At 51.0% G+C, this 50,170-nt stretch carries 39 protein-coding genes, 8 tRNA genes and 2 pseudogenes; 30 read left to right on the top strand and 19 right to left on the bottom strand.

What is annotated here, in order from left to right:
- A partial coding sequence (locus tag DB48_RS15935; protein WP_152619182.1) for a GNAT family N-acetyltransferase occupies window positions 1-810 on the top strand: 810 nt, incomplete at its 5' end.
- A gap of 43 nt (window positions 811-853) precedes the next feature.
- Here the strand turns inward: DB48_RS15935 and DB48_RS15930 are convergent.
- From DB48_RS15930 to dmeF, 4 genes are all read right to left on the bottom strand, one after another.
- Window positions 854-1,882, bottom strand: a complete 1,029-nt coding sequence (locus DB48_RS15930) for a GGDEF domain-containing protein (protein ID WP_041511199.1) — start codon at window positions 1,880-1,882, stop codon at window positions 854-856.
- Window positions 1,883-1,998: 116 nt separating this feature from the next.
- Complete coding sequence (locus tag DB48_RS15925) at window positions 1,999-3,663, bottom strand: phosphoethanolamine transferase (protein ID WP_052813827.1); 1,665 nt, start codon at window positions 3,661-3,663, stop codon at window positions 1,999-2,001.
- Window positions 3,664-4,125: 462 nt separating this feature from the next.
- A complete protein-coding gene (locus tag DB48_RS15920; protein WP_041511198.1) occupies window positions 4,126-4,539 on the bottom strand; it encodes a MarR family winged helix-turn-helix transcriptional regulator in 414 nt (137 codons plus the stop codon).
- A gap of 29 nt (window positions 4,540-4,568) precedes the next feature.
- The gene (gene dmeF / locus DB48_RS15915) at window positions 4,569-5,717 is read right to left on the bottom strand and encodes a CDF family Co(II)/Ni(II) efflux transporter DmeF (RefSeq protein ID WP_052813826.1); all 1,149 of its coding nucleotides are present in this window, start codon (window positions 5,715-5,717) and stop codon (window positions 4,569-4,571) included.
- A 318-nt stretch (window positions 5,718-6,035) separates the two neighbouring features.
- Between dmeF and eco the strand changes: the two genes are divergently transcribed.
- Window positions 6,036-6,593, top strand: coding sequence for a serine protease inhibitor ecotin (eco, locus tag DB48_RS15910; RefSeq protein ID WP_041511197.1), 558 nt, complete (start codon window positions 6,036-6,038; stop codon window positions 6,591-6,593).
- 116 nt (window positions 6,594-6,709) lie between these two features.
- Here the strand turns inward: eco and DB48_RS15905 are convergent, their stop codons facing one another.
- The 4 genes and pseudogenes from DB48_RS15905 to zwf form a co-directional block, all read right to left on the bottom strand.
- Window positions 6,710-7,351: a bifunctional 4-hydroxy-2-oxoglutarate aldolase/2-dehydro-3-deoxy-phosphogluconate aldolase gene (locus DB48_RS15905; RefSeq protein ID WP_041511196.1), complete on the bottom strand. Its 642-nt coding sequence runs from the start codon at window positions 7,349-7,351 to the stop codon at window positions 6,710-6,712.
- 21 nt (window positions 7,352-7,372) lie between these two features.
- A complete protein-coding gene (gene edd / locus DB48_RS15900; protein WP_041511195.1) occupies window positions 7,373-9,199 on the bottom strand; it encodes a phosphogluconate dehydratase in 1,827 nt (608 codons plus the stop codon).
- Window positions 9,200-9,208: 9 nt separating this feature from the next.
- Window positions 9,209-9,906 (bottom strand): annotated as a pseudogene (gene pgl / locus DB48_RS15895) (6-phosphogluconolactonase).
- Window positions 9,907-9,918: 12 nt separating this feature from the next.
- Window positions 9,919-11,391 carry a glucose-6-phosphate dehydrogenase gene (gene zwf / locus DB48_RS15890; RefSeq protein WP_041511194.1) on the bottom strand — a complete coding sequence of 491 codons (1,473 nt, stop codon included), beginning with the start codon at window positions 11,389-11,391 and terminating at the stop codon, window positions 9,919-9,921.
- A gap of 308 nt (window positions 11,392-11,699) precedes the next feature.
- Between zwf and DB48_RS15885 the strand changes: the two genes are divergently transcribed.
- The gene (locus tag DB48_RS15885; RefSeq protein WP_041511193.1) at window positions 11,700-12,554 is read left to right on the top strand and encodes a MurR/RpiR family transcriptional regulator; all 855 of its coding nucleotides are present in this window, start codon (window positions 11,700-11,702) and stop codon (window positions 12,552-12,554) included.
- Window positions 12,555-12,737: 183 nt separating this feature from the next.
- Window positions 12,738-14,177, top strand: coding sequence for a pyruvate kinase (pyk, locus tag DB48_RS15880; RefSeq protein ID WP_041511192.1), 1,440 nt, complete (start codon window positions 12,738-12,740; stop codon window positions 14,175-14,177).
- A 138-nt stretch (window positions 14,178-14,315) separates the two neighbouring features.
- On the opposite strand, the gene DB48_RS15875 is transcribed toward pyk, so the two are convergent.
- Both DB48_RS15875 and DB48_RS15870 read right to left on the bottom strand, forming a co-directional pair.
- The gene (locus DB48_RS15875; RefSeq protein ID WP_041511191.1) at window positions 14,316-16,592 is read right to left on the bottom strand and encodes an acyl-CoA dehydrogenase; all 2,277 of its coding nucleotides are present in this window, start codon (window positions 16,590-16,592) and stop codon (window positions 14,316-14,318) included.
- Between the two features lie 8 nt (window positions 16,593-16,600).
- Window positions 16,601-17,239 carry a TetR/AcrR family transcriptional regulator gene (locus DB48_RS15870; protein ID WP_041511190.1) on the bottom strand — a complete coding sequence of 213 codons (639 nt, stop codon included), beginning with the start codon at window positions 17,237-17,239 and terminating at the stop codon, window positions 16,601-16,603.
- 219 nt (window positions 17,240-17,458) lie between these two features.
- Between DB48_RS15870 and DB48_RS15865 the strand changes: the two genes are divergently transcribed.
- On the top strand, window positions 17,459-19,327 hold the full coding sequence (locus DB48_RS15865) for a M2 family metallopeptidase (RefSeq protein ID WP_041511189.1): 1,869 nt from the start codon (window positions 17,459-17,461) through the stop codon (window positions 19,325-19,327).
- A 201-nt stretch (window positions 19,328-19,528) separates the two neighbouring features.
- On the opposite strand, the gene smrA is transcribed toward DB48_RS15865, so the two are convergent.
- A complete protein-coding gene (gene smrA, locus DB48_RS15860) occupies window positions 19,529-20,119 on the bottom strand; it encodes a DNA endonuclease SmrA (RefSeq protein ID WP_041511188.1) in 591 nt (196 codons plus the stop codon).
- Window positions 20,120-20,585: 466 nt separating this feature from the next.
- On the opposite strand from smrA, the gene DB48_RS15850 reads away from it, so the two are divergent.
- A complete protein-coding gene (locus tag DB48_RS15850; protein WP_041511186.1) occupies window positions 20,586-21,152 on the top strand; it encodes a YybH family protein in 567 nt (188 codons plus the stop codon).
- Window positions 21,145-21,624, top strand: coding sequence for a YchJ family protein (locus DB48_RS15845; RefSeq protein WP_041511185.1), 480 nt, complete (start codon window positions 21,145-21,147; stop codon window positions 21,622-21,624). Before DB48_RS15850 ends, DB48_RS15845 begins: the two co-directional genes overlap by 8 nt.
- Window positions 21,625-21,826: 202 nt before the next feature.
- On the opposite strand, the gene DB48_RS15840 is transcribed toward DB48_RS15845, so the two are convergent.
- The 3 genes from DB48_RS15840 to DB48_RS15830 all read right to left on the bottom strand — a co-directional run bounded on the left by DB48_RS15840 (window position 21,827) and on the right by DB48_RS15830 (window position 24,995).
- The gene (locus DB48_RS15840) at window positions 21,827-23,986 is read right to left on the bottom strand and encodes a sensor domain-containing phosphodiesterase (protein ID WP_041511184.1); all 2,160 of its coding nucleotides are present in this window, start codon (window positions 23,984-23,986) and stop codon (window positions 21,827-21,829) included.
- 160 nt (window positions 23,987-24,146) lie between these two features.
- Entirely contained in the window at window positions 24,147-24,434 is a 288-nt protein-coding gene (locus DB48_RS15835; RefSeq protein ID WP_041511183.1) for a DUF406 family protein, read from the bottom strand.
- Window positions 24,435-24,506: 72 nt separating this feature from the next.
- A complete protein-coding gene (locus tag DB48_RS15830; protein ID WP_041511182.1) occupies window positions 24,507-24,995 on the bottom strand; it encodes a VC2046/SO_2500 family protein in 489 nt (162 codons plus the stop codon).
- A gap of 125 nt (window positions 24,996-25,120) precedes the next feature.
- Here DB48_RS15830 and DB48_RS15825 point away from each other — a divergent pair.
- The 4 genes from DB48_RS15825 (at window position 25,121) to DB48_RS15810 (ending at window position 26,759) form a co-directional block, all read left to right on the top strand.
- Window positions 25,121-25,205, top strand: a tRNA-Tyr gene (locus tag DB48_RS15825).
- Window positions 25,206-25,236: 31 nt separating this feature from the next.
- Window positions 25,237-25,321 (top strand) — tRNA-Tyr (locus tag DB48_RS15820).
- A 43-nt stretch (window positions 25,322-25,364) separates the two neighbouring features.
- Window positions 25,365-25,449, top strand: a tRNA-Tyr gene (locus DB48_RS15815).
- 248 nt (window positions 25,450-25,697) lie between these two features.
- Window positions 25,698-26,759 (top strand): PLP-dependent cysteine synthase family protein, encoded by a 1,062-nt coding sequence (locus DB48_RS15810; RefSeq protein WP_152619180.1) that lies wholly within the window; start codon window positions 25,698-25,700, stop codon window positions 26,757-26,759.
- 261 nt (window positions 26,760-27,020) lie between these two features.
- On the opposite strand, the gene queE is transcribed toward DB48_RS15810, so the two are convergent.
- Window positions 27,021-27,689 (bottom strand): 7-carboxy-7-deazaguanine synthase QueE, encoded by a 669-nt coding sequence (gene queE / locus DB48_RS15805; protein WP_041511180.1) that lies wholly within the window; start codon window positions 27,687-27,689, stop codon window positions 27,021-27,023.
- A 184-nt stretch (window positions 27,690-27,873) separates the two neighbouring features.
- On the opposite strand from queE, the gene queC reads away from it, so the two are divergent.
- A complete protein-coding gene (gene queC, locus DB48_RS15800) occupies window positions 27,874-28,557 on the top strand; it encodes a 7-cyano-7-deazaguanine synthase QueC (protein WP_041511179.1) in 684 nt (227 codons plus the stop codon).
- On the top strand, window positions 28,551-29,135 hold the full coding sequence (rrtA, locus tag DB48_RS15795) for a rhombosortase (protein ID WP_041511178.1): 585 nt from the start codon (window positions 28,551-28,553) through the stop codon (window positions 29,133-29,135). The genes queC and rrtA overlap by 7 nt, the downstream gene beginning before the upstream one ends.
- A 288-nt stretch (window positions 29,136-29,423) precedes the next feature.
- Here rrtA and uvrB read toward each other — a convergent pair whose 3' ends face one another.
- A complete protein-coding gene (gene uvrB, locus DB48_RS15790) occupies window positions 29,424-31,442 on the bottom strand; it encodes an excinuclease ABC subunit UvrB (protein WP_041511177.1) in 2,019 nt (672 codons plus the stop codon).
- A gap of 745 nt (window positions 31,443-32,187) precedes the next feature.
- Here uvrB and DB48_RS15785 point away from each other — a divergent pair.
- The 13 genes from DB48_RS15785 (at window position 32,188) to nth (ending at window position 41,625) form a co-directional block, all read left to right on the top strand.
- Window positions 32,188-32,263: transfer RNA gene (locus DB48_RS15785), tRNA-Asn, on the top strand.
- Window positions 32,264-32,304: 41 nt separating this feature from the next.
- Window positions 32,305-32,380, top strand: a tRNA-Asn gene (locus tag DB48_RS15780).
- Between the two features lie 27 nt (window positions 32,381-32,407).
- Window positions 32,408-32,483: transfer RNA gene (locus DB48_RS15775), tRNA-Asn, on the top strand.
- Window positions 32,484-32,507: 24 nt separating this feature from the next.
- Window positions 32,508-32,583, top strand: a tRNA-Asn gene (locus tag DB48_RS15770).
- Window positions 32,584-32,607: 24 nt separating this feature from the next.
- Window positions 32,608-32,683 (top strand) — tRNA-Asn (locus DB48_RS15765).
- 117 nt (window positions 32,684-32,800) lie between these two features.
- Window positions 32,801-34,729, top strand: coding sequence for an EAL domain-containing protein (locus DB48_RS15760; protein ID WP_041511176.1), 1,929 nt, complete (start codon window positions 32,801-32,803; stop codon window positions 34,727-34,729).
- 83 nt (window positions 34,730-34,812) lie between these two features.
- Window positions 34,813-35,391 (top strand): electron transport complex subunit RsxA, encoded by a 579-nt coding sequence (rsxA, locus tag DB48_RS15755; RefSeq protein ID WP_011865864.1) that lies wholly within the window; start codon window positions 34,813-34,815, stop codon window positions 35,389-35,391.
- A gap of 2 nt (window positions 35,392-35,393) precedes the next feature.
- A complete protein-coding gene (gene rsxB, locus DB48_RS15750; protein WP_041511175.1) occupies window positions 35,394-35,963 on the top strand; it encodes an electron transport complex subunit RsxB in 570 nt (189 codons plus the stop codon).
- On the top strand, window positions 35,957-38,584 hold the full coding sequence (gene rsxC, locus DB48_RS15745; RefSeq protein ID WP_041511174.1) for an electron transport complex subunit RsxC: 2,628 nt from the start codon (window positions 35,957-35,959) through the stop codon (window positions 38,582-38,584). Before rsxB ends, rsxC begins: the two co-directional genes overlap by 7 nt.
- Before the next feature lie 2 nt (window positions 38,585-38,586).
- Window positions 38,587-39,639 carry an electron transport complex subunit RsxD gene (gene rsxD / locus DB48_RS15740; RefSeq protein WP_041511173.1) on the top strand — a complete coding sequence of 351 codons (1,053 nt, stop codon included), beginning with the start codon at window positions 38,587-38,589 and terminating at the stop codon, window positions 39,637-39,639.
- A gap of 20 nt (window positions 39,640-39,659) precedes the next feature.
- Window positions 39,660-40,298 carry an electron transport complex subunit RsxG gene (gene rsxG / locus DB48_RS15735; protein WP_082035659.1) on the top strand — a complete coding sequence of 213 codons (639 nt, stop codon included), beginning with the start codon at window positions 39,660-39,662 and terminating at the stop codon, window positions 40,296-40,298.
- Entirely contained in the window at window positions 40,291-40,989 is a 699-nt protein-coding gene (locus DB48_RS15730; protein ID WP_041511172.1) for an electron transport complex subunit E, read from the top strand. Before rsxG ends, DB48_RS15730 begins: the two co-directional genes overlap by 8 nt.
- 3 nt (window positions 40,990-40,992) lie before the next feature.
- Entirely contained in the window at window positions 40,993-41,625 is a 633-nt protein-coding gene (gene nth, locus DB48_RS15725) for an endonuclease III (RefSeq protein ID WP_041511171.1), read from the top strand.
- A gap of 256 nt (window positions 41,626-41,881) precedes the next feature.
- On the opposite strand, the gene DB48_RS15720 is transcribed toward nth, so the two are convergent.
- Both DB48_RS15720 and DB48_RS15715 read right to left on the bottom strand, forming a co-directional pair.
- Window positions 41,882-42,319 (bottom strand): MerR family transcriptional regulator, encoded by a 438-nt coding sequence (locus tag DB48_RS15720; protein ID WP_041511170.1) that lies wholly within the window; start codon window positions 42,317-42,319, stop codon window positions 41,882-41,884.
- A 148-nt stretch (window positions 42,320-42,467) separates the two neighbouring features.
- Window positions 42,468-43,457 carry a hypothetical protein gene (locus DB48_RS15715; RefSeq protein WP_052813828.1) on the bottom strand — a complete coding sequence of 330 codons (990 nt, stop codon included), beginning with the start codon at window positions 43,455-43,457 and terminating at the stop codon, window positions 42,468-42,470.
- Between the two features lie 318 nt (window positions 43,458-43,775).
- On the opposite strand from DB48_RS15715, the gene DB48_RS15710 reads away from it, so the two are divergent.
- From DB48_RS15710 to gloA, 4 genes and pseudogenes are all read left to right on the top strand, one after another.
- Complete coding sequence (locus DB48_RS15710) at window positions 43,776-44,702, top strand: NAD-dependent epimerase/dehydratase family protein (RefSeq protein ID WP_041511169.1); 927 nt, start codon at window positions 43,776-43,778, stop codon at window positions 44,700-44,702.
- A gap of 91 nt (window positions 44,703-44,793) precedes the next feature.
- The gene (locus DB48_RS15705) at window positions 44,794-45,510 is read left to right on the top strand and encodes a type 1 glutamine amidotransferase domain-containing protein (RefSeq protein ID WP_160290157.1); all 717 of its coding nucleotides are present in this window, start codon (window positions 44,794-44,796) and stop codon (window positions 45,508-45,510) included.
- A gap of 49 nt (window positions 45,511-45,559) precedes the next feature.
- A pseudogene (locus DB48_RS15700) lies at window positions 45,560-45,817 on the top strand (endonuclease III); the annotation flags it as partial.
- 413 nt (window positions 45,818-46,230) lie between these two features.
- The gene (gene gloA, locus DB48_RS15695; RefSeq protein ID WP_041511168.1) at window positions 46,231-46,641 is read left to right on the top strand and encodes a lactoylglutathione lyase; all 411 of its coding nucleotides are present in this window, start codon (window positions 46,231-46,233) and stop codon (window positions 46,639-46,641) included.
- Between the two features lie 57 nt (window positions 46,642-46,698).
- Here the strand turns inward: gloA and DB48_RS15690 are convergent, their stop codons facing one another.
- Window positions 46,699-49,209 carry a TonB-dependent receptor plug domain-containing protein gene (locus DB48_RS15690; RefSeq protein WP_041511167.1) on the bottom strand — a complete coding sequence of 837 codons (2,511 nt, stop codon included), beginning with the start codon at window positions 49,207-49,209 and terminating at the stop codon, window positions 46,699-46,701.
- Window positions 49,210-50,170 lie beyond the last annotated feature (961 nt).

Below are 50,170 nucleotides of genomic sequence, written 5' to 3'. Positions count from 1 at the left end.
TTGCCGCCACTAAACATGACGCTGGCCCGCTACATGGTGATCCAGGCGCTGAAAACCCATAAGCTAAAGGACAGGCACCTGCCTCTGGGCTTAGACATGAACGCCCTGTGTGTCATGCTGACTCAGATCTCGCATCTCATCATAGATTGCCCAGAGATTGCGGGCTTAGATCTCAACCCAGTGCTGTGCGCAGGCGAGCAGATCACCCTATTGGATGTGAATATCCAACTTAACCCCAATGCCCAGGACACCCCAAATCGCCTGGCCATCTGCCCCTATCCTAAGGAGTTAGAGGAACAAGCGGTATTGAAGAATGGTCTTAAGATCATGCTCAGGCCCATACTGCCCGAGGATGAGCCCAAACACCTGGCCTTCGATAACTCTCTCTCCGACGAAGACAGGTATAAACGCTACTTTGGCGTGCGATCTAAGATGACCCACGAAGAGATGGCGGTACTCACCCAAATTGACTATGCCCGGGAGATGGCCTTCATCGCCACCACCGAGGGAGCCGACGGCGACGATATTACCCTAGGTGCGGTCAGGGCCTCCATCGATCCGGATAATACCGAGGCTGAGTTTGCCATGGCGGTACGCAGTGACCATCAGGGGATCGGTATAGGTAAGCTGCTGCTGGAAAAATTGATCGCCTACTACAAGGCCAATGACACTGAGCTGCTGACCGGCTTCACCATGTTTGAAAACCGCAACATGGCGAGCCTAGCCAAAAAACTGGGCTTTAGCGTAACCTTCGACATGGAGGAGCACCTGATCAAGATGGACATGCCCCTCAAGCCGAAACAAGACTAAGTAGTGTTTCCCGGGATTAGCTAACCGTAAGGTGTTAACAAAGCTAACCTTTTACGCAATTTCGGCCGGACGACTTGGCTCTGTATAATGCCTCGTCGGCGCGCACGATATACGACTCTCTGTCATCGTCCTGGCGCAGTGTCGACACGCCGATAGAGACAGTGATCGCCCCTAAGGAGAGCTTGTTGTCTTTGCCTATGCTCAGATGGCGTTCGGCAATCCGCGAACGCAGTTGTTCAGCCACCACCATGGCTCCCGAGTGGTCGGTATCAGGCAACAAGAGCACAAACTCCTCACCGCCATAGCGCGCCACAAAGTCGTCCCCCTTCACCCCCTGTTTTAATGCGAGGGCTATGTAGGCCAGTACCTTATCGCCCACCAAGTGACCATGGGTATCGTTGAACTGCTTAAAATTATCGATGTCGACCAGCAGCAGGCTGCTAAGGCGCTGCTCACGTCTAAATTGCTGGATGTGCGCCAGCACCTCCTCGTCGAAGGCGCGGCGATTACGTAGCGAGGTCAGCTGATCTGTCATCACTGCGATATTAAGATCTTCCATCTCGGCCTTTAAGGCGGCGACCTCCTGATTCATCGTCTTCAGATTCGCTTCCATCTCGCGGTTACTGGTAACCACCTGAGATACCTCTTCGGCCAGGGTATCGACCAGGCGCTCGAGCGTCTGGGGATCTGGGTCCTGGCTGATGTTCTGCTGGAAAGTGGTCAGGCTTAAGTTAAATTGCGCCGTGCCGGCGGTCACCTCGGATAGGCGAGTCATAAAGTTATTAATCAGGATCTGTGTCTCAATCTGTACATTCTCGATCACCTCAGGTGATTGCTCTCGAATAAAGCTGTTATAGAGACCGGCATTAACCTCGGCCGTAAAAGCGGCACGACTCGCTACCAGGCTGTCGATGGCACGTTTGAGATCTAAATTGACACCACGAAAATACTCATACCAAACGGCATAGTTATCTGGGGTCACAGGAATATTGAGTTCGGACATGCGCGGAACCGCATGACGAAGAATTTTAGCGGAAAGTTCGGTTTCAGTGATTTGTTTAGCCAAATTCATAGAGATTTTCGCCATTGATATTATTAGAGAAACACTAGCGCACATTAGGCGCCTTCATTTGCGTAACACTATGAATGAAGGCGCAATCTCTACAATAACGAAAATCTTAAGCCTTATCAGCTATTTTTGTTGTTTTTATGTTGCAAAGCCACTATTTTCGTCCGGCAAGTTGCAAACATATCCATCTCCTTGCTGTAGACCTCGGTCGACACGTTCATCAGGCCTAATAGACTTGAGAAGAGATTATCATGGGAAAAACCGCCCTTACCCGCAAGATCGCGCAGACACTGCTTATCCAGCCCGTTCTCGGCAGCAAAATCGGGCGAGATCCAGGCCAGCATAGGGATCTTGATCTGCTCATCTGGCGCAATAGCATAGGGCGCGCCATGAAGATACATGCCACTCTCTCCTAGCGACTCGCCGTGGTCCGATAGGTACAGCAAGGCGGTATCCGCATTGCCCTCTTGAGCTTCCAGGCGAGAGATCACCTGGGCAATGATATAGTCTGAATATAAGATGGTGTTATCGTAGGTATTCACCAGCTCTTCATCGCTACAATTTTGAATGTCGCTACGCTGACAATCGGGCACAAACTTGCGATGGGCCTCTGGGTAACGCAAATAATAGGTAGGGCCATGTGAACCTATGATATGCAGCACGATAAGCGTATCTTGAGCTATCCCTTGCGCAAGGCGTTTATCGAGTTCGTTAAGCAGCACCTGGTCGTAACAATAGTGACCGTCACAAAGCGCCGGATCGCTGTTGAGTTCGATATTGATGTGTTTAACGCGATCGCACACTCCCTTACAACCACTGTCATTATCCAGCCAATCCAGCGAAATACCGGCATGGTCCAACACATCTATTACGGTATCCTGAGCCTGCGCCCGACGCGCATCGTAATCTTCTCTGTCCATGCTTGAGAACATACAAGGCAGCGACACCGCGGTGGCCGTGCCACAGGACTCGGTATTTCTAAAGGGGATCATATCAAAGGCCTTGGTATGGGCGTTGGTCGGCTTATCATAGCCATAGTATTCATAGTTATGCGCCCTGGCCGTCTCGCCTACCACTACCACCACCAAATTAGGCTTGCCGTTCTCATCTATGGTGAAGTTCTTAGCGTCTTGGCCCTGGACCTTATACACCAAAGGCTCTTGGAAATAGTTCACCTTCACATACTTGATCATCGAACCTATGGCATAGGTGGGCACTATATAGCGCTTCATCTGATCGTTGTTGCGACCAAAGGACACGTAGTTTTGATAGTAAAAGAAGCCAATCACCGCGATACCGGCGAGCATTGCCGCCATGAAGGTAACTTTATGCAGAAGTTCTTTCACGAAAGGCTTGTAAACAATATCGGCCTTAAAGATCAGCAGCGCCGGCAGCAACCCGGTCAGGATAAAGTTCAATATCGACGACCAGTTGAGATAGGTTAACGCCTCGGCACTGTTGGTTTGCACGGTATTTTCGATCATGCCGTAATCGAACACCACGCCATACTGCAGCGCGGCGAAAAACACGCTAGAGGAGATCAGCGTAACGATAATAAAAAACGGCTTAAGCAGGTACTTAACCGTAAAAAGCGAAAAGATGAAACTTAACGCGAAGATAAGAAATAAGGGTATGGTGGCAATGAAGAGGTAGTTTACCTCGGCCTGGTTCGTTATGCCCTGCTGGACGATACCGAATAGCGGAATGTTAAACACACAAACATAAAATAAGGCGGTGATCAGCGTAAACTGGTTCGCCGATAGGGTTTTAACGCGTGGCAGCACTGAGTGTTCTCTCTGTAAATAAACGAAAAATCACGTTCAAAAGACTAACCTAGTCGCCCAATCGAAGGGCCTGCTAATCATTTGGTCACTGCACTCTTCATGTTTAGATTTCAGCACTAAATCGCTATTAGTTATGAATCATTAGTCATGGAGCATTAGTCATGAAACGAGTCATACTCGGAGCGGATGTTGAGTATCGAAATAGCAGTGTCGCAAAATGTTGCAGCCATGTTACCAGCCAATACTCTGCCACACAAACGTAATTGTTTTTACGGGCATACGCCAGGCAGGGCTACTTATGTTAACGACCATATGAGTTAACGACCATATGAGTTAACAACGATAGGCGAAGTTAACAGGCAAGGCTTTACGGTTATGAATGAACACCTGGAGTTTACACGCCCGAGGTGAAAAAAAAGTGATGTTGCGGGCGTGTAGAAACCTCAAGTTAAAAACCTAGCGTTAAAATTCGTTATTCATGCGCTGAAAGAAACTCAGCAAGAGCTCACGTTCACTATCGGAGAACTTAGCGGTTAACTGATCGGACAACCCATGGTGCAGTTGATCGTGTTCTCGATAGACAGCCTGACCCTGCTCGGTTAGCCCGACCAAGATAGAGCGTCTATCCTGCTGATGCGCCTTACGCGCCACTAAGCCCGCCTGCTCCATCTTGTCTATCTGCACCGTCAGAGTACCTGTGGTGATCCCCATCTTCTCCGCCAGCTCCTTCATGCGCAGGTCACCATTGGCGCCTAAAATCTCAACCGCATGGATCTGGGGCAAGGAGTGGCCGGCATCCTTAACTACGGCCATCTCCCAGGAAGAGAGCTTTTCATAAAATTCGACTATGGTGTGGCTCAATAGATCATTATTCATGGTTAACGCGCTATTCCTTTTAAAAAATCCTAAATCTCTGCTTTATCGGCACCTTGGTAGCCACTTTGGCAGGCACTTTGGCGACAGGTGATGAGTTCGACCGTCAAATGATCGATACGTTCAAATTTCGCGAGCTTCTGCTTGAAATAGTCCAGCTCTTTCGGCTCATGGCTAACGATCGAGACCATAGCCGCGTAATGATCGGCACTGACGCGCCATACATGAATATCACTCACCTGATGGTCCTGCTCGGCTTCGATCAACTCAACCATCTGTTTAACATACTGCTTCTCGATGCTGGCATCGAGCAATATGGGCCCCGTCTGTTTCATCAAGCCCCACGCCCAGCTGGTGATGATCACCGCGCCCACGACACCCATCAGAGGATCTAACCAGGTCAGCCCCAAATACTTACCAAACAGCAATGCGCCGATGGCGAGCAGAGAGGTCAAGGCATCTGCCATCACATGGAAATAGGCGGCGCGCAGGTTATGGTCATGATGGCCTTTGTCGCCATGGTCATGCTGGTGCGCATGGTGATCGTGTTCATGGCTATGCTCATGGTGCTCATGGCTATGGTGACTGTGCTCATGGCTATGGTGACTGTGCTCATGGCTATGGTGACTGTGCTCATGGCTATGGTGACTGTGCTCATGGCTATGACCATGATGATGACTGTGATGATCATGTCCATGCCCATGCCCATGATGGTGCCCGTGATGATCTTTTAGCAAGAAGACTGAGATAACATTGACCGTCAGACCGATCACAGCGACAAAAATCGCCTCGTTAAAATGGATTTGCTCGGGGTTAACCAGGCGGCTCACCGATTCGACCACCATCAGCAGGGCCACGAGACCGAGAGCAACGGCACTGGTAAAGCCCCCCAGCACGCTCACCTTGCCGGTACCAAAGGCAAAATCTGGGCTATCGGCATGCTTCTTTGCGTAGTGATAGGCAAACAGGGTGATTAAAAACGCCGCAGCATGGGTTCCCATGTGCCAGCCATCTGCCAGTAGGGCCATCGAGCCGTATACTGTACCGGCGACAATTTCGGCGATCATGGTAAACAGGGTTAGCAATAAAACATAACGCGTGTTGCGCTCGCCATCACTGTTTAAGTTGGCAAACTGATGACTGTGCTGCCAGGGAGCAAGATGATCCTTTACGTTGGACATGAATAATTCTCTATTAATTGTTATGGGTTGGTCTTTGTAGGCACGCGATACTTTGTAGATACTCGATACCTAGCGCCATATACTTTGACTATCAAACAATCGGCATATTAACTAGTTTGACATTCAAAGTAAACAGAGGTGAGTGACATCAGATAAAACGTGACGGACTCGTCACAGACAGCCATAAACCCGCCACAAACCACCTTAAAAATTAACTAAAAACAACTAATTAAAAAATATCACTTTGCTTTTAACCCTTTTCCACTATGCTAGCGTCTATACCTGGTATAACCGTTCACTTTAACGCTAGGAGCTTTCATGACATTTTCCCTAAACAGATACACACCGGCCCTATTACTCAGCCTGGGACTCTCCCTCTCGACGTTTTGTGCCCAGGCGACCAGCCCAGCTAAGCCTGAGTCTGTCACTATGCCCGTAGCAGTAAGCTACTCGGCGAGCGACTACCAGAGCGAAGAAGCAACTAAGATGTTTCCTGCGCCAAACGATGGCCTAGTACAACATATTCTCACCCTGCCAAAGCTTGCCAACGAAGAGGACTATCGACTGGAAATCGCCATCGGCCGCAACGAAGAGGTTGATTGCAACAAGCATGGTCTGTCTGGTGAGATTGAGCAACATACGGTACAAGGCTGGGGCTACAACTATTATCAGGTCGACGCCATCCACCAGGGACCAAGCACCATGATTGCCTGTTTCGACAAGGCCAAGCAGACCGCCTTTCTTACCCTGCCGGAAAAACTGACCTTAGCCTACGACAGTCGTCTACCTAAGGTGTTTTATCTCCCCGCCGGGGCTCAGCTAAGGTACCGCATCTGGCAGGCAAGCAGTGACTATCAATACAGCGAGGCCAAATAGCCATCTCTGCCTAACTCTCGATCACATGCGCTAAGGCTCTAATTCCTAGCCATTAGCCATAAAAAAACCTCTGCCTGGGCAGAGGTTTTTATTTATCATTTGCGACTAAATGACAATTACAAGCCGTTGATAGCCTCTTTACACAACTGGGTTATGCGCGCCCAGTCGCCCTGCTCCATCGCATCGGTTGGCGCGATCCAACTACCACCGATACAGTCGACATTCTTAAGCGCAAGATAGTCTTTATAACTACTTGGCGTAATACCGCCGGTTGGGCAGAAACGAATATCGGCAAGTGGGCCAGAAAAAGCCTTCAGTGCATTCACACCGCCAGAAGCTTCTGCTGGGAAGAACTTAAAGTTGGTGTAACCAAGCGCCATACCCGACATCACCTCGGAGATACTGGCAACCCCAGGGATTAACGGCACGCTACCTTTCATCGCCGCCTTTAACAGCTCTGGGGTGGCACCCGGGGTGATCACAAACTGAGCACCGGCATCGATCGCCTGCTGCAGTTGCTCCTCGTTCAATACGGTACCGGCACCGACCAGGGCTTCTGGTACTTCTTTGGCGATCTTAGTGATCGCTTCCAGCGCACAAGGGGTACGCAGCGTCACTTCGAGTACGCTGATCCCACCATCAACCAGGGCTCTGGCGAGGGGAACCGCATCCTCAATCTTATTAATCACCATGACGGGAACGATCGGGCTACGTTTAAAAATATCTTGGGGTTGGATTGACCAGTTATTCTCAGCCATTGCTAAAAGCTTCCTCAATGATTAATAATTTTCGTCTATGGTCGTGGTGCAGCGCGCACCCGTCTCAGGACTACTTAAATTTGAACGCAATGCCGCGAATAGTTCGCGGCCCATGCCGAAACTCGTACTGCGTAGATCGACCTGTTCCGCTTCACGGCTCGCCAACACGGCGTCATCGACCAACAGGCTTACTTCGCCGGTATTTGCATCGACGCGGATAAGATCACCATTTTCGACCTTGGCAATTAAGCCGCCATCCAACGCCTCGGGTGTCAGGTGAATCGCCGCCGGTACCTTACCTGAGGCGCCAGACATACGACCATCGGTCAGCAGCGCCACCTTAAAGCCCTTGTCCTGTAGCGAGCCCAAGATAGGCGTAAGCTTATGCAGCTCTGGCATGCCGATAGCCTTAGGACCCTGCCCCTTCACCACGACGACGCAGTCTTTGTCGAGCTCACCCGCCTTAAACAAGGCATCGAGCTTATTCTGATCGTCAATCACTACAGCGGGCGCTTCGACAAATCGATGGGACTCGGCAACGGCAGAGACCTTGATCACGGCGCGGCCCAGGTTACCCTTAAGCAGTTTCAAGCCTCCGTTAGCCTGGAAAGGCGATGCAACCGCAGTCAGCACCTCTTTATCCAAGGACTCACTTGGGCCTTCGACCCAAACCAATTCGTCATCGATGAGGCGAGGCTCCTGGGTGTAACGACGCAGACCGTAACCTGCAACCGTCATCACATCTTCATGAAGCAGTCCAGCATCCAGTAACTCTTTGATCAGGAAGGCCATGCCGCCTGCGGCGTGGAAATGGTTGATATCGGCGTGACCGTTGGGATAGACGCGCGCCAGCAGAGGCACGGCATCTGACAGCTCTGAGAAGTCATCCCAGTTCACGATAATGCCGGCAGCACGCGCCGCGGCAACGATATGCATGGTCAGGTTGGTCGAGCCACCAGTCGCCAGCAAGGCTACTATGCCATTCACCACAGATTTCTCGTTAACCACCTCGCCGATCGGCGTGTATTGAGTGCCCATCTCGGTGAGACGACACACCTGCTTGGCCGCCATCTTATTCAGGGCTTCGCGCAGCGGATCGTCCGGGTTAACGAAAGAGGAGCCTGGCAGTTGTAGACCCATCACTTCCAGCATCAGCTGGTTGCTGTTTGCCGTACCGTAGAAGGTACAGGTACCTGCACTGTGATAAGACTTAGATTCGGCTTCAAGCAGCGCATTGCGATCCACCTGTCCTTGGGCGAACTTTTGACGAACCCGCGCCTTTTCCTTATTCGGAATGCCTGACTTCATTGGGCCTGCCGGTACAAACAACATGGGCAGATGACCGAAGCTCAGTGCGCCTATCAAGAGGCCTGGTACTATCTTGTCACAGATCCCGAGCAGCAAGGCACCGTCAAACATGTTGTGAGAAAGCCCCACTGCTGTCGACATGGCGATCACTTCGCGGCTCAGCAGACTTAACTCCATTCCGGGTTGCCCTTGAGTCACACCATCACACATGGCTGGCACACCGGCCGCTACCTGGGCAACGCTGCCTACCTCGTGACAGGCCTCTTTTAAGAGCTGGGGATAGTGCTCGTAAGGCTGGTGCGCCGACAACATATCGTTAAATGCGGTAACGATACCTATGTTGGCCTTGTTGAAAGCCTTGATGGTATTTTTATCTGCCGGGCTACAGGCGGCAAAACCGTGGGCCAGGTTGCCACAACTTAGGCTGCTGCGGTGAACGCCGTTAGCTTTTGCTTCGCCCAGCGCCGCAAGATACTTTTCGCGAGTCGCTTTGCTTCTGGCAATGATCCTGTCGGTAACTGACTGTACTACTGAATGCATAATCGCTCCTTAAGCGCTCCAATAAACATCGACGGGTGTCTTATGCTGGGCCAGTACCGCACGTATCGGCATCGCCTTAGCATCGTCATTCTCGAGCGCCTGTCGGTAAACGGCTAGCTTCTGTTCACCGACTATGTGTAAATAGATTTGGCGTGACGCTAAGATCCCTGTCTTAGAGATAGTCATGCGTCCGTGTGGCGCCTCGCCCGGATTCACCGCCAGACAGAGTGCCTGGGTGCTCAATGCCTGCTCTATCTCTTTCGAGCAAGGGAACCAAGAACAGGTATGGCCATCGTTGCCCATGCCAAGCACCACCACATCGAAGGGTTTCGGGAAGTTGGCAAGCTGCTCTATGGCCATGTCGACCCGGCCTCTGGCGTGGTAAACATATTCTTCAGACCGCGAAACTTGGCGCCCGCGGCGCGGTTTTGCAGCAGATGCTGTCTCACCAGGCGCTCGTTAGAATCGCTATGCTCACTATCGACCCAGCGCTCATCGGCCAGGGTGATATAGACATCGTTCCACTCGATTGCCTTGTGGCTTAATAACTTAAATAGCGCTAGGGGTGTCGAGCCGCCAGACACCACCAGGCTCGCCTTACCGCGAGCATCGATGGCAGCCTGTAGCTGCTCGGCGATGCGATCGGCCAGTTGTGCCTCTAGGCTGGCTTTGCTATCAAAAGATTTGAATACGGATTCTTTAATCATCTTAAATTTTCCTTACTCGTCCCAAGAGCGGCCGTCTTTTGCGATCAAAGCGACTGATGCCACGGGGCCCCAGCTACCCGCTGGATATGGCTTAGGCTTCTCGTTGCTCTCTTCCCACGCCTGGATGATGCCATCGACCCAGGTCCAAGCCTGCTCGACTTCGTCGCGGCGTACAAACAGCGCCTGATTGCCCAGCATGGCCTCTAACAATAGACGCTCATAGGCATCGGCGATGCGATCGTTCTTAAAGGTATCGGAGAAACTCAAATCCAGCTTGGTAGTTTGTAATCTTTGTTTCTGCTCTAGACCCGGCACCTTGTTCATCATCTGGATCTCAACCCCTTCGTGAGGCTGCAGACGAATAGTCAGCTTGTTCGGCGGTAGGTTGCGGTAACTTGAACGATACAGGTTGTGAGGCGGGTTCTTGAAATAGACGACAATCTCAGAACTCTTGGTCGGCATACGCTTACCGCTACGCAGATAGAAAGGCACACCGGCCCAGCGCCAGTTGTCGATATCGACGCGCAGGGCGACGAAGGTCTCGGCGTGAGACTGGGTGTTAGCCCCTTCCTCTTCGAGGTAGCCAGGCACAGGTGCGCCCTTCAGGAAACCGGCCGAGTATTGGCCGCGTACGGTATTTTCATAGATGTTATCGGCATCTATCTTACGCAGTGACTTAAGTACCTTTACCTTCTCGTCACGAATGCTGTCCGCATCCAGGTTAACCGGTGGATCCATGGCGACTAAGGTGAGCACCTGCAGCAGATGGTTTTGGATCATGTCGCGCATCTGACCGGCTTTGTCGAAATAACCCCAACGTCCTTCGATACCGACCTCTTCGGCAACGGTGATCTGCACATGGTCGATCGTGCGGTTATCCCACTTAGAGGCAAACAAGGAGTTAGCGAATCGCAGCGCGATCAGGTTCTGTACCGTCTCTTTACCTAGGTAGTGGTCGATACGATAGACCTGGTTTTCATTAAAGTAGGCGCTGACTTGATCGTTAATGACTTTAGAAGAAGCGAGATCTGAGCCGATGGGTTTTTCGAGGACGACACGGGTATCTGGATAGATGAGGTTTTGTTCATGCAGGCAGCGACAGATATCGCCAAAGATGGCCGGCGGCGTCGCGAAGTAGTTCACCATGACGCGCTTCTTGGGATCGAGGATCTCATGGAAGGCACTGTAACCTTCTGCCTCGGTGAAGTTAGTCCCAATGTAGACACAGCGCTGGAGGAATCGCGTAAGGGTTTCATCACACAAGGCTTCTTTAACGAAGCTCTTTAGCGCCGTGACAACCAGCTCCTGATACTCATCATGGCTAAAGGCGTCTTTGGCTACCCCGACTATCTTAGTCTCCTCGTTGAGCAGACCGGCCTTATCCAATTGATAAAGCGAAGGGAGTAACTTACGTCTGGCGAGGTCGCCTTTGGTGCCGAACAATACAAAATCACAAGCTTTGGCTTCTGGTGATGTCATGCCCATAGCTTAAAAATCTCCTATGTACTGTGTCCCATCGTTTCGATGAGAAGCTCACATGTTTGTTGTAATATAACAACAGAATTTGTTAATTGCATCTAAATTTTGCAAAAAATGACCTATTAGTAAACTAGCAACGAGACACCAAAATCTGATATGCTTTTTGTGATTAAATTACTATATATAGTAGAAAGTTTGCTCTGTAGTTAGATCATAATTCGTCATATAAACCAAACTGTAGCACTTTTTGTTTGGTTCTATCATGACATAAAAGAATAAATATAATTACATTACAATCCAGTGGATGTACGCATATGAATACCCTAGAAAAGGTTCAGAAAAACCTAACACATTTCAGTAAGTCGGAACGTAAAGTGGCTGAGGTGATATTGGCGTCACCACAAACCGCGATTCACTCCAGCATCGCCACCTTAGCCAAAATGGCCGATGTGAGTGAGCCTACGGTGAACCGCTTCTGCCGCCGTCTCGACACTAAAGGCTTTCCCGATTTTAAGCTGCACTTAGCACAGAGCCTGGCCAATGGTACCCCCTATGTCAGTCGCCACGTCGAGGAAGACGACAGTCCAGATTCATACACCACCAAGATCTTCGAGTCTTCTATGGCGGCGCTGGATACGGCTAGACAGAGCATGGACACGGCGGCCATCAACAAGGCCGTCGATATTCTTACCCAGGCAAAGAAGATCTCCTTCTTCGGCCTTGGCGCATCGGCCTCTGTCGCCCATGACGCACAAAACAAATTTTTCCGCTTCAACGTCCCGGTGATCTGCTTCGACGACGTATTGATGCAACGCATGAGCTGCATTAACAGTAGCGAAGGCGACGTGGTCGTGTTGATCAGCCACACAGGCCGCACCAAGTCACTCATCGATATCGCGCGCCTGGCCCGCGAGAACGGTGCCGCGGTGATCGCTATCACCTCGCGCAACTCGCCGCTCAGCGCCGAATGCACCCTCCCCGTCACCATGGAAGTGCCTGAAGATACCGACATGTATCTGCCCATGGCATCGCGCCTGGCACAGCTGGTGATTGTCGACGTGTTGGCCACAGGTTTCACCCTGCGCCGCGGCCCACGTTTCAGAGAGAGTTTAAAGCGCGTGAAAGAGGTGCTGAAAGAGTCTCGTATCGACAAAGAAGCGACTATATAGTCCAGTTTTGTAAGGATATTAGGCGGCCCTTGTATAAGGAGCCGCCTTTTTTTTCACTTTTAATCGCAGCGGTTCACAAAATTAATAATTTGAGATAGATCATTTTGTTTGTAATTTTCCTACAAAACTCCATTTTGTCTGTTAATATAGAGTAAGATTATTTAAAACTTAACGGAGTATCTCATGTTCCGCAGAACCAAAATTGTAACGACTCTGGGTCCAGCAACCGATCGTGACGACAATCTACGTCGTATTATCAAAGCTGGTGCAAACGTTGTTCGCCTCAACTTCTCTCATGGTTCACCTGAAGATCACCTAAAACGTGCCACCGACGTGCGAAATATCGCCAAAGAACTCGGTGTACACGTTGCTGTATTGGGTGACCTACAAGGCCCTAAGATCCGTGTCTCTACCTTCAAAGATAACAAGAAGGTGCAACTGGATCTGGGTCAGGCATTCGTCTTAGATGCCGACCTGGAAAAAGGCCAAGGTGACGAACACCAAGTGGGTATCGACTATAAAGAGCTACCGCAGGATGTCAGCATCGGCGATATCTTGATGCTCGACGATGGTCGTGTTCAGCTTAAAGTTGAGAAAGTTGAAGGTAATAAGGTTCACACCACAGTGACTGTTGCCGGTCCCCTGTCTAACAACAAGGGCATCAACAAAAAAGGTGGTGGTTTGTCTGCCGCGGCACTGACCGAGAAAGACAAGCAAGACATTATCACCGCAGCAGCCATCAAGGTAGACTACCTAGCAGTTTCATTCCCACGCAGTGGCGCCGACCTAAACTATGCCCGTGAACTGGCACAGAAGGCTGGTAGCAATGCGCTGATCGTCTCTAAAGTTGAGCGCGCAGAAGCCGTAGCTTCAGACGAAGCGATGGACGACGTTATCTTAGCCTCTGACGCTGTTATGGTTGCCCGTGGTGACCTGGGTGTTGAGATTGGTGATGCAGCTTTGGTTGCTGTACAGAAGAAGCTAATCAGCCGCTCTCGTCAGCTTAACAAGAGCGTGATCACCGCGACTCAGATGATGGAGTCTATGATCACCAGCCCAATGCCAACCCGTGCAGAAGTAATGGACGTGGCTAACGCAGTGCTTGATGGCACAGACGCTGTGATGCTGTCGGCAGAAACTGCAGCCGGTGACTTCCCAGAAGAAACCGTTAAGGCTATGGCTAACGTTTGTCTTGGCGCCGAGTCACACCCAAGTGTTCAGGTGTCTAAGCACCGCATGGATGAGCGTTTCACCTCTGTTGAAGAGACAATTGCGCTATCGACCATGTATGCGGCTAACCACCTCGAAGGTGTTAAGGCAATCGTAGCCTTGACCGAATCTGGTGCGACGCCTCAGCTTATGTCGCGTATCAGTTCTGCCCTGCCTATCCTGGCACTGTCACGTCACGACGTGACCCTGGCTAAGATGGCGCTTTACCGCGGCGTACAGCCTGTCTACTTCGACTCAACCGCTTACGGCGCAGATGAGCTAGCGAAGAAGGCTTTAGAAGCCCTGACCGAAGCGGGTTACCTCTCTTCTGGTGACATGGTACTGATGACCAAGGGTGACGCGATGGAAACCATCGGCGGAACCAACACCTGTAAGGTACTGATCGTTGCTTAAGACGACTCGCTGAGCGCTAGGTCTTTATATTCCTGGCCTAAGCAAATAAAGAAAAAGGTACGCATTGCGTACCTTTTTTTATGTTCAAAGCTATCTATTAATGAAAGCAATTAATGAAAGCTCAAAGCATTCGCTTAGTTACAAACTTTCAAACTCATCCACCGCAATTGCGATCTTACGTAGCCTATCGGCCTCGAGTAGCGTGTCGCGCTCGGCCTCGTTGATGATCGCTTGCTCAAATGCCTGGGCATACAAGGCATCATTAGCCTGTTTACGCTCAAGCTTACCTTCCTTCTGAGCACTGCGCAGCGTCTTAAGCAGATGTTTTACCTTGTGCTGTGCGATAAACGCATCTTCCACTTCGGCGATGCCGCTCTTATCCCCGTCAAAATCCGGGCAAAGATGAGTCAATCTATCGCGAGCAGGACCGGGTCTAAGCATGCTCTGGCAAACGGCAATGGTAAGCTTATCATCCGGGCCATTGAAGTGATTGCCAAGTGGGAACACCAAGGCGCGCATCGCATAGGCCAGCGGACGATTGGGGAAATTACGCAGCGCGCCGTATAGCGCCTTCGCCGCCCTTTGTAGCCTTAACTGCATCACATAATGCACTGTTGGTAGGTCGTCCTGCTGACGGCCATTGTCTTCGAACAGCTTGAGGGTCGCCGAACCCAGGTAGAGCTCACTCAGCACATCTCCCAGACGCGCCGACAACATCTCCTTACGCTTGAGATCGCCGCCCATCACCAACATGGAAAGATCTGTCACGAAGGCTAAGGCCGCGGAGAGCCTGGTCATATCCTTATAATACTGCTTGGTTTCGCCGGATACGGGCGCCGAGTTGAAGCGGCTACCGGTTAAGGCACCCAAGAGTGAACTTAGGGCATTGCGCGCCGCATAGCCCATATGACCCAGCAACAGGTTATCGAAACGCTCTAAGGCCTCGCCGCTATCTTCCATGGCAGCCGCTTCCATCTCAGCCAGCACATAAGGGTGACAACGGGTCGCCCCCTGACCAAAGATCATCAGGCTACGGGTAAGAATATTTGCCCCTTCAACCGTAATAGATATCGGCGTAGCCATATAGCCATGACCCAGATAGTTTTTAGGCCCGAGCTGGATCCCCTTGCCCGACTGAATATCCATGGCGTCGTTGAGCACGTCACGGCCCATCTCTGTCATATGATATTTGGCAATGGCGGTAACCACAGAGGGTTTGACCTTGAGATCGATCCCCGTGGTGGTCAGACGACGCGCCGCCTCCAGTTGATAGGTATTGGCGATGATGCGTGCCAAGGCCTCTTGCACCCCTTCAAACTGGCCAATCGATAAGCCAAACTGATGACGTACATAGCTATAAGCCGTGGTGGTTTTCGTGGTTACATGACCCGAAGCCGTCGCCAGGGCTGGCAGTGAGATGCCACGACCGGCAGAGAGGCACTCGACCAGCATGCGCCAGCCTCGGCCCGCGTACTGTGGTCCGCCGATGATCCAATCCAGCGGAATGAAGACATCTTCGCCGCGGGTCGTGCCGTTCATGAACCCCATGTTAAGCGGATTATGGCGATTGCCAATCTCGACCCCAAGATGATCTGTAGGGATCAAGGCGCAGGTGATACCAATTTCTTCTCTGTCGCCCAGCAGGCCATCTGGGTCGCGCATCTGGAACGCCAGGCCCAATACGGTCGACACCGGCGCAAGCGTGATATAGCGCTTATCCCAATTCAGTTTGAGGCCTAACACCTCTTCACCCTGGAATTCACCTCGGCACACTATGCCGGTGTCGGGAATGGCGCCCGCATCTGAGCCCGCCTCCGGGCCTGTTAAGGCAAAACAGGGAACCGCGTCACCGCTGGCCAGCTTGGGCAGCCAATGATCGCGCTGCTCCTTGGTGCCATAGTGAGTCAATAGTTCACCTGGGCCTAGGGAATTTGGCACCATCACACTCACCGCCGCGCTGACGCTGCGACTGGCAAGCTTACTCACGATGGTGGAGTTGGCATAGGCAGAAAAGGCCTTACCGCCATACTCTTTAGGAATGATCAGTGCGAAGAAGCCCTCTTTCTTGAAGTAGTCCCACAGCTCGGGCGGCAGATCCTTGCGCTCCTGCACTATGTTGAAATCATCGATCATGGTGAGGGCCGTCATCACCTGCTCATCGATGAAGGCTTTCTCCTCTTCGGTCAGTCGAGGGCGGCCATAGCTGTGGAGCGTATCCCAGTTGGGCTTGCCGCGAAACAGTTCGGCTTCCCACCACACATCGCCGGCCTCCATCGCCTCTTTCTCGGTGTCGGAGAGCGGTGGCAACACCTTCTTGAAGAAGGCAAACACCGGCCGAGTGATGCACTGCATACGGATATTTTTCACACCGAAAAGCACTATGATGACCAATAGTGCCAGAATAAAGAGTGTCATATTGCCCCCTACTGCGTTGTCACAGGCACTGCCACACCGGCAGCCAGATAAGGAATCACCTTGCGGATCACGGCTTCGATATCGTTGTGCTCATTGAAATCGGCCTCGGCAATCTCTGTCAGGGCATCGGCGGATGCCATGGTGAAGACCACAGTGCCTAAGGTAAAGTGTAATCGCCAAAACATCTCTGCGGGGGGAATATGTGGCGCGCTTTCGGCAACGGCCTTAACGAACTCACTCAGATGCTCACCATAATGTGTGGTGATGAACCATCTTAAATGGCCCTGACTCTCGATATAGCCACGACCCAGCAGCTGTAGGAAGGTGCGAGTGCCATCGGCCTTAAACTTGTTCAGCTCGAGCAGCGGCTTGACCAGCGACGAGAAGATCTCGTTCAGGCTAGGTTCGCTGCCCTGTTTTAATTGTACTACCGCATCGGAGGCTTCTGGCATGAAACGATCCAGATAGCGCGCGAGTACGGCGCGGATCAGCTCTTTCTTAGAGCCAAAATGATAGTTAACCGAGGCGAGATTAACTTCTGCCTTGCTGGTGATCAGTCGCAAGGAGGTTTCTGAAAAGCCGCGCTCGGCGAATAGCTTTTCTGCCGCATCCAGTATTCTTGTTTTCGTGTCGGATCGATTTGCCATTCCGTGACCTACAACTCTGATTTAAACATGTGTTTAAATTAAACACTGGTTCACTTATTGTCAAATAGAAATCGACAAGCTTTGCTCCTAGTAACACTCGTTTGTGACCGATAAAGGCGATCGAGAAACACACAGAGACGCCATAAACTGTAAACTTTGGCGAAATTGAGTAAACTATGCCTCACAAAAAGCCCCACAAAAATAACAAAGGAAGCTCTTATGAAACCAATTTGTGCCAAGTTGACCCCGATTGCCGTGGTCATAGCACTCTCTCTAGGGATCAGCGGCTGTGAAGGTGAGACCAACGCGGCTAAGTCTAACGGCGAAGGGAAAGCCGCTCAAACGAGCCCGAAACAAGATCCAGTAGCCCAGGCTAATCAGTTTATCGACAAGGCCGAAAACCAACTGGCCGAACTGTCCATCGAACAGAATCGCGCCGAATGGATCTACAGTAACTTTATCACCGAAGACACGGCCGCCCTCGCCGCCTCTGTTGGCGAGCGTCAGACCGCACTGTCGGTACAGCTTGCGACCCAGGCCGCTAACTATAGCCAGCTACCTCTGGATGAGGTGAACGCACGTAAACTCAACATATTACGCAGCGCTCTCGTGTTACCTGCGCCACTCGATCCTAAGAAGAATGCCGAGCTTGCTAACATCAGCGCCGAGCTAAATGGTCTCTATGGTAAGGGCAAATATTGCCTGGCCGATGGACGCTGTCTCACTCAACCTGAGCTTTCGGGCATCATGGCCAGCTCTCGCGATCCCAAAGAACTTGAGGAGATCTGGCAGGGCTGGCGTGAAATCGCCAAGCCAATGCGCCCCCTGTTTGAACGTGAGGTCGAGTTAGCCAATGAAGGCGCTAAGGATCTGGGTTATGCCAACCTTTCTGAACTCTGGCGCAGCCAGTACGACATGCAGCCCGATGCTTTCTCTACCGAACTCGACAGACTCTGGGGCCAGGTTGAACCCCTGTATGAATCTCTACACTGTTACGTCAGAGGCGAGCTGAACGAACAATATGGCGATAAGGTGGCACCTAAGGAGGGACCCATTCCCGCACACCTTTTAGGTAACATGTGGGCACAGCAATGGGGTAACGTCTACGACATGGTTGCGCCACAAGATGCGGATCCCGGCTATGACGTGACCGAGCTTTTGGCGAAACAGGGCTACGATGAGCATAAGATGGTAAAACAAGCCGAAAGCTTCTTTACCTCGCTGGGTTTCGACCCGCTACCAGACACTTTCTGGAGCCGCTCGCTATTTGTGCAGCCCAAGGATCGTGACGTGGTCTGCCACGCCTCGGCCTGGGATCTGGACAACCTGGATGATATTCGTATCAAGATGTGTATCCAGAAGACGGCCGAAGACTTCACCGTTATCCACCACGAACTGGGTCATAACTTCTATCAGCGCGCCTATAAAGAGCAGCCCTTCATCTTTAAGAACAGTGCCAACGACGGCTTCCACGAGGCGATCGGCGATACCATAGCACTGTCTATCACCCCAAGTTACCTGAAACAGATCGGCCTACTCGAGCAGGTACCCGACGCCTCTAAGGATATCGGCCTACTGCTACGACAGGCGCTGGATAAAGTCGCCTTCCTGCCCTTCGGTCTGATGATAGATCAATGGCGCTGGAAGGTCTTCAGCGGAGAGATCACTCCGGCACAGTACAACCAAGCCTGGTGGGATCTGCGTGAGAAGTACCAAGGCGTTAAGGCGCCAATCGCTCGTAGCGAAGCCGACTTCGATCCGGGTGCCAAGTATCACGTGCCTGGCAACGTGCCTTACACCCGCTATTTCCTGGCGCATATTCTTCAGTTCCAGTTCCACAAGGCACTGTGTGATATCGCCGGCGATACAGGCCCAGTCCACCGTTGCAGCATCTACGGTAACAAGGCGGCGGGCGCCAAGCTCAATGCCATGTTAGAGATGGGTCAGAGCAAGCCTTGGCCGGAAGCCCTGGAAGTGGTGACGGGCAAGAAGACCATGGATGCCTCTGCCGTCATCGACTATTTTGCACCGCTAAAAGTCTGGCTGGATGAGCAGAACAAACAGGCTAACCGCCAGTGTGGCTGGTAACTCTTGCCAGTAACTCTTGCCAGTAATTCTTGCTGGTAACCGGCATTCTCGTTAAAAGACGTGATGCGACGGAGCTGAGATAGCAAAAATAAAAAATCACCTCCTTGGAGGTGATTTTTTTTCGGCGCTTACTAGGGCCTGATTAAAACAACCATCGTCGACCGGCGATAAGTGTTAGCTCAACTCAAAGCGTTCTCATTACTAGGCCCATCTATGAGTGCCCTTGTGATGCTGCTCTGCGGTATCTAACTTATCTTGGGCCGATTTGGCCAACATCACCATCATGGCACCAGCACCACCCCAGGCAGGCGGCGCACTGTGAAAGGCCTGTACTCCCTCTATCTCGGCCAACCAGGCGCTGACATAAGATTTAAGCTTTGCCGGGATAGGCTGGCTATTCACACCCGTACCGTGAATGACGATGAGGTTTCTCAGCCCGGAGCTCTGACTATTGGTAACAAAATCATAAAGCAGTTCTCTCGCCCTGGCTAAGCTCAAGCCGGTTAAGTCCAGATCGGCCTGTATCTCATACTTGCCCTGGCGAAACAGCTTAAACACCTGTCCCTGCACGCCCTGGCTTTTAACGCTCACCACGGCTTGTGGCGCCAATGGGGTGATATCATCCAACTCGAGCGACAATTTTTCCAGCGCCAAGCGCCGCAGCGCCTCTTGGTGGCGTCTTTGCCCCTCCGGACTCGTCCCGCCTTGGCTCGGGGCGACCGCATTATTTGCCTTTAACGGTTTAACACCTTGCATAGAAGCGAGAAATAAAGCGCTGTCATCTTCACTCATGCCTATCTCCTCCACTTCTGCCTTTAACTACACCGGCGTGATCACTTTGGTGCAGGCGAACCTGTTACTCAATCTACCACAACTATCCATCACGCCTATCCATCGCGAATATACGGTCACTCTGGCTGAAATGCTCCTCATTGGGAAAGTCTCAACATCCCAGTCAGGTAAAAGTATCCGTTTAGGCTCACAAAAACTCAAGCCTCCTATAACCCATGGCAGACTAAACGCCTCAAAAAGCACCAGGAGCACAGTCAAAAACAAGGCTGCATCATGGAAAGCTCAACGCCGGCTCAATAACATCACCTATGTTGGCGGAAAAGACTAAGAGTCAGGCGAACAACCGCTTAATTGCAGAAAAAAACAACGTCCGGTGCCGGAGACACAATTTGTTAAGAACTAAATCTTTCGCATCAAAAAGCCATGGATTATAGTGACCCTAGTATTAGCAGCAGCGTATAGCTAAATGAAACTCTTCAAATTTGTCCTTATCTTGGGGCTCTGTGCTCTCAATTTCCAAGCCTTTGCCCAGAAGAATGACAATGACGCCTTAAATCAATTCTATAAGCAGTTCAGCGTCGCGTTTGAACAGCTCGATGAGTCTGTTATTCAAGATATTTATGCAGAAAACGCCTGCTACATCCCAGAGCAACAGAATAAAGAGATCACCATGGGGCGAGATAATATTATCGCGCTCTACAAGCGTTTCTTTGGCAAGATTAAACACAAGAATGCGCAGATAGAAGTGGATTTTCGCGTGGTCGAGCGTCAACTGGACAAGCAACAGGCTACCGACGTGGGCTACTATCTGATCCGTTTCTACCCGCCTAAAGAAACCGAAGAACCGGTAAGTGAGTTTGCCGGCAAATTTGTGATCGTCTCCAAGAAGAAGACGGACGGCAAATGGTACCTCACGGTCGATACCAACAACCGCTCTGAGCCATCGTTTTACTATAGTGCCAAGCCCTTACCCAACCTCTATTATGGTCGTCAGTTTTCGACCCTGAGCGAGTCAAGCAGCAAACATGACTAACCCCTCCCTCCCTTGCCCCTGTGGCAGGTCGGTAAAAGATAAGCCGCTAAGTTACAAAGAGTGTTGTGAACCTTATCATCTCGGCAGCATCGCGCCGGATCCTGAATCCTTGATGCGCAGCCGCTATTCGGCGTTTGTGCTTAAACGCCATAAGTATCTTATCGATACCCATCATCCCGACTATCTTAACGGCCTGAGCGTGCAGATCCTCGACCAGGAGAATCATACTCACTGGCTGGCGCTCAGCGTCAACAAGAGTAGCAGAGAACAGAATAAGGGAATGGTTGAGTTTCACGCCTGGTATCGGGCTAACGATGGACTGGATGCCATTCATGAGATCTCAGACTTTGTTAAACAGGATGGACGTTGGTGGTACACCCAGGGTGAGCAACTCTTGCCCAAATACCCTAAACGCAACGATCCCTGTGTCTGTCAGAGTGGTAAGAAGTTTAAGCAGTGCTGTCTTAAATAGTAAGGCAGCGTAGAAAACCTATACTGCCGGGAAACTCATCTAAGAAGGCCAATGGCTATCAGGCAGGGCGAATAGACTGGGCTATCAGGCTGAGCCATTTGACCGTTCAATTGGCGATCAAGCTCACAGGCTCACGGCTAACTAGCTAACATCTCAAAAGCTTTCGCCTGCCTATCAATGCTGAGCGGCTATTGCGGCCAGATTAATGCAGTGGCGTCTCTGTATTGGCACGTAGGAACTGGCTGAACTCGGCTTCTCGCAGCGCCGGGCTATAGAGGAAACCTTGCGCCTGATGGCAGCTTAACGCCGACAGGAAAGATTCCTGCTCGGCGGTCTCGACCCCCTCGGCCGTCAGCGATAGATTGAGCGCCTTGGCCATGGCAATGATGGCGCTGACGATCTCGCGACTCTCACGGCTGACACTGAGATCTGAGATGAAAGATCTGTCTATCTTCAGCTTGGAGATGGGGAACTGCTTCAAATAACGCATCGAGCTGTAACCCGTGCCAAAATCGTCGATGGCCAGCCCTACCCCTAACTCGGCCAACTCCTTGCACAGATGGGTCGCATAGACCACATCTTCCATCAGCTCGGTCTCGGTGATCTCCAAAATCAGGGTGTTAGGCCGAATACGGTACCGAGTCACCAGTTGCCACACCTGATCATAGAGCTGGGTACTGAAAAACTGCCGCGCAGAGACATTCACATGCATGGAGAGGTTAATGTTATGGTGCTGCCACAGGTTAAGCTGGCGACACGCCGCCTCTAACACCCATTCGCCTATGGCCGCGATCATACCGGTCTGCTCGGCGATATCGATAAAGGCGCCGGGATAGAGAACCCCCTTCTTGGGATGATGCCAGCGGATCAGCGCCTCGGCGCCTATGTAGGCCTGACGGCCGAGATCTTTCAGGGGTTGATAATAGAGCTCAAACTCACGATTCTTTAGCGCCGCCTGCAGATCCCGCTCTATTTGAGCATCTTCTTTGAACGACTTTAACAGGGCGTGATTAAAGATCTGTATCGCACTCCCCTGCTTCTTCTTGGCATACTGCACCGCAATATCGGCGCAGGTGAGCGCCGAAAAACCTGCCTCGAGTGCGTTTATCTCGACGACCGACAGTGCAGGTTTAGCCTCGAAAGATTCGGCGCCCACCTGAACAGGCAAATTTAACTGGTGATAGAGACGCTTGATGGCGTAGTCCAGGCTCTGCTCATCCTCGATACCCTCAAGCACCAAGGCAAACTCATCGCTGCCCACACGGGCCATCAGCTCAGCCTTCTTGACGCTGGCAAAGTGTTTGATGCGGCGAGCCACCTCGATCAACAGGCTATCGCCCTTTTCATGGCCGTAGGTATCGTTGAAGCGCTTAAAGCCCCTGAGATCGATCAGCATCAGGTGGCCACTGCGTAGCTTTTCCAATGCGCGATTGAAATAGCTACGGTTGTAGAGGCCGGTTAGCGAGCAGCGCCAAGCCAAACGCTCGAGCTCATTCTGCTGCACCAACTCTTCTGAACAATCTTCGGCGGTCACCAGGGCGTAGTGATTGCCCCTAGGGGTGGTAAAGGGGCGAACCCGATAACGCAGCCAGTAACTCTCACCATCTCGACGGGTCAACTGGGTATTTCCCTTGGCGATCTTACCTAGCTTGACTTGGGCCAGCACGGCGTCGGCCTGGACCGGCGACTGCTTAAAGAAATCCAGACAAGCTAAGGGTTGCCCCAATATTTGCTGCTTAGGCACACCTGAGATGGCATGATGTGCGCCATTAACATATTCAATCTTATCTGTGGCCAGGTTGACCACCATGCTGATCTGCTCCGACTGTTCGATTGCCTTTAAAAACAGGCTCAGGCGCTCGTCTGTGTCGTAAGCGCGTTGTGTCGCCAGGGTCAATGCCAGCTGATCGGCCACCTGGGAAACGATATGGATCTCGCTCTCTGGCCATTCATGCAGCTGACCCGATTCGAGATAGAGCACCCCTTCGAGGTGTCCATTGATACGAATGGCCACATCAAGATGCGAGACCACCTGATTTTCATTGAGGTAATCGACTAATTCGGCGACACGGCCATCATTTTCGACGTCGACCACGTCTATGGTGCGACTGCGTTTGAGCTGATCGAAATAATTGGGACATAAGGATTGTGCGGGGCGTGAAGCCTGGCCTTGCAAACTTGTATGAGCGATGAGCTCACAAGCCTGGCTGCCGGAAAACAGACAAACACCTATGTTGTCCACCTCGAGGGACTGACTGAGCAGATCGCAGGCAAGCTCGGCCGTCTCTTTAAACAGACCTTCTTGTTTTTGCGTCGAATTGACTATGGTTTCAAGCAGATGTTGAAATTGGCGCTTGGTCATAAAATCCTACTGCCGATAACCTTCTGCCGATAGAAAGGTTACCGAGGTAAAAACCGCCAAAGGCGGTAACAACATAGATGTTATTGTTATTATTAAATGTTCAATTTGTGCACATTACACGAATAACTCGCTAATTAGCAAGCTAATCTCGATGGCGCCGCTAGAGACCATGTTCGAGTTGGAAAATCATCTTCTCGGCGCTGTAGCCAAAAGTGAGGCGCAGCTCCTGGCCACCTTCTACTGCCTTGATCTCACTCTCAACACCCTCGAAACGCTGCTTAGCCGCCTGTGCCATGGCTTGCAACTCACTTTGGGCGTTCTCTCCATCACGTACCAGAGTCAGTACGGTATCAAACTCATCGATCACGGCGCCGATATCGGCATAGCTGCCACAATCGTTACAGGTATCGTTTACCAACTCTGATTGACCCTCTTGAATCTTTTTCATTTTGACCCTTAACCTTTTAACTGAAAATGCTCATAGCTATATATAGCAAAAGCCGAGCTACCGCACTTAAAACTAAGCCAAAATGTCTCCTAACGCACGTTGCCTGACGATCTGCTCGGTAAAATGCGGTAATTCCAAACTAGGTGCATCGGCATCGAGTTCATTGTGAAAACGCGCCAGGGTAACGGGATCGCAGTTAGCCAGCACCTCTTGCATCGCCAGCGGATCCCGTCCTCTGTGGACTAAGGGTTCGGGACTCAGATATTGCTGCAGATGAAAACCGCTTAGCCCTGCCTGGTGAAACTGCTCGCTGTTGTCTCTGTCTTCACCCAGATGAAGTGCGCTGGTCAGCGCCTGTGGCTCGGGTAACTCAAATTGACGCTTGAGTTTTGTCTCTACATCGCTTGGCGCCTGATCCAAATGAAACTGCGCCATATCTCTGGCATCGTTTGACAACATGGCCAGCAGCAGACCAAATTCTCCCCGGCGATGATCGACTATCGCCTGGTTGAGTCGGGTCCCTAATTGATTCTCGTTGATGATCAACTGACTAGTTCGCATAAAAAAACATCAATAAAACAGCTCGTTGCTATTTAATCGACCGCTTACGCCATAACTTTAGCAATTATTTTAAATTGGGACTTTACAGCGCCAAGGATTCTGACTACTATGGCCGCCGCAATTGAGGAGGGGTTCCCGAGTGGCCAAAGGGATCAGACTGTAAATCTGACGGCTCAGCCTTCGAAGGTTCGAATCCTTCTCCCTCCACCATTTGCCTACAATGTAATAAAGAGATACTCGTGGAGGGGTTCCCGAGTGGCCAAAGGGATCAGACTGTAAATCTGACGGCTCAGCCTTCGAAGGTTCGAATCCTTCTCCCTCCACCATCTTTATCTCGTTATTATCTTGTGCTGCTGTACCAAAAAATATGGAGGGGTTCCCGAGTGGCCAAAGGGATCAGACTGTAAATCTGACGGCTCAGCCTTCGAAGGTTCGAATCCTTCTCCCTCCACCATTTTTTCTCTCGCATTATCTGCGCATCATTTAGTTCCTAATTTCAAACACTTCGCTTCATTTTTGTCATCATTTAGATGATGTTACCCCCTTAGTTAATGCAGCGAATCATTCTTTCAGTCTCCCAAGGTTTTCCCTCGCGGCCAGCACTGCCTGTTATCCGTCGCATTTATTTTCGATTTTCCTTTTCGTTATAATTTATTTCGTTAAGCTATAACGACTATCCGCTCGATAACCTCAGGAGCCACAATGAATCAATCTTGGGTCAACCAGGCCATCGCCAAGATCGAGGCAGACTATCAACGCAGTGCCGACACCCATCTGATCAAGCTGGAACTGCCTATGCTGCCCGGCATCGATATCTACCTAAAAGATGAAAGTACCCATCCCACCGGCAGCCTTAAGCACCGCCTGGCGAGATCCCTGTTTCTCTACGCCCTATGTAACGGTTGGATCACCCAAGATACGCCCATCATAGAATCCTCCTCGGGCAGTACGGCCGTATCCGAGGCCTATTTTGCGCGCCTGCTTGGCCTACCCTTTATTGCTGTCATGCCCGCCTCTACCGCCAAGAAGAAGATACAACAGATAGAGTTTTATGGCGGCCGTTGCCACTTCGTCGACCATTCGAGTGAGATATACGCCGAATCACAACGACTGGCCGACGAGCTGTCGGGTCACTATATGGACCAATTCACCTACGCCGAGCGGGCAACCGACTGGCGCGGTAACAACAACATCGCCAACTCCATCTTCGAGCAGATGCAGCGAGAACCACATCCCGTCCCCAGCTGGATAGTGATGAGCCCAGGCACGGGCGGCACCTCGGCCACCATAGGCCGCTATATTCGCTATCAATGCGCCAAGACAAAGTTATGTGTGGTCGACCCGGAAAATTCGGTATTCTACGACTACTACCACAGCGGTGATGCCAGTATCAGCTGCGCCGATGCCAGTCGCATCGAAGGCATAGGGCGACCCAGGGCCGAGCCCTCCTTTATTCCAGGGGTGGTCGATCATATGGTCAAGATTGACGACAACGCGTCGATCGCCACCATCTATTGGTTAGAGGCGCTGATCGGTCGCAAGGCAGGTCCCTCAACAGGCACCAACCTCTATGGCGCGCTGCAACTTGCCAGCGAGATGCACGCCAACGGCCAGAGCGGCTCCATCGTCACCTTGCTGTGTGACTCGGGTGAGCGCTACCTAGACACCTACTACGACAGTGAGTGGGTAGCACAACATATTGGCGACATCAGCCAATATCAGGCCAAGCTAACGGCCTTTAATCAGACGGGACACTTGGAATAACGCGCAGCGTTTTTAGTCCAAGCTCAGAGATGAATAGGCTCAACGTGAACTAATAGCAATCGTAATAAATAATTGATCATGCTAGCTTGTTAAAACGCTCGATAACTGTATTAGTATTTTTAATTGTAGAATAACTACTTATCTAAAAATCCTGCTTTGTTCTCAAGCGTTTTTCCTGCGCGATTTCTGAACACATATTTACTGTGATTGGTATAAACAAAAAACGGCGCCAATGCGCCGTTTTTTATCTGTTACTACCAGCTAATCGATATTTAAATATTTGTGGGTCTGAATAGAGAGGCGCCAATTACGCTCGATGCAGACCTTCATCGCCAGCTCGGTGGCTCTAGGCTTCTGACTAATAGGCTGCAGGCAGATGGTCTTGCCCAGGGTGTCTATGCCTTTAAGCAGCTCATCCAGCTCCTCGATATGGGAGGCCTTGGCCACCGGGTGTTTGATCTCATCGGCGCGCTCCAGTGCCTGCTCTAGCACCTTGTAACCACCCTTCATGTTGATCTTAGGCGATACCGTTACCCAGGCGCGGGGATCCACCAATACGTCGAAGGTACCACTGGTCTCGATTTGACACTGCATGCCCGCATCGGCAAAGGCCTGGGTCAAGGCGAAAAGATCATAGATACAGGGCTCGCCGCCAGTGATCACCACATGTTTAGCGCTGAAGCCCTGCACCTTGAAGTGCATCAGTAACTCGCGGGCATCTAATTCGGCCCAGCGGCCAATGGTGCCGTCCACCTGGATCACTTGCTCGGGGGAGACGCGATTCTCGGCTAAGGTTTCCCAAGTATGTTTGGTATCGCACCAGGAACACCCCACTGGACAGCCCTGCAGACGGACGAAGATCGCCGGCACGCCAGTGTACACACCTTCACCCTGGATGGTTTCAAAAACTTCATTAACCGGATACTTCATCTTTAACCTCGTCACATGCGGGCGGCTTTTATAGAAGATTTTGCCCCTACAAGCAAGTATAACCCCATTAATTCCCCAAGGTTTCACCAAATTGACTACCGGGAATGGCAATAGCGACAAGAAAATTTGCAAGGTCTCCACGGTCAGTTAAACTATCGGCAAATTTTCTATCCGGACAGATTAAATGTCTAAAGCTGTAGTCGTGTTTAGTGGCGGACAAGATTCCACCACCTGTTTAATTCAAGCCCTGAATCAATACGATGAGGTGCACGCAGTTACTTTCGATTATGGTCAACGCCATAGCGAAGAGATCGCCACCGCCGCCAAGTTGGCCAAGGAACTCAAGGTTGCCAGCCACAAGATATTGGACGTGACTGTGCTGAACGAGCTGGCGATCTCCGCCCTCACCCGAGATGCTATTCCTGTCTCCAACGAATTGATGGATAACGGCCTGCCCAACACCTTCGTGCCTGGTCGTAACATACTGTTTCTCACCTTGGCCGGGATCTACGCCTATCAATTGGGCGCCGAAGCCGTGATAACAGGCGTGTGCGAGACCGACTTCTCTGGTTATCCCGATTGCCGCGACCAGTTCATCAAGGCGATGCAGTCGGCATTGGAGCAGGGAATGGATCGCGAGCTTAAACTGGTCACCCCGCTAATGTGGCTCAATAAGGCCCAGACCTGGGCACTGGCCGACAAGTACCATAGCCTGGAGCTAGTCAGAGACCAGACCCTCACCTGTTACAATGGCATCGTCGGCAGCGGCTGTGGCACCTGCCCCGCGTGTCTGCTTAGGGCCAAGGGCCTGGCGGACTACCTGGATGATAAAGTCGGTGTCATGGCCGAACTGGATGCCAAATGTTAGGTCGGCTGACTTCGCGCGCCACCCCTTACGGCGTGGTGCTTGGGATCACTGTACTCTGCAGCCTGCTCTATTTTCTCCATCTAGACGCTACGCTTGCCTTTAGACGCAGCGCCATTGCCCATGGTGAATGGTGGCGCCTAGTGACAGGCAATCTGCTGCATACCAATCACTGGCACCTATTGATGAACCTTGCCGGGCTCTGGGTGATCAGTTTTCTGCACGAGAACCACTACCGCGCGGCCAATTTTTCCCTGCTGTTTGCCCTGCTCTGTCTGCTGCAAGGATTGGGACTCTACTGGTTTTTCCCAACCTTAGGCGGTTATGTGGGCCTCAGCGGCATGCTTCATGGCCTGTTTGCCTATGGTGCCCTCAAAGATATTCAGATGAAGATCCGCTCGGGCTACCTGCTGTTTGCCGGCGTCTGCTTTAAGGTTGCCTACGAGCAGTATTATGGCGCCACGGATCAGATCACTAAGCTTATCGATGCTAGGGTCGCCACCGAGGCCCACCTAATTGGGGTGATCGGCGGTGTGCTGGTTTTTCTGCTCTATCGTCTCATCAGAAAACTGGCGCGCTGAAGGGCTTCCTACGACGGCTCCAAGGTTACTGACTATTAAGACAAGTTACGCCAAGCAGATTTAGGCGCTAGCAGATATAGAAAAGGCTCACCTAGGTGAGCCTTTTTCGTTTCTATGCGTTATACCAATCACAGTAAACATGTGATCAGAAATAGCGCAGGAAAAACGCTTGAGAACAAAGCAGGATTTTTAGATAAGTAGTTATTCTACAATTAAAAATACTAATACAGTTATCGAGCGTTTTAACAAGCTAGAATGATCAATTATTTATTACGATTGGTATTAGCACTAGGCCTTGATCAGCGCCTCGCGCAGGGCAAGTACCTCATCACGCAGTGCGGCGGCCTGTTCAAACTCCAGGTCTCTGGCATGCTGATGCATACGTTTCTCGAGTTCATCGATCTGATGGCTGAGGCTGGATGCATCTTGCTTAGCATAGGTGGTTCTGGACTCGGCCACCTTCTGGTATTTGGGCAATTCCTTGGCGGTATGCTCGTTATGCTCACCCAAATCCATCACATCGGCAATCTTCTTCGAGACTCCTTTTGGCGTAATGCCATTGGCCAGGTTGAACTGATGCTGTTTCTCTCGGCGTCGCTCTGTCTCGCCAATGGCCTTAGCCATCGATTTAGTTACGGTATCGGCATAGAGGATCACCTTGCCATTCACGTTACGGGCGGCGCGGCCTATGGTCTGAATCAGTGAACGTTCGGAGCGCAGGAAGCCCTCCTTATCGGCGTCCAAGATGCACACCAGAGAGACCTCTGGCATATCCAGCCCCTCCCTGAGCAGGTTAATGCCGACCAGCACATCGAACACTCCGAGACGCAGATCGCGGATGATCTCTACCCGCTCGACCGTGTCGATGTCAGAATGCAGATAACGTACCTTCACCCCATGCTCGTCCAGATACTCGGTGAGATCCTCTGCCATCCGCTTAGTAAGGGTGGTCACCAACACGCGCTCGTTTACGGCCACACGCTTGTTCGCCTCAGACAGCAGGTCGTCTACCTGTATCGCCACCGGGCGCACCTCGATCTCAGGATCCAACAGGCCTGTTGGGCGCACCACCTGCTCGGCAATCTCGCCGTCACTCTTGTCCAGCTCATATTGGGCCGGTGTCGCCGACACGAAGATGGTTTGAGGCATTAAGGATTCGAACTCTTCAAACTTAAGCGGACGGTTATCCAGCGCCGAAGGCAGGCGGAAACCATACTCAACAAGGTTCATCTTGCGAGAACGATCCCCCTTATACATGGCACCTATCTGGGGCACAGTCACATGGGACTCGTCGAGGATCAGCAGGCCATCGGCGGGCAGATAGTCCAGCAGGGTCGGCGGGCCCTCTCCCGGTCGCCTGCCAGAGAGATAGCGCGAATAGTTCTCGATGCCCGAACAGTAGCCCAGCTCAGTCATCATCTCGATATCATATTGCACCCGCTCCGAGATCCGCTGGGCCTCGATCAGCTTATTATTGTCCAGCAGATACTGCTTGCGCTCCCTTAGCTCCTCCTTGATCTCCTCGGTAGCCGCCAGAATCTTCTCTCTGGGCGTCACATAGTGGGTCTTGGGATAGACGGTAGTACGGGCGATACGCTGCAGAATATGGCCGGTTAAGGGATCGAACAGGCTGAGGCGGTCTATCTCATCGTCGAACAGCTCGACGCGAATCGCCTGCTTGTCAGATTCGGCGGGAAAGATATCGATCACCTCACCGCGCACCCTGAAGGTACCGCGATCGAGCTCGATATCGTTACGGGTATACTGCAGCTCACTCAGGCGCTGTAAGATCTCCCGTTGCCCCATGAAATCACCCTGACGAAGGTGCAGCAACATCTTCATATAGGACTCGGGGTCGCCAAGACCATAGATGGCCGACACCGAGGCGATCAACACTACGTCACGGCGCTCCAGCAGGGCCTTGGTGGCCGACAGGCGCATCTGCTCGATATGCGCATTGACCGAGGCGTCCTTCTCGATGAAGGTGTTCGTCGAGGGCACATAGGCTTCGGGTTGGTAATAGTCGTAATAGGAGACGAAATACTCCACGGCATTATGAGGAAAGAACTCCTTCATCTCGCCATAGAGCTGTGCCGCCAGGGTCTTATTGGGCGCCATGATGATGGTTGGGCGCTGCATCTGTTTGATAACGTTGGCAATGGTAAATGTCTTACCGGATCCCGTTACCCCAAGCAATGTCTGGCTCGCGAGCCCGGCATCTAGGCCGTCGACAAGTTGCTTGATCGCGCCCGGCTGATCGCCCGCCGGCGCATATTGTGAGACGAGATCGAACGCTGATTCACTCAATGGTGCACTCCTTTATAGCTGTGCACCTATCTTAAAGTACCCATAGCTATTAGCCAATTGAGAGCAGACATTTTCTTCATCGAGAAAATTCACCTAACCGGCTTATAAATGTCATCGCTTTGTCATGTAAGTTTTGTACAAGAGGGGAAATCCCACTCAATGTTCAAAAAACAGGCTAAAACGCACGCCTGTAGCCAATTTAATACACAAGTTAGGTGCTAAAACGCATTACATATCTGTAACGTCGCACAGATTATTGCTCAAAGGGGCTTGATTTTTATAAGTCGTTGATAATTGGTGCCAATATTAAGATGCGCTAATTCTTGTCATTTTAAGTACAACCCGCAGGCTCACTGCGTTTGGCCGGCGATTTTATACCTCACCCACAGGCTTATCCACAGATTTAGTGGATAACTCTCTCAACCTCAGGATAATCGCGGCTTTAACCCCTTTTATACATTCTGGCTCTTTTATCTTCCGAGATGAAATTTTACTACATTTGAAAACCCAGTCTTATAGCTAAGCAGGTTTGGCTGTCATATTGACTGAGTGCAAAACCTCAATAGCCGATAGATTTCAGCCAGATATGGCCGTTAAAGCATCAAAATGCGCACTTAGCGATCACTGTGCGCATTAGATGAGCACTTAACAGCATAATTACACTTTTTTTGCCAAGTCGAGTTGACTCATGTGTAAGAGCGATTTAATATGCGCTCCGTCTTCAACGACGAGTCGCTTACACGATTCCCCAGTAGTTCAGTCGGTAGAACGGCGGACTGTTAATCCGTATGTCACTGGTTCAAGTCCAGTCTGGGGAGCCAAAGCGTCAAATCTTAGAAGATGAGTTAACAATATTAGATGTTCCCCTGTAGTTCAGTCGGTAGAACGGCGGACTGTTAATCCGTATGTCACTGGTTCGAGTCCAGTCTGGGGAGCCAAATATTGTTGACGATATAAGTATCAATTCCCCAGTAGTTCAGTCGGTAGAACGGCGGACTGTTAATCCGTATGTCACTGGTTCAAGTCCAGTCTGGGGAGCCACTTATATAATAGAGAAGTATCTACTCCCCTGTAGTTCAGTCGGTAGAACGGCGGACTGTTAATCCGTATGTCACTGGTTCAAGTCCAGTCTGGGGAGCCACTTCACTATTTTATCTCTTTCGATTCCCCAGTAGTTCAGTCGGTAGAACGGCGGACTGTTAATCCGTATGTCACTGGTTCAAGTCCAGTCTGGGGAGCCACCTTCTTTACGTTTCCTCTTCCGCATTATCCTAAAAAAAGTCATCAGCCATAAAGCGTTAGACTATCTGTTTCAAATTTAGCTAGAATGGGCAGTCGATCATCTTAGGTTACTTTTTATGGGCGTGGGAAAATCTATACATCTATTGCTGATTACGGCTTGTCTTGCCTTGGCGGCGCTGGCATATCTCAACCAGCGACAAGAGGTCGCCGCAATAGCCGACTTCCAGCTAAAGGAGTATCAGGCCGATCCCGTTTGGCAACAGCCCCTTCCCGACCAAGGCCAAGCACTCTTTAATCTGCTCAACAAAAAGTATGAGCTACAGTTCTTCCAATATGTGCACCAGTTGGACGGCAACCTCAATTATACCCATGGCCAACTTATTACCTCAGACACAGATCTAGCGACCGTGCTCTTTAATCAGCCAAGGGATAACACCCGAGCGCTGCCCCAAGGCCGCTTACAGGTCAAACTATCGAGCCATACTATTGCAAATGACGCCCTCAATCATTATATCCAGCTCCTCATCTGGATAGTCGGCGGCTATCTGGCACTGGCAATACTCTTTACCCTCTTAATGGCTAGACAGAAACGCACCATAGGTCATGCGGTCGATGCCTTGGACGGCTTCGCCGAACTGAAATTCGATGCCATCGCCCACTCTCGTTTTCACGGCGAGCTTAAACCCTTAGGCAAGGCACTCGAACATTGCCGTGTCGCGCTGAACGATAAATTCGCCCAATTACAGCAGCATAACGAGCAGCTCAATCGTGAGGCTTACCAGGACCCGGTGACGCTATTTGGCACCCGACCTAAGTTTACCGAGAACCTCGACGCCCTCGCCAAACCGGGCAAGGCGCGCATCGGCCTGATGGCGATGATCAAGGCCACAGAACTAGGTCATGTTAACCAGAGCCAGGGACGCGCCGCAGGCGATGACTATTTAGCCGGTGTCGCTACCTGTATCCGCAAGGCGCTACAGGGCATGCCTAACATAGAGGCGTTTAGGATCAGCAGCGCCGATTTCGCCGTCTTTATTCCGGATCTGGTATTAAAGGATGCCCAGCAGCCACTGGAAAAATTAAAGGCACAATTTGATGAATACCAACAAGGTAGCGATCTCGAGTCGGTCGCCTACATAGGCTTAGTTCCCTATGAGCAGGGTGGCGATGCCCTATCCTTGGTCTATGTTGCAGACGCCGCCGTCAGTATCGCCCAGACCCTTGGGCCCAACAGCTATCATGTGCAGGAGAAGCTCAGCGATGAGGAGCTGGTTGGGGATTCGCACTGGAAACTGGCCATCGAAGATATCATCAAGCGCCGCGCCATCAAGTTTCATGCCCAGGATATTCAACCCTGCCGCGGCGCCGATAACGTCTATAGTGAACTGCTGTCTCGCTTCTACAGTAGTAAGGGCAAGTTTCTGCCTACGGGAACGGTTATCGCCATGGCCGAGCGCCACGGCCTGAGCATTGAGCTGGACAAGATCATCATCTTGAGCACTCTTCGCCTGCTGCTCGACACCCCCACCTTTACCGGCGCCCTGGGCATTAACATCAGTACCGCTTCGGTCAACCAACCGGCCTTTACCGCCTGGCTGAAAGATATCTTCGTACGACAGCGTCAGCTCGCCTCTCGCCTGGTGCTGGAGGTTAATGAGGCAGGAATGCAGGCCAATATCCGTCAAGCCCATAAATTTGTGCGCGACATGCATAGCGTCGGCGCACGGGTGTCTGTCGAACACTTCGGCATGGGCTTTACCTCTTTTAAGTTCTTCAAGGAGGTTAGACCCGACTTTATTAAACTCGACGGCAGCTATTCACAGGGAATCGACACAGATTCCAACAATCGTTTCTTCGTTAAGATGATTGTCGATGTCGCCCGTAAGCAGTCGGTTAGGGTCATAGCATCTAGCATCGAACGTCAGGAAGAGAAGTTTGCCCTGGAGCAGCTTTTGGTGGATGGCCTTCAGGGTTATTACATCGCTAAGCCTAAACCATTCACCGTAAAGGATGAACAATCTGCGCGCAGTCAGACGGCGGGATAAATAATCCCTTCATTCTTTGTGTTGTTTATCACGGCCGAAAGGCCGATAATAGCCCGTAAATTAGATATAGATAACCCATTGAGATGAGCGAATATCTCCTCCTATTGGTCGGCACAGTGCTGGTCAACAACTTTGTATTAGTTAAATTTCTTGGCCTCTGCCCCTTTATGGGGGTATCGAGTAAGTTGGAATCGGCTATCGGCATGTCGATGGCCACCACCTTCGTGCTCACCCTTGCCTCTATCCTGAGTTATCTGGTCGACACCTATCTGTTGACCCCCTTCGATCTCAGCTATCTGCGCACCATGGCCTTCATCTTGGTTATCGCCGTCGTGGTGCAGTTTACCGAGATGCTGGTACAGAAAACCAGCGCCGCGCTGCACAGGGCCCTTGGGATCTACCTGCCGCTGATCACCACCAACTGCGCCGTACTGGGTGTAGCGCTGCTCAACGTCAACGAAAAGCACGACTTCATCGAGTCGGCCATCTATGGTTTCGGCGCCGCGGTCGGTTTCTCTATCGTACTCATTCTCTTCTCCGCCATGCGCGAGCGTCTGGCCGCCGCAGATGTGCCGGCCCCCTTTAAAGGCGGCGCCATCGCGATGATCACCGCTGGCCTGATGTCGCTGGCCTTCATGGGCTTCACAGGTTTGGTTAATTAAGCATGAGCCAAGTTATTATTGCCATCATCCTATTAGGATTACTCGCCCTCGCCTTCGGTGCGCTGCTGGGGTACGCCGCCGAAAAGTTCAAGGTCGAAGGTGACCCCATTATCGATCAGGCCGAGGCCCTGCTGCCGCAAACTCAATGCGGTCAATGCGGCTATCCCGGCTGTCGCCCCTACGCCGAGGCGATCGCCAACGGCGAGAAGATCAACAAGTGTCCACCGGGTGGCACCGCCACCATGGAAAAACTTGCCGAGCTGATGGGTGTCGATCCCGAGCCGCTCACCGCCTCTGCCGAGACCCAGGTGAAGAAGGTCGCCTTTATACGCGAAGATGAGTGTATCGGCTGTACTAAATGTATTCAGGCCTGTCCGGTCGATGCCATCCTAGGCACTGGCAAGCAAATGCACACTGTGATCACTGATTACTGCACGGGCTGCGATCTCTGCGTCGAGCCCTGCCCGGTCGATTGTATCGACATGATCCCCGTGGGCGAAACATTACACAACTGGAGCTGGCAGCTCAATGCCATACCTGTGGTCAATATTAGCGAGGAGTCTAAGTGTTAACCTTGTTAGAACAGATAGATAAAGGCACACTCTGGCGTATTCCCGGCGGTATTCATCCACCCGAGCATAAATCGCTTTCTAATCAGCGTGAGATAGCCAGACTCCCCCTTGCGGATCACTATCTGGTTCCCGTCCCCGGTGTCGGTGAGAACTGTACCTTGGCCGTCAAGGCTGGCGACACAGTGACCAAGGGGCAGCCGCTCACACTCGGCGAAGGTTTTCGCTACCTGCCGGTGCACGCTCCTGTATCGGGCAAGGTGATCGCCATCGAAGCGCGCGCCAGCAACCACGCCTCGGCATTGCCCGTGCTTACCTGTGTGATTGAAAACGATCATCAGGAGCAGTGGATCGACACAGTTCATGCGCCGCTCACCCCAGAACAGGTGGCGGAGATGGACAATGATGCCATCATCAGCCGCGTGCAGGCGGCTGGCATCGCGGGGCTCGGCGGTGCGGCCTTCCCGACTCATATCAAGCTCAAACCTGTGAGCGATATCGAGCTGTTGATCATCAACGGCGTCGAGTGTGAACCCTATATCACCTCTGACGACAAGTTGATGCAGGAAGCTTGCGATGAAATCGTCCGCGGCATCGCGATCATCCACCAGTTACTCGGCCCCAAGCGCATCATTGTCGCCATCGAAGACAATAAGCCCGAGGCCATAGAGCTGATGAGCCATGCCCTCAATCGCAGCCAGCTACCGAGTCACTGCGCGCGAGTTAGTAAGATCCCTACTCTCTACCCGTCGGGTGGCGAGAAGCAACTAATCCAGATTTTAACCGGACAGGAGGTGCCATCGGGCGCCATTCCGGCAAACCTGGGTATTCTGGTGCAGAACGTCGGCACCGCCTACAGCATTGCCCAGGCCGTCTACCGCAACATGCCGCTTATTGAGCGCGTAGTGACCCTGACCGGCCAGAATATCGCTAAACCCGGTAACTACTGGGTGCCTATCGGCACGCCCGTCGAGCATCTGCTCGCCGCCGCGCAGTTTAGGGGCGATGAAAATTCGCCGGTGATCATCGGCGGCCCCATGATGGGTTACATGCTGCCGAATGTGACGGCGCCCATAACCAAGGGTACCAACTGCGTCTTGCTTCCGAGCGAACAAGAAGTCGCGCCGCCGAGTCCCGAACAGCCTTGCATCCGCTGCGGTGAGTGCGCCCAAGCCTGTCCGGCGCAGTTACTGCCTCAGCAACTGTTTTGGCATGCCAAGGCCGAGGAATATGACAAGGCCGCCAGCTACAACCTGCGTGACTGCATCGAATGTGGCTGCTGTAGCTATGTCTGCCCAAGTGATATCCCCCTAGTGGAATACTATCGCGTCGCCAAATCAGCGCTACGCCAGGAGGCCGAGGAGAAGAAACAGGCGGAGCTCGCCAAGCAAAGGTTCGACTCCCGTACCCAGCGTCTCGAGCAGGAAAAACAGGCGCGAGAAGAGAAAGCCAAGCAGGCTGCCGAACGCCGTAAGGCGCAGATGACAGGGTCAGATAAAGACGCCGTCGCCGCTGCCATGGCTAGGATTAAGGCCAAGAAAGCCGCACAAGAACAAGATCAGGTGCCAGCGACCGCCAACCTTAATGAAGGCAAGGGTGCTGCAAAACCACAAGATAAGGTTGCCGCGGCAATAGCACGCGCCAAGGCTAAGAAGGCGGCGCAAAAGGCCGAGTCTGAAACACCTGCCTCGACAGAACAGACTGAGTCGCGCCAGCAAGTGACAACCTCAGATAGCGGCGAAGCGGCCGCGATGAGTCAAAAAGATAAAGTTGCCGCCGCCATCGCCCGTGCCAAAGCAAAGAAGGCGGCACAAAATTCGGCTGAAGTATCTGAGGCCAGCCAAGGCGCTACTCAGGACGAATTACAAAACCTTGGTCAAGACACCCAAGAAACTGCGCCCTTAAGCCAGAAGGAGAAGGTTGCCGCGGCCATTGCCCGCGCCAAGGCGAAGAAGGCGAAGAAGGCGGCCCAGGCTGAATCGGCACTCGATGCTCCACCACAAGAGGATGCAGAGGGCGAGCAAACAGCAACAAAATCGTCAACGCCACACGCCGCAGATGCTGAGGCGAGCAGCCCCGAAGCGCTCAAGAAGGCCAAGATCGCCGCCGCGGTTGCTAAGGCCAAAGCCAAAAAGGCTCAGCAAGCAAACAGCGAAGAACAACTAGCTGAACCCGCCGCATCTGACGAACAAGCGGTTCAAGAAGCGCCCGTTGAAGATGCCGAAGCCATCAAGAAGGCAAAAATCGCCGCAGCGGTTGCTAAGGCTAAAGCCAAAAAAGCTCAGCAAGCAAACAGCAAAGAACAATTAGCTGAACCCGTCTCGACCGACGAACAAGCGGTTCAAGCGGTTCAAGCGGTCCCAGCAGACGATCCCGAGGCCATCAAGAAGGCAAAAATCGCCGCTGCAGTGGCTAAGGCCAAGGCTAAAAAAGCCCAACAGGAAAAGACTGGCAAAGAAGTCACTGAACCCGCCGCATCTGACGAACAAGCGGTTCAAGAAGCATCCTTTGAGGATCCCGAGGCAATCAAGAAGGCTAAGATTGCCGCCGCGGTTGCTAAGGCCAAGGCGAAGAAGCTGGCCAAGGCCCAGGCAGAGAACCCAAACAATGAGCACAAGGATTAATCATGGCATTTAAGTTGGCCTCATCGCCACACCTGTCCACCAAGGCACAAACTCGCGGCCTGATGTTTAAGGTCATGCTGTGCGCCCTGCCCGGCGTGCTGGCTCAGTGCTACTTCTTTGGCTGGGGAACCCTGATCCAGATAGCCATGGCCATCGCTATCGCGATAGCCACAGAAGCGGCGGTATTAAAGCTACGCGCACGTCCGGTCGGTAAGACCATCAGCGACAACAGTGCGGCCCTCACCGGCCTCTTGATAGGCGTTGCAATCCCTGCAATGGCGCCCTGGTGGATAGCCGGCATCGGCGTGGTGTTTGCCATCTTAGTGGTGAAACAACTCTATGGCGGCCTGGGCAACAACATCTTTAACCCCGCCATGGCAGCCTATGTGATGCTGCTTATCTCCTTCCCGGTGCAGATGACCAGCTGGGTCGCGCCGAGTGGCGCGGCGCTGAATGACCTAGGATTATTACAAAGCCTGAGTATCATCTTTCAGGGGGCAGACGCCGAGCAGATCCTCGCCTACCGCGCCGGTATCGATGGCGTAACCATGGCCACGCCACTGGATGCGGTCAAGACTGGTCTGTCTACCGGTTTAACCTTGGATGAGATCCTCGCTAAGACTAGCTTCAGTGATGGCTTTGGTATCGGCTGGGCGGTGATCAACCTGGCCTATCTGGCTGGCGGTCTGGTGATGCTCAAGCTGAAACTGATCCGCTGGCAGGTCAGCACCGCCATCTTAGCGAGTCTGTTTGTCTGCGCCAGTATCGGCTATCTGCTGAGCCCCGACACGCACATGGGCCCGCTGCTGCATCTCTTCTCCGGCGCCACCATGTTAGCGGCCTTCTTTATCGCCACCGATCCGGTTACCGCCGCAACCAGCACTCGTGGGCGACTGATCTTCGGTGCGCTGATTGGCCTGCTGGTCTATCTGATCCGCAGCTTCGGCGGCTATCCTGATGCCTTTGCCTTTGCCGTACTATTGGCTAACCTGTGCGCACCCTTTATCGATTATTATGTCAAACCCCGAGCCTACGGCCACAGAGCAAGCCGCTAAGCCCACGGCAGGAGTATGAAGTGAAACGTTCTATCGTCAAAAATGCTAGCTTACTGGGTTTATTCGCCCTCCTGTGTACTGCCTTGGTGGCCCTGGTTAACCAGTCAACCTTCGAGCGGATCAAGCAGCAGCAAGATCTCGAACTCATGAGAACCTTGCATCAGATCATCCCTGATGAAATACATGACAACGCACTCATCGAGCACTGTATCCTGATCCAGGACGCCGACGTACTGGGAGTCGATGAGCCCCTGCCCGCCTACATCGCTAGCCAACGCGGCGAGCCCGTGGCCATCGCCATGGAAACGGTCGCGCCAGATGGCTATAACGGCCAAATCAAACTGGTCGTCGCCATCGATGTCAAAGGAGAGGTTCTGGGTGTGCGTACCCTCAACCATAACGAAACGCCTGGCCTTGGCGATAAGATAGATCTGCGTAAGTCTCCCTGGGTATTGAGCTTTAAGGGTCAGAGTATTCAAGGTGAACAAGACAAGCGTTGGGCGGTAAAGAAAGATGGCGGTCAGTTCGATCAGTTTACCGGCGCCACCATCACCCCCAGGGCCTACGTCGGCGCGGTTAAACGCACCCTGCGCTATTTTAATGCCAACAAGCAGACACTGCTAAGCCGCCCTGCCAATTGTGAGGTGCAATATGAGTAACTATCGTGATATCGCTTGGCAAGGATTGTGGAAGAATAATCCGGGCCTGGTCCAGCTCCTGGGCTTGTGTCCACTGCTCGCAGTCACCGCCACACTCACCAACGCCATCGGCCTTGGGTTAGCCACGCTTGTTGTGCTGGTCGGCTCCAACGTGCTGGTCTCGTTGGTGCGAGAGTTTGTGCCTAAGGAGATCCGCATTCCCGTATTTGTGATGATCATCGCCGCCCTAGTGACCTGTGTGCAGCTGTTGATCAACGCCTACGCCTACGGACTATACCTGTCACTTGGGATCTTCTTGCCCCTTATCGTCACCAACTGCGTCATCATAGGGCGCGCCGAGGCCTTTGCCTCACGTAACAACGTGGTTAAAGCAGCCTTTGATGGCCTGATGATGGGATTGGGCTTCACCCTAGTGCTTATGCTGCTCGGGGCTTGTCGTGAGATCCTCGGCCAAGGCACGCTATTTGATGGCGCCGACCTACTGCTCGGTGACTGGGCCAAGGGATTAACGATTCACCTATGGCAGGTGGATACCAACTTCCTGCTGGCGATGCTGCCACCCGGCGCCTTTATCGCCATGGGCTTCCTCATTGCCATCAAGAACATGATCGACAAGCAGCTCGAGGCACGTAAACCGGCCCCAGAGGCTGCCCCAGCAGTGACCCGAGCACGCATTACCAAGGTGAGTTAAGTTATGAATACCGAAAAGCGCCGTAAGATCCTCGAGATCTTTCGCGACAACAACCCTAAGCCAGAAACGGAACTTAACTTCTCCTCCCCCTTCGAGCTACTGGTTGCCGTTACCCTGTCGGCCCAAGCTACGGACGTGAGCGTCAACAAGGCCACCGACAAACTGTTTCCCGTGGCCAATACGGCGCGCGCCATCTACGATCTGGGCGTCGAGGGACTCAAAGAATATATCAAGACCATAGGCCTGTATAACAACAAGGCCATCAACGTCATCAAGGCCTGCGAGATCTTGCTGGAGAAGCATGGCGGTGAGGTGCCCGAAGACCGTGAGGAACTGGAGGCTTTGCCGGGAGTGGGTCGTAAGACGGCCAACGTGGTGTTAAACACCGCCTTCGGCTGGCCAACCATCGCCGTCGATACCCACATCTTTCGCGTCGCTAATCGCACCAAGTTTGCCATGGGCAAAAACGTGGATCAGGTCGAGCAAAAGATGTTAAAGGTTGTGCCTGCCGAGTTTAAGGTGGATGTACACCACTGGTTTATTCTCCACGGGCGCTACACCTGTGTTGCGCGCAAGCCAAGATGCGGCAGTTGCCTGATTGAAGATCTCTGTGAGTTTAAGGATAAAGCCGAATAGGCTTTAGTTCACTTTAAGCAAACAACGGACGGTAACCCCTCTATATAACTCTGTACTTAGCTAAAGTCATTTGAGCGATACCGTAGTGAGGGACCTAGATCAATGAATTATGACAAAGGAACCTGTAAACAAAATAGATGGAATTCTGCAGCTCTACTTTATGCCACCATTTAGTCGGTTTATCGATAATGCTTCAGAATTTACACTAGGTAAGCACTAAAACGATTACAACCAATTCGCTTCAGCCTGGAGAATATCACTTCGACGATTTAGCATCCGGGCTGGTGCTTTTATTCAATCCTATCTGTGATATAACGCGTTTGGCATTGTCCGCACAGTTGATATCGTCAGGTTTCTCTTCTATTTCAGCAAGAATACTCTTCAACTGCCGCTTGCTATTAGCAAGCTTTTTTTCCAGCTCTTCAATATCGGTTAATTTTTGACGAAGGGCATCTAACAGATTGTCATGTTGCCAGTTGTCCATATCCGTAGGTAGCAATTTACGCAACTCATCCAAACTAAACCCGGCTTTTTGGCCATTGGATATAAGGTTTAAAATCACCTCTGCTTCTGGTGGATAAGTGCGATACCCGTTGGCAGAGCGATTTACCAATTTTAGAAGACCTATGTCTTCATAAAAACGAATTTTGGACGTAGCCAATCCAGTCCTTTTTGAGAGTTCACCAATTTTCATAATATTACTTACCACTATTCAGTTTGCTCAACTTAACTTTAACTTAAGTGTATTGAACAACTACCGTTTTATGCTCACTGCTTTTATAGCGAATTGCATGAAGCCATTTTGTTGAGGGCTAAATGGCTTCATGGGGTTAGTTCATCGTTTATTGCAATGGCTTTGGTGTATACAAAGCACTTTGAAAGTCAGGGACGTACTCATACTTAACCATTTCGCCTAAGTCTAGGGATCTGATGTACTCCGAAAAACTACCATCACTCAACGTCAATTTGATGGCATCGTCATCCATTGTTGAGCCATGAGAAAGTTGGCGGGAAACCGCGTAACCGGAAATAAGTCTCCCCTGTGCATCCACATTGGTAAAACTGTTCGTTACAAATTCCTCGTTGGATGACAAGTCTTCCAATTTTTCGCCCTGAATAGCGAGATCCATCTTTCCAGTCTCGCTGTCGAAGATTTCGAACCTAATGGTCTTGTCAGTTTGGCTGTAGTTTATCTGCGTCAACCATTTTGGCAGGTTATAGCCCACCACACCACGTACTCTGGCAAGTTCAGTATCGACAGGAAGCTTTAAAACATAGCCCGAATAGTCTTTGGACATAGACTGCCCCATCAACGTAAATGGCCCCCAACTTGAATTGCCGGGTTTGCTGGTAATGATTGAAAGAGCTATTTCGTTGTAGCTGTCATTATCACAATAGTGATATGCATATGCCGTTAACGCCACCATCCCTCTACCGGGCCAAATTTGCAACGGTTGTATGCTTTCCAATACCTTAGCAGGCATGAGCGCTTTAAGACGATCTAAATCAGCGGTATAAACAGCAGTAATACGACTATTTTGGTAGTAAAAATTAGGAGAGTAAGTTTCAAACCCTGCATCCACTTTCGTTTTCTGAATACCTTCAAACCAGCTTAAATCAATATCTGGTGCTTCCTGAAGGATGACAGATAAAGGAGGATTGGAGCGGAATCGATCATACAGCCCTCCTTTAGCCACTGGGACTTGGTGACCCGCAATATCAATGATAGATACATCTTGTCTGTCCTGTTCAGTCGCACTTTGCACGCTCATTGAACTTATCGTCAATCCGATGCCGATTCCGATAACTTTTACCATTTCTCTCATGTTCATGATTTTTACCTCAAGCTTTGAATTTCTAAATTGGTCTCTGGTATTAACCCAAAATTTGTATCTGCAATACCCATTGTTAAAGGCGTTCAAGGCGCTACTCTGACTTTAAAAACGCAACCGTATAACGAACGAAACTAACTCGTTGGAACAAGCCTAACCTTAAACCTAACTTTAAGGTCAATAGTGAGAAACCAAGAAAATGTGTTTGTGATGTTGAGATTGAGGTGACCAGAAAAAGTGTGAAATTTAGCCATTGACATTAAAGTTAACTTTAACCTTATGATTCAGCAAACACGACATCCAATGGGGTAAATCAATATGCAAACAATACTAGGGGCTAATGGCCAAATCGGTAGCGAACTCGCTTTAGCTCTGAAAAAAGAATTCACGGATGATATTCGGTTGGTAAGTAGAAACCCAAAGAGGGTAAACGACACAGATGAATTGGTTAGTGCCAATCTTCTTAATGCAGTTGAGACCCAAAATGCGGTTGAAGGCTCAGAGATCGTCTATTTAACAGCTGGATTGCCAATTGATACGGCGATGTGGGTCGAGCAGTTTCCTATAATGATGCGCAACGTCATAGACGCCTGTGCAATGCATAAGGCAAAGCTTGTCTATTTTGACAACACCTACATGTATCCTCAAACCAATGAATTACTCACTGAAGAAATACGATTTGAGCCGTATGGAGATAAAGGCAGAGTCCGGGGACTGATCGCCCAAATGCTGCTAGATGCAATGGATGAAGGCCGAGTACAAGCCATCATTTGCCGTGCGCCTGAGTTTTATGGACCGGGTAAAACACAAAGCATTACAAATACCACTGTGCTTGACAAGTTACGTGCAGGCGGATCAGCTAAGGTATTCATCAGTGATAAAACATTGCGTACCTTGATTTACACACCGGATGCAAGCAAAGCAATGGCGTTATTGGGAAACACATCTGATGCCTATGGACAGACATGGCATTTACCGTGTGATGACAACAGACTTACCTACAAGCAGTTAATAGATATAGCTGGCGACATACTTGGGGCTAACTGTAAATACACAGTGTTAAAAAAATGGCAGCTAAAGCTTCTGAGCTTTATGAGCAAACCGGTGCGGGAAACACTTGAACTGCTGCCCCGTTATGAAGTTGATAACTTATTTGTATCAGACAAGTTTAAGACGCGTTTTCCTGATTTTGAGATTACCCCTTACAGAGATGGGTTAGCAAAGACACTATTAGAAAATCGTTAGAGGCAAATAGATGAAGACTGAGATTAAGTTCGTCATTTTTACATTATGCACTAGTTTACTATGGGCATGCTCAACAACAGGAGAGTACGTTTTGAATTCTAATAAACAGCAGAAAAAAAAGATCTTAATCATGGTGACAAATCATGAGGACTATCCCAGACGCGAGGATAAAACAGGTTTGTGGCTGACGGAGTTAACGCACTTTTATGATTTGATCATCGAAGCAGATTTCGAAGTAGATATTGCCAGTCCGGTAGGTGGTAAAACGCCTCTTGATGAAAGAAGCTTAGGTTGGTTGTATATGGATAAATCGGCGAAAAGCCATTTAAACGAACCTAATTTCAACGCTATGCTCACAAACACCTTGGATGCCAGAAAGTTATCCGCAAACGATTACCTTGCAATCTATTTTGCAGGTGGGCACGGAACAATGTGGGACTTTAGAAACAACAAAGATCTAAAGCGCCTTGCCGAAGGCATACACAACCAAGGGGGCTATATTACATCTGTTTGTCATGGAGCCGCTGCATTGCTGAACCTTGAATCATCTGAGGGCATACCGCTGATTGCCGGAAGGCACATTACGGGCTTTTCAAATACGGAAGAGTGGTTAGCAGGCTTAACAGATGAAGTACCGTTTTCACTTGAAGATGAACTAGTAGCTCTGGGTGCAAATTATGATAAGCGATTCATCCCTTTTACTTCTTATGCAATTGATGATGGCAGGTTGATTACCGGACAAAACCCAAACTCAGGTAAAGCCGTAGCAAGTAATCTATTAAAAGAACTGAATAATAATTTTAAATAAAACAAAGTAGCCTAATAAAACTAAACATTTCTTATACCTTTCTTTATTATCTTTTGGCTGGCCGACTATCGCCGTCGACGCCCTTTTCTATTGCGTCGCTAATCGCACCAAGTTTGCCATGGGCAAGAACGTGGATCAGGTCGAGCAGAAGATGTTAAAGGTTGTGCCTGCCGAGTTTAAGGTGGATGTGCACCACTGGTTCGTTCTCCACGGGCGCTACACCTGTGTCGCCCGCAAGCCAAGATGCGGCAGTTGCCTGATTGAAGACTTGTGTGAGTTTAAAGAGAAGGTCTATCCGGACGAGTAAGTCTTCTTGGTCTTGGTAGGCGCTAGCAGCATCAAAGCGAGATGGATACCTACGTTCAAACATAAAAAAAGCCGCAAAAGCGGCTTTTTTTGTACGACTCGACTGCCAAATCAGGCAAGCGAATTAAAACATGCTCATAAAGAACACAGATAGAAACAGTGCTATGGTGACCATAAGTCCTAGGGCCATTTTTAGTTCGGTTGGCATCGACAGCTCCTCTAATAACCAGGCTTCATTATCTCAGCCATCCGCTTGAACACCAGAGACATAGGCTGATTCTGTGAGCAGGATCATGGCAAGGCCAATCTGATTTCAATAGGGATTTATGACAAAAGCAAGGCTGACGTATCAGATTTAAATAGCGGATAAATAAGGTATACTTGTGCCTAGCATTTTCCTAAAAAGAGGTCCTTATGGCACAACTTTTACATACCATGCTGAGAGTCGGCGATCTCGATCGTAGCATACATTTTTACACCGAGATCCTGGGCATGAAACTCCTGCGCAAGTCTGAAAACCCAGAGTACCGTTATACCCTCGCCTTCGTCGGCTTCGACGAGGAGGCCACAGGCGCCGCGGTGGTTGAGCTCACCTACAACTGGGACACAGACAAGTACGATCTCGGCAGTGGCTTTGGCCATCTGGCGATTGGCGAAGAGGATATCTACAGCCGCTGCGCCGCTATCGAAGCCGCGGGCGGTAAGGTGACACGTCAGCCAGGTCCGGTTGCCGGTGGCACCACAGAGATTGCCTTTGTCGAAGATCCCGATGGTTACAAGATTGAGTTTATTCAGATGAAATCTGCCCAGCAGGGTTTAGGCTAATCGTTAAACTTGCATAAAAAAAGCGCCCTAGGGCGCTTTTTTATTTCATTCTACAACCTAGAACTTAACGGTTACACCGCCGTAGATCTGACGACCGATAGTGTCGTACACCTCAGGCACTGTGCCCGCCTCGTTACCGCTGGCCACCATTACAGGCTTCTCATCGGTAAAGTTCTTCACACCCAGGCTAGCGGTAATGCTGTCGTTGATGTGGTACATACCAGAGATGTTGTGGTACAGCACAGAGTCAACCGCATCACCATAGTTGATGTCGTCCATCTCGCCGATAAAGCGATTAGAGTACATCACACTCCAGTCACCCTGGCCTGCCTTCACGCTAAAGTTGTTCTTCACCTTAGAATAGCCACCGAACATGCCACCGATAGTGCCTGTGTAGTCGATGCCATCCTGCTCAAACTCAAGCAAGTAGGTTAAATCGTTGCTGATGCTCCAATCTAAGCCCAGACCCTCAAAACGGTAAGCCAGGTTAAAGTCGACACCACTCGTGTCTTGATAGCCCACGTTGGTCAGCGGGTTAGTCAGGTTTTCCAGGTTACCGTCAGGCGTGATACCGAAGGTCTCACAGGCTGTGGTATCACCGGCGTGACAGGCATTTAGACCCGCCTGAACGTCCAGACGCGAGATAGCATCTGTGATCTTAAAGCGCCAGTAATCCAAGGTCAGCGACATGCCATCGATATAGCTTGGCGAGTAGACTAGACCTGCAGTGTAAGACTCAGACGACTCCGCCTTCAGATCGGGATCTGAGGTGTAGTTCACCAAAATCTGTGGGTCCTGCTCGTTACCCCAAGGATCGTCCAGGTAGTCGTATGAACCCACGTTACCGCCATACAGCTCGCTCACGTTTGGCGCGCGGAAACCGGTAGCCGCCACGGCGCGTAGCATAAGGTCGTCGGTCGCCTCATAGGTCAAACCTATCTTCCAGGTCGATGCGTTACCAAAAGTCGAGTAGTCATCGAAACGCAGCGCGAATTCACCTGTTAGCTTGTCGGTGAAAGGTACGCTCACCTCTTGATATACAGAGATCACGCTGTAGCTACCATCTGTAGGATCTTGCTGCGCCGCCGTGCCTTCACCCGCCACGATCACAGGATCGGGATTGTAGTAACCACTGTCATGGCGGTATTCGGCGCCGATCGCATAAGCGACAGGGCCTGCTTCCAGGTCGAAGGCTTCACCGCTGATCACACCAGAGACGATGTGCTGCTCGTTGCCGCCCGTCGTGGACTCAAGGTAGCTAATGTCGTCAATGATGGCTTGAGACAGTGGGTCGCCGCTGAACCAGGCATCCTGATTATCATAGACAGACTGCTCCATGTTCTTGGCGTTGATTGAGTTATGAACCCAGGTCTCAGCCTTGTTCTTACCATAGGTGTAAGACAGGTCCCAGGCAATACCCGTATGAACATCGAACTCACCGGCTAGACCGGCAGATACGCGCAGGGTATCTGTGTCTTGCTCATAGATACGGTTACCGGCATCTGTGGTTCTTCTGCGGTATTCCACGCGGCCTTGATCATCAGGCTTGATACCGCCAGCAATCATCTCATCGGTGAGCGTGATGCAGTTGCCGGTTGAACTTGGCGTACACACATCCAGCATCACAGAGGCCGGCTGAGCCGCCATCATCTGCTCAGATTGACGCTTGGTGTATAAGAGATCACCAGTAAAGACGATATCGTTAGCCAATTCTTGCGTCGCGTTGGCGAAGAAGCTGTAACGCTCATTTGGCGTCTGCAGCCAGCTATCCTGGGTAAAGTCATAACCTTCGGTGCGATCGACCCAGTTACCGTTCTCATCCTGTACCTTACCGCCTAGCGAGCCGGTTGGGATAAAGCTACTAGAGCCCTTCTCCACCCAGTCGCGATCTTTTTGCATCACGCCGCCACGATCCGAATAGGCCACACCAAAGGTGTAATTACCACCATCGGTATTGAAGCCATAGAGTGCACTGATCTCGACGTTTTCACCGTCACCCTTGTCGGTTGCGCCGCCATTGATGTCTAGCTGGAAGCCTTCGAAATCTTTCTTGGTGATGATGTTAACCACACCGGCAATGGCGTCGGAACCATACACGGCCGAGGCGCCATCTTTCAAGATCTCCACACGAGCGATCATCGCCACTGGGATGGTGTTGAGATCCACGGCGCTATCTGCACCCGAACCAGAGTTAACCATACGACGGCCATTTAACAGTACCAAGGTACGGCTCGCCCCCATACCACGCAGATCCACCTGGGCGACACCATCGGCACCATTGTTAGTGGTAGAACCTACCGCCATACCGGCCATGGCAGGTTGTGCCTGTAGGATCTCGTCGACCGAGTTGTAACCTTCGGCGCGAATGGCACTGGCATCGATAACGGTTACCGGTGAAGCCGTTTCCATGTCTTGACGTTGAATGCGTGAGCCGGTCACCGCGATACGTTCAAAAGAGGCACTTTCTTCGGCAGCAACTGCATTGTTGGCAACAAAATATCCACTGGTCGACACTGTCGCAATTAAACTTAATTTAACTGCTGCAGCTAATCTGCTTTTTTTAATCATGTAGGTCTACTCCCTAATTCAATTTTTATTCGGCGCCGTTCTTTTATTTATTCAACGCTCGAATCGATACTGTCTTTTCCCCCTAAAGCCGTCAATCCACCAATTTATTAACCAATGAAAAATAAAGGTTAATAAAAAGTACCATTTAAGTAACTGAGCGAGTTTGATATTTCAGGCAAATGAGTGAATAGGCATTCATCTGGTTTAATTAACTAGGTTACTTGACCCAAGGCAGTGTTTTACTCGGCCTGAGCTGCAACACAATCACAACGCACACAAAAGACAAAAGTGTGATGCCGATCACAATTAAAAGAGCTAAACACACGTTTCAATCCGCTGTCGTTACGCAATTTGCACATAAAGCCGCCGTCATTAACAATCACCGACCGTAAAACCCCTAATGAATAAGGATGCTGAAAAAGCCTTAGAACTGTTGTTACAATATTTTACAAACGAGGAGAAAAGCAGCAGGTTTCAGCCCTTCTTTTAGAATATTGAATAAGCGGCAATTGCGACAGGGCGCAGGGTTAACAGATTTAAATTAAAGGCGTAAACTGATAAATAATCAAATAAGCAGGCGCAAGATAAACTTCAACTTAAATATATTAAAAACCCTTTGTTAAATTAATAAACACATCACCATAATTACCAACATATAAAGCAGAAAAATAATACAGATGTGACCTTTTGTATCTTTATTCCTATAGCATGAAAGCTCTAGCTTGAAGGGTAAAGATTGCCGCTAGCGGCCAAGCTAGCGAACAAGCAAGCGATGAAGCGGTAAGAAAAACACAAGCCAAAGACTCAAGCTCAAGCTCAAGCTCAAGCTCAAGATTGTCATTAAAGACTCTGGACTAGCCTATAAATGCCTGCGACGAGAAGAAAATAAGACATAAAAAAGCGCGGTCAATTGACCACGCTTGTTTACAATTTGCTAGCACTGGCAAGCCAAAGCTCAGAT

Origin of the sequence: Shewanella sp. cp20, from assembly GCF_000832025.1 — a bacterium.
In the GTDB taxonomy this organism is placed as follows: domain Bacteria; phylum Pseudomonadota; class Gammaproteobacteria; order Enterobacterales; family Shewanellaceae; genus Shewanella.
This window is presented reverse-complemented; position numbering and strand designations above follow the sequence as displayed.

Bases quoted from the DNA above. Each gene is read 5' to 3' on its own strand.
- DB48_RS15930 (WP_041511199.1), bottom strand. From the start codon at position 1,882: ATGAATTTGGCTAAACAAATCACTGAAACCGAACTTTCCGCTAAAATT.
- DB48_RS15920 (WP_041511198.1), bottom strand. From the start codon at position 4,539: ATGAATAATGATCTATTGAGCCACACCATAGTCGAATTTTATGAAAAG.
- dmeF (WP_052813826.1), bottom strand. From the start codon at position 5,717: ATGTCCAACGTAAAGGATCATCTTGCTCCCTGGCAGCACAGTCATCAG.
- eco (WP_041511197.1), top strand. From the start codon at position 6,036: ATGACATTTTCCCTAAACAGATACACACCGGCCCTATTACTCAGCCTG.
- DB48_RS15905 (WP_041511196.1), bottom strand. From the start codon at position 7,351: ATGGCTGAGAATAACTGGTCAATCCAACCCCAAGATATTTTTAAACGT.
- edd (WP_041511195.1), bottom strand. From the start codon at position 9,199: ATGCATTCAGTAGTACAGTCAGTTACCGACAGGATCATTGCCAGAAGC.
- zwf (WP_041511194.1), bottom strand. From the start codon at position 11,391: ATGGGCATGACATCACCAGAAGCCAAAGCTTGTGATTTTGTATTGTTC.
- DB48_RS15885 (WP_041511193.1), top strand. From the start codon at position 11,700: ATGAATACCCTAGAAAAGGTTCAGAAAAACCTAACACATTTCAGTAAG.
- pyk (WP_041511192.1), top strand. From the start codon at position 12,738: ATGTTCCGCAGAACCAAAATTGTAACGACTCTGGGTCCAGCAACCGAT.
- DB48_RS15875 (WP_041511191.1), bottom strand. From the start codon at position 16,592: ATGACACTCTTTATTCTGGCACTATTGGTCATCATAGTGCTTTTCGGT.
- DB48_RS15870 (WP_041511190.1), bottom strand. From the start codon at position 17,239: ATGGCAAATCGATCCGACACGAAAACAAGAATACTGGATGCGGCAGAA.
- DB48_RS15865 (WP_041511189.1), top strand. From the start codon at position 17,459: ATGAAACCAATTTGTGCCAAGTTGACCCCGATTGCCGTGGTCATAGCA.
- smrA (WP_041511188.1), bottom strand. From the start codon at position 20,119: ATGAGTGAAGATGACAGCGCTTTATTTCTCGCTTCTATGCAAGGTGTT.
- DB48_RS15850 (WP_041511186.1), top strand. From the start codon at position 20,586: ATGAAACTCTTCAAATTTGTCCTTATCTTGGGGCTCTGTGCTCTCAAT.
- DB48_RS15845 (WP_041511185.1), top strand. From the start codon at position 21,145: ATGACTAACCCCTCCCTCCCTTGCCCCTGTGGCAGGTCGGTAAAAGAT.
- DB48_RS15840 (WP_041511184.1), bottom strand. From the start codon at position 23,986: ATGACCAAGCGCCAATTTCAACATCTGCTTGAAACCATAGTCAATTCG.
- DB48_RS15835 (WP_041511183.1), bottom strand. From the start codon at position 24,434: ATGAAAAAGATTCAAGAGGGTCAATCAGAGTTGGTAAACGATACCTGT.
- DB48_RS15830 (WP_041511182.1), bottom strand. From the start codon at position 24,995: ATGCGAACTAGTCAGTTGATCATCAACGAGAATCAATTAGGGACCCGA.
- DB48_RS15810 (WP_152619180.1), top strand. From the start codon at position 25,698: ATGAATCAATCTTGGGTCAACCAGGCCATCGCCAAGATCGAGGCAGAC.
- queE (WP_041511180.1), bottom strand. From the start codon at position 27,689: ATGAAGTATCCGGTTAATGAAGTTTTTGAAACCATCCAGGGTGAAGGT.
- queC (WP_041511179.1), top strand. From the start codon at position 27,874: ATGTCTAAAGCTGTAGTCGTGTTTAGTGGCGGACAAGATTCCACCACC.
- rrtA (WP_041511178.1), top strand. From the start codon at position 28,551: ATGTTAGGTCGGCTGACTTCGCGCGCCACCCCTTACGGCGTGGTGCTT.
- DB48_RS15760 (WP_041511176.1), top strand. From the start codon at position 32,801: ATGGGCGTGGGAAAATCTATACATCTATTGCTGATTACGGCTTGTCTT.
- rsxA (WP_011865864.1), top strand. From the start codon at position 34,813: ATGAGCGAATATCTCCTCCTATTGGTCGGCACAGTGCTGGTCAACAAC.
- rsxB (WP_041511175.1), top strand. From the start codon at position 35,394: ATGAGCCAAGTTATTATTGCCATCATCCTATTAGGATTACTCGCCCTC.
- rsxD (WP_041511173.1), top strand. From the start codon at position 38,587: ATGGCATTTAAGTTGGCCTCATCGCCACACCTGTCCACCAAGGCACAA.
- DB48_RS15730 (WP_041511172.1), top strand. From the start codon at position 40,291: ATGAGTAACTATCGTGATATCGCTTGGCAAGGATTGTGGAAGAATAAT.
- nth (WP_041511171.1), top strand. From the start codon at position 40,993: ATGAATACCGAAAAGCGCCGTAAGATCCTCGAGATCTTTCGCGACAAC.
- DB48_RS15720 (WP_041511170.1), bottom strand. From the start codon at position 42,319: ATGAAAATTGGTGAACTCTCAAAAAGGACTGGATTGGCTACGTCCAAA.
- DB48_RS15715 (WP_052813828.1), bottom strand. From the start codon at position 43,457: ATGAACATGAGAGAAATGGTAAAAGTTATCGGAATCGGCATCGGATTG.
- DB48_RS15710 (WP_041511169.1), top strand. From the start codon at position 43,776: ATGCAAACAATACTAGGGGCTAATGGCCAAATCGGTAGCGAACTCGCT.
- gloA (WP_041511168.1), top strand. From the start codon at position 46,231: ATGGCACAACTTTTACATACCATGCTGAGAGTCGGCGATCTCGATCGT.
- DB48_RS15690 (WP_041511167.1), bottom strand. From the start codon at position 49,209: ATGATTAAAAAAAGCAGATTAGCTGCAGCAGTTAAATTAAGTTTAATT.